The 55,781-nt window shown below is 61.2% G+C and carries 54 protein-coding genes, 1 other RNA gene and 1 pseudogene (2 of these 56 only partly in view); 33 read left to right on the top strand and 23 right to left on the bottom strand.

Annotated elements, in window-relative coordinates:
* From hemC to AB4N53_RS18735, 6 genes and pseudogenes are all read left to right on the top strand, one after another.
* Window positions 1–411: the end of a hydroxymethylbilane synthase gene (hemC, locus tag AB4N53_RS18760; protein WP_460122251.1), read on the top strand. It extends 531 nt beyond the left edge of the window; 411 of the gene's 942 nt are visible here — the last part of the coding sequence; the start codon falls outside the window, past its left edge; it ends in the stop codon at window positions 409–411.
* A pseudogene (locus AB4N53_RS18755) lies at window positions 408–1,106 on the top strand (uroporphyrinogen-III synthase); the annotation flags it as partial. The gene hemC and the pseudogene AB4N53_RS18755, both read left to right, overlap by 4 nt.
* An 84-nt stretch (window positions 1,107–1,190) precedes the next feature.
* Window positions 1,191–2,333 (top strand): uroporphyrinogen-III C-methyltransferase, encoded by a 1,143-nt coding sequence (locus AB4N53_RS18750; protein WP_460125190.1) that lies wholly within the window; start codon window positions 1,191–1,193, stop codon window positions 2,331–2,333.
* Window positions 2,330–3,568 (top strand): heme biosynthesis HemY N-terminal domain-containing protein, encoded by a 1,239-nt coding sequence (locus AB4N53_RS18745; RefSeq protein ID WP_460122249.1) that lies wholly within the window; start codon window positions 2,330–2,332, stop codon window positions 3,566–3,568. Before AB4N53_RS18750 ends, AB4N53_RS18745 begins: the two co-directional genes overlap by 4 nt.
* 217 nt (window positions 3,569–3,785) lie before the next feature.
* Window positions 3,786–4,337 carry a disulfide bond formation protein B gene (locus AB4N53_RS18740; RefSeq protein ID WP_039757406.1) on the top strand — a complete coding sequence of 184 codons (552 nt, stop codon included), beginning with the start codon at window positions 3,786–3,788 and terminating at the stop codon, window positions 4,335–4,337.
* 182 nt (window positions 4,338–4,519) lie between these two features.
* The gene (locus tag AB4N53_RS18735; protein WP_016985889.1) at window positions 4,520–4,978 is read left to right on the top strand and encodes an Rsd/AlgQ family anti-sigma factor; all 459 of its coding nucleotides are present in this window, start codon (window positions 4,520–4,522) and stop codon (window positions 4,976–4,978) included.
* 56 nt (window positions 4,979–5,034) lie between these two features.
* On the opposite strand, the gene AB4N53_RS18730 is transcribed toward AB4N53_RS18735, so the two are convergent.
* Complete coding sequence (locus tag AB4N53_RS18730; RefSeq protein ID WP_460122246.1) at window positions 5,035–5,700, bottom strand: FKBP-type peptidyl-prolyl cis-trans isomerase; 666 nt, start codon at window positions 5,698–5,700, stop codon at window positions 5,035–5,037.
* A gap of 192 nt (window positions 5,701–5,892) precedes the next feature.
* Here AB4N53_RS18730 and AB4N53_RS18725 point away from each other — a divergent pair, with 192 nt between their 5' ends.
* Complete coding sequence (locus AB4N53_RS18725; protein ID WP_460122244.1) at window positions 5,893–7,065, top strand: AlgP family protein; 1,173 nt, start codon at window positions 5,893–5,895, stop codon at window positions 7,063–7,065.
* Here AB4N53_RS18725 and AB4N53_RS18720 read toward each other — a convergent pair.
* On the bottom strand, window positions 7,062–7,523 hold the full coding sequence (locus AB4N53_RS18720; RefSeq protein WP_460122242.1) for a TIGR02444 family protein: 462 nt from the start codon (window positions 7,521–7,523) through the stop codon (window positions 7,062–7,064). The two genes, AB4N53_RS18725 and AB4N53_RS18720, sit on opposite strands and share 4 nt — an antisense overlap.
* 50 nt (window positions 7,524–7,573) lie before the next feature.
* Between AB4N53_RS18720 and AB4N53_RS18715 the strand changes: the two genes are divergently transcribed.
* From AB4N53_RS18715 to rhtB, 3 genes are all read left to right on the top strand, one after another.
* A complete protein-coding gene (locus AB4N53_RS18715; protein ID WP_460122240.1) occupies window positions 7,574–9,484 on the top strand; it encodes an ATP-binding cassette domain-containing protein in 1,911 nt (636 codons plus the stop codon).
* On the top strand, window positions 9,484–10,065 hold the full coding sequence (locus AB4N53_RS18710) for a mechanosensitive ion channel family protein (protein WP_056791670.1): 582 nt from the start codon (window positions 9,484–9,486) through the stop codon (window positions 10,063–10,065). The genes AB4N53_RS18715 and AB4N53_RS18710 overlap by 1 nt, the downstream gene beginning before the upstream one ends.
* A 153-nt stretch (window positions 10,066–10,218) precedes the next feature.
* A complete protein-coding gene (gene rhtB, locus AB4N53_RS18705) occupies window positions 10,219–10,851 on the top strand; it encodes a homoserine/homoserine lactone efflux protein (protein ID WP_016772608.1) in 633 nt (210 codons plus the stop codon).
* 60 nt (window positions 10,852–10,911) lie between these two features.
* Here rhtB and AB4N53_RS18700 read toward each other — a convergent pair whose 3' ends face one another.
* The 5 genes from AB4N53_RS18700 to AB4N53_RS18680 all read right to left on the bottom strand — a co-directional run bounded on the left by AB4N53_RS18700 (window position 10,912) and on the right by AB4N53_RS18680 (window position 15,660).
* Window positions 10,912–11,655 carry a penicillin-binding protein activator LpoB gene (locus AB4N53_RS18700; RefSeq protein ID WP_460122237.1) on the bottom strand — a complete coding sequence of 248 codons (744 nt, stop codon included), beginning with the start codon at window positions 11,653–11,655 and terminating at the stop codon, window positions 10,912–10,914.
* 3 nt (window positions 11,656–11,658) lie between these two features.
* Complete coding sequence (gene lpoB, locus AB4N53_RS18695; protein ID WP_039757415.1) at window positions 11,659–12,246, bottom strand: penicillin-binding protein activator LpoB; 588 nt, start codon at window positions 12,244–12,246, stop codon at window positions 11,659–11,661.
* Window positions 12,247–12,282: 36 nt separating this feature from the next.
* Complete coding sequence (locus tag AB4N53_RS18690) at window positions 12,283–12,654, bottom strand: YcfL family protein (RefSeq protein WP_016772611.1); 372 nt, start codon at window positions 12,652–12,654, stop codon at window positions 12,283–12,285.
* A gap of 16 nt (window positions 12,655–12,670) precedes the next feature.
* A complete protein-coding gene (locus tag AB4N53_RS18685; protein ID WP_460122235.1) occupies window positions 12,671–14,065 on the bottom strand; it encodes a COG3014 family protein in 1,395 nt (464 codons plus the stop codon).
* A gap of 206 nt (window positions 14,066–14,271) precedes the next feature.
* A complete protein-coding gene (locus AB4N53_RS18680) occupies window positions 14,272–15,660 on the bottom strand; it encodes a COG3014 family protein (protein WP_460122233.1) in 1,389 nt (462 codons plus the stop codon).
* A gap of 251 nt (window positions 15,661–15,911) precedes the next feature.
* Between AB4N53_RS18680 and AB4N53_RS18675 the strand changes: the two genes are divergently transcribed.
* Both AB4N53_RS18675 and AB4N53_RS18670 read left to right on the top strand, forming a co-directional pair.
* Window positions 15,912–17,810, top strand: coding sequence for an FTR1 family protein (locus AB4N53_RS18675; protein WP_076564509.1), 1,899 nt, complete (start codon window positions 15,912–15,914; stop codon window positions 17,808–17,810).
* Window positions 17,811–17,912: 102 nt separating this feature from the next.
* Complete coding sequence (locus AB4N53_RS18670) at window positions 17,913–18,368, top strand: YaiI/YqxD family protein (protein ID WP_042607095.1); 456 nt, start codon at window positions 17,913–17,915, stop codon at window positions 18,366–18,368.
* Window positions 18,369–18,496: 128 nt separating this feature from the next.
* Here AB4N53_RS18670 and elbB read toward each other — a convergent pair whose 3' ends face one another.
* Together elbB and AB4N53_RS18660 are read right to left on the bottom strand one after the other, a co-directional pair.
* Window positions 18,497–19,165, bottom strand: coding sequence for an isoprenoid biosynthesis glyoxalase ElbB (gene elbB / locus AB4N53_RS18665; RefSeq protein WP_434767082.1), 669 nt, complete (start codon window positions 19,163–19,165; stop codon window positions 18,497–18,499).
* A 155-nt stretch (window positions 19,166–19,320) separates the two neighbouring features.
* Window positions 19,321–19,980: a DedA family protein gene (locus AB4N53_RS18660; protein ID WP_460122230.1), complete on the bottom strand. Its 660-nt coding sequence runs from the start codon at window positions 19,978–19,980 to the stop codon at window positions 19,321–19,323.
* Window positions 19,981–20,187: 207 nt separating this feature from the next.
* On the opposite strand from AB4N53_RS18660, the gene hemB reads away from it, so the two are divergent.
* Both hemB and ppk1 read left to right on the top strand, forming a co-directional pair.
* Window positions 20,188–21,201: a porphobilinogen synthase gene (gene hemB, locus AB4N53_RS18655; RefSeq protein ID WP_008084506.1), complete on the top strand. Its 1,014-nt coding sequence runs from the start codon at window positions 20,188–20,190 to the stop codon at window positions 21,199–21,201.
* An 18-nt stretch (window positions 21,202–21,219) separates the two neighbouring features.
* Complete coding sequence (gene ppk1, locus AB4N53_RS18650) at window positions 21,220–23,445, top strand: polyphosphate kinase 1 (protein ID WP_460122228.1); 2,226 nt, start codon at window positions 21,220–21,222, stop codon at window positions 23,443–23,445.
* Between the two features lie 150 nt (window positions 23,446–23,595).
* Here the strand turns inward: ppk1 and ppx are convergent, their stop codons facing one another.
* The 5 genes from ppx to AB4N53_RS18625 form a co-directional block, all read right to left on the bottom strand.
* Entirely contained in the window at window positions 23,596–25,098 is a 1,503-nt protein-coding gene (ppx, locus tag AB4N53_RS18645) for an exopolyphosphatase (protein ID WP_039757422.1), read from the bottom strand.
* Window positions 25,099–25,305: 207 nt separating this feature from the next.
* Entirely contained in the window at window positions 25,306–26,043 is a 738-nt protein-coding gene (locus tag AB4N53_RS18640; RefSeq protein WP_007911148.1) for an amino acid ABC transporter ATP-binding protein, read from the bottom strand.
* Window positions 26,030–26,680, bottom strand: coding sequence for an amino acid ABC transporter permease (locus AB4N53_RS18635; RefSeq protein WP_016772621.1), 651 nt, complete (start codon window positions 26,678–26,680; stop codon window positions 26,030–26,032). The genes AB4N53_RS18640 and AB4N53_RS18635 overlap by 14 nt, the downstream gene beginning before the upstream one ends.
* Entirely contained in the window at window positions 26,677–27,345 is a 669-nt protein-coding gene (locus AB4N53_RS18630) for an amino acid ABC transporter permease (protein WP_460122225.1), read from the bottom strand. Before AB4N53_RS18630 ends, AB4N53_RS18635 begins: the two co-directional genes overlap by 4 nt.
* 21 nt (window positions 27,346–27,366) lie before the next feature.
* A complete protein-coding gene (locus AB4N53_RS18625; RefSeq protein WP_434767078.1) occupies window positions 27,367–28,152 on the bottom strand; it encodes a transporter substrate-binding domain-containing protein in 786 nt (261 codons plus the stop codon).
* 256 nt (window positions 28,153–28,408) lie between these two features.
* Between AB4N53_RS18625 and AB4N53_RS18620 the strand changes: the two genes are divergently transcribed.
* The 7 genes from AB4N53_RS18620 (at window position 28,409) to AB4N53_RS18590 (ending at window position 36,532) form a co-directional block, all read left to right on the top strand.
* Complete coding sequence (locus tag AB4N53_RS18620) at window positions 28,409–29,113, top strand: FadR/GntR family transcriptional regulator (protein ID WP_329515716.1); 705 nt, start codon at window positions 28,409–28,411, stop codon at window positions 29,111–29,113.
* Window positions 29,114–29,233: 120 nt separating this feature from the next.
* The gene (gene trxA / locus AB4N53_RS18615; protein ID WP_003206727.1) at window positions 29,234–29,563 is read left to right on the top strand and encodes a thioredoxin TrxA; all 330 of its coding nucleotides are present in this window, start codon (window positions 29,234–29,236) and stop codon (window positions 29,561–29,563) included.
* A gap of 247 nt (window positions 29,564–29,810) precedes the next feature.
* Window positions 29,811–31,070 (top strand): transcription termination factor Rho, encoded by a 1,260-nt coding sequence (gene rho, locus AB4N53_RS18610; protein WP_003229334.1) that lies wholly within the window; start codon window positions 29,811–29,813, stop codon window positions 31,068–31,070.
* 138 nt (window positions 31,071–31,208) lie between these two features.
* The gene (locus tag AB4N53_RS18605) at window positions 31,209–33,164 is read left to right on the top strand and encodes an acyltransferase family protein (protein ID WP_460122222.1); all 1,956 of its coding nucleotides are present in this window, start codon (window positions 31,209–31,211) and stop codon (window positions 33,162–33,164) included.
* 80 nt (window positions 33,165–33,244) lie between these two features.
* Window positions 33,245–34,711 (top strand): 4-hydroxy-3-polyprenylbenzoate decarboxylase, encoded by a 1,467-nt coding sequence (gene ubiD / locus AB4N53_RS18600; RefSeq protein WP_460122220.1) that lies wholly within the window; start codon window positions 33,245–33,247, stop codon window positions 34,709–34,711.
* Window positions 34,711–35,679 carry a CDP-6-deoxy-delta-3,4-glucoseen reductase gene (locus AB4N53_RS18595; RefSeq protein ID WP_460122218.1) on the top strand — a complete coding sequence of 323 codons (969 nt, stop codon included), beginning with the start codon at window positions 34,711–34,713 and terminating at the stop codon, window positions 35,677–35,679. Before ubiD ends, AB4N53_RS18595 begins: the two co-directional genes overlap by 1 nt.
* A gap of 184 nt (window positions 35,680–35,863) precedes the next feature.
* Window positions 35,864–36,532: a gamma-glutamylcyclotransferase gene (locus tag AB4N53_RS18590; protein ID WP_024014748.1), complete on the top strand. Its 669-nt coding sequence runs from the start codon at window positions 35,864–35,866 to the stop codon at window positions 36,530–36,532.
* Here the strand turns inward: AB4N53_RS18590 and glpT are convergent.
* Window positions 36,508–37,857 carry a glycerol-3-phosphate transporter gene (gene glpT / locus AB4N53_RS18585; protein ID WP_024014747.1) on the bottom strand — a complete coding sequence of 450 codons (1,350 nt, stop codon included), beginning with the start codon at window positions 37,855–37,857 and terminating at the stop codon, window positions 36,508–36,510. The two genes, AB4N53_RS18590 and glpT, sit on opposite strands and share 25 nt — an antisense overlap.
* Window positions 37,858–38,114: 257 nt before the next feature.
* Window positions 38,115–39,092: an NADPH:quinone oxidoreductase family protein gene (locus AB4N53_RS18580; protein ID WP_460122216.1), complete on the bottom strand. Its 978-nt coding sequence runs from the start codon at window positions 39,090–39,092 to the stop codon at window positions 38,115–38,117.
* A gap of 150 nt (window positions 39,093–39,242) precedes the next feature.
* On the opposite strand from AB4N53_RS18580, the gene AB4N53_RS18575 reads away from it, so the two are divergent.
* Complete coding sequence (locus AB4N53_RS18575; RefSeq protein WP_056791694.1) at window positions 39,243–39,650, top strand: flagellar basal body-associated protein FliL; 408 nt, start codon at window positions 39,243–39,245, stop codon at window positions 39,648–39,650.
* Between the two features lie 127 nt (window positions 39,651–39,777).
* Here the strand turns inward: AB4N53_RS18575 and AB4N53_RS18570 are convergent, their stop codons facing one another.
* Window positions 39,778–40,230 (bottom strand): EVE domain-containing protein, encoded by a 453-nt coding sequence (locus AB4N53_RS18570; RefSeq protein WP_460122214.1) that lies wholly within the window; start codon window positions 40,228–40,230, stop codon window positions 39,778–39,780.
* Window positions 40,231–40,427: 197 nt separating this feature from the next.
* On the opposite strand from AB4N53_RS18570, the gene AB4N53_RS18565 reads away from it, so the two are divergent.
* The gene (locus AB4N53_RS18565; protein ID WP_024014743.1) at window positions 40,428–40,583 is read left to right on the top strand and encodes a hypothetical protein; all 156 of its coding nucleotides are present in this window, start codon (window positions 40,428–40,430) and stop codon (window positions 40,581–40,583) included.
* A 35-nt stretch (window positions 40,584–40,618) separates the two neighbouring features.
* Here AB4N53_RS18565 and AB4N53_RS18560 read toward each other — a convergent pair whose 3' ends face one another.
* The 4 genes from AB4N53_RS18560 to AB4N53_RS18545 form a co-directional block, all read right to left on the bottom strand.
* Window positions 40,619–41,224, bottom strand: coding sequence for a 5-formyltetrahydrofolate cyclo-ligase (locus AB4N53_RS18560; protein WP_024014742.1), 606 nt, complete (start codon window positions 41,222–41,224; stop codon window positions 40,619–40,621).
* An 80-nt stretch (window positions 41,225–41,304) separates the two neighbouring features.
* Window positions 41,305–41,483: non-coding RNA, 6S RNA (gene ssrS / locus AB4N53_RS18555), on the bottom strand.
* Window positions 41,484–41,513: 30 nt separating this feature from the next.
* A complete protein-coding gene (locus tag AB4N53_RS18550) occupies window positions 41,514–41,831 on the bottom strand; it encodes a cell division protein ZapA (protein WP_016772632.1) in 318 nt (105 codons plus the stop codon).
* Window positions 41,828–42,037, bottom strand: a complete 210-nt coding sequence (locus tag AB4N53_RS18545; protein WP_007911197.1) for a TIGR02449 family protein — start codon at window positions 42,035–42,037, stop codon at window positions 41,828–41,830. The genes AB4N53_RS18550 and AB4N53_RS18545 overlap by 4 nt, the downstream gene beginning before the upstream one ends.
* Before the next feature lie 125 nt (window positions 42,038–42,162).
* Between AB4N53_RS18545 and AB4N53_RS18540 the strand changes: the two genes are divergently transcribed.
* The 10 genes from AB4N53_RS18540 to gcvP all read left to right on the top strand — a co-directional run bounded on the left by AB4N53_RS18540 (window position 42,163) and on the right by gcvP (window position 54,755).
* Entirely contained in the window at window positions 42,163–42,723 is a 561-nt protein-coding gene (locus AB4N53_RS18540; RefSeq protein WP_460122212.1) for a YecA/YgfB family protein, read from the top strand.
* A gap of 27 nt (window positions 42,724–42,750) precedes the next feature.
* Window positions 42,751–44,085, top strand: coding sequence for a Xaa-Pro aminopeptidase (gene pepP, locus AB4N53_RS18535; RefSeq protein ID WP_206421407.1), 1,335 nt, complete (start codon window positions 42,751–42,753; stop codon window positions 44,083–44,085).
* Entirely contained in the window at window positions 44,082–45,269 is a 1,188-nt protein-coding gene (gene ubiH / locus AB4N53_RS18530; RefSeq protein WP_460122209.1) for a 2-octaprenyl-6-methoxyphenyl hydroxylase, read from the top strand. The genes pepP and ubiH overlap by 4 nt, the downstream gene beginning before the upstream one ends.
* Entirely contained in the window at window positions 45,262–45,747 is a 486-nt protein-coding gene (locus AB4N53_RS18525) for a DUF4442 domain-containing protein (protein ID WP_223630409.1), read from the top strand. The genes ubiH and AB4N53_RS18525 overlap by 8 nt, the downstream gene beginning before the upstream one ends.
* 9 nt (window positions 45,748–45,756) lie before the next feature.
* Window positions 45,757–46,974: a 2-octaprenyl-3-methyl-6-methoxy-1,4-benzoquinol hydroxylase gene (locus AB4N53_RS18520; protein WP_460125187.1), complete on the top strand. Its 1,218-nt coding sequence runs from the start codon at window positions 45,757–45,759 to the stop codon at window positions 46,972–46,974.
* 220 nt (window positions 46,975–47,194) lie between these two features.
* Window positions 47,195–48,199, top strand: coding sequence for an extracellular solute-binding protein (locus tag AB4N53_RS18515; RefSeq protein WP_460122206.1), 1,005 nt, complete (start codon window positions 47,195–47,197; stop codon window positions 48,197–48,199).
* 140 nt (window positions 48,200–48,339) lie between these two features.
* The gene (locus AB4N53_RS18510; RefSeq protein WP_460122204.1) at window positions 48,340–49,956 is read left to right on the top strand and encodes an ABC transporter permease; all 1,617 of its coding nucleotides are present in this window, start codon (window positions 48,340–48,342) and stop codon (window positions 49,954–49,956) included.
* Between the two features lie 155 nt (window positions 49,957–50,111).
* Window positions 50,112–51,194 (top strand): glycine cleavage system aminomethyltransferase GcvT, encoded by a 1,083-nt coding sequence (gene gcvT / locus AB4N53_RS18505; protein WP_460122202.1) that lies wholly within the window; start codon window positions 50,112–50,114, stop codon window positions 51,192–51,194.
* A 48-nt stretch (window positions 51,195–51,242) separates the two neighbouring features.
* The gene (gcvH, locus tag AB4N53_RS18500; RefSeq protein ID WP_460122201.1) at window positions 51,243–51,626 is read left to right on the top strand and encodes a glycine cleavage system protein GcvH; all 384 of its coding nucleotides are present in this window, start codon (window positions 51,243–51,245) and stop codon (window positions 51,624–51,626) included.
* 255 nt (window positions 51,627–51,881) lie between these two features.
* Window positions 51,882–54,755: an aminomethyl-transferring glycine dehydrogenase gene (gene gcvP / locus AB4N53_RS18495; protein WP_460122199.1), complete on the top strand. Its 2,874-nt coding sequence runs from the start codon at window positions 51,882–51,884 to the stop codon at window positions 54,753–54,755.
* A 186-nt stretch (window positions 54,756–54,941) separates the two neighbouring features.
* Here gcvP and AB4N53_RS18490 read toward each other — a convergent pair whose 3' ends face one another.
* Together AB4N53_RS18490 and AB4N53_RS18485 are read right to left on the bottom strand one after the other, a co-directional pair.
* A complete protein-coding gene (locus AB4N53_RS18490) occupies window positions 54,942–55,262 on the bottom strand; it encodes a DUF2388 domain-containing protein (protein WP_172667868.1) in 321 nt (106 codons plus the stop codon).
* A gap of 66 nt (window positions 55,263–55,328) precedes the next feature.
* On the bottom strand, window positions 55,329–55,781 hold the final stretch of the coding sequence (locus AB4N53_RS18485; RefSeq protein WP_460122197.1) for a GspE/PulE family protein. Its footprint extends 1,332 nt past the window's final position; only the last 453 of its 1,785 coding nucleotides appear in the window; its start codon lies beyond the right edge, outside the window; its stop codon occupies window positions 55,329–55,331.

The raw sequence follows: 55,781 nt of genomic DNA, 5'->3' as shown, positions 1-55,781 counted from the left end.
GGTTTCGAGGATCGCATCACGTCGGCGATCAGTGTCGATGACAGCCTGCCGGCCGGTGGCCAAGGCGCGGTCGGCATCGAATGCCGCAGCGCCGACCACGATATTCATGCCTTGCTCGCGCCCTTGCATCACGCCGATACGGCTTCGCGGGTGAATGCCGAACGCGCCCTCAACAAACATTTGAACGGCGGCTGCCAGGTCCCGATCGCGTGCTACGCCGTGCTTGAAGGCGAGCAGTTGTGGTTGCGCGGTCTGGTCGGTGAGCCAAGCGGCGGCAAGCTGCTCAGTGCCCAAGCCCGCGCTCCGCGCGCGGACGCCGAAACATTGGGTGTGCAGGTCGCTGAAGACCTGCTCAAGCAAGGCGCCGACGACATTCTCAAGGCGGTGTACGGCGAGGCGGGTCACGAGTGACGGCCTGGCGCCTGCTGCTGACGCGCCCGGCAGACGACTGCGCGGCGCTGGCCGAACAGTTGGCCGGGCACGGGATTTTCAGCAGTTGCCTGCCGCTTTTGGACATTGTTCCGCTGCCGGTCTCTGCCAGTATTCGTCAGGCGATTTCGCGATTGCCCGCTTGCAGCGCAGTGATCGTGGTCAGCAAACCGGCGGCGCGGATTGCGGTGGACTTGCTCAAGTCTGAAGGCGCGCCGCCATTGAGCATGCCGTGGTTCAGCGTCGGCGCCGCGACCGCAGGCATACTTCGCGAGCATGGTCTCGATGTGAGCTTCCCGGCTGACGGCGATGACAGTGAAGCCCTGCTGCAATTGCCGCGTCTGCGCGAGGCGCTCGGCCAGCCCGAGGCGCAGGTGATGATCCTGCGCGGCGAGGGTGGTCGTGAACTGCTCGCCGAGCGCCTGCGCGCGCTTGGTGCTAGTGTCGAGTATCTGGAGTTGTATCGCCGCGACCTGCCAGCCTACCCGCCAAACGAGCTGCCACGGCGGATCGAAGCGGAACGCTTGAACGGGCTGGTGGTCAGCAGTGGACAGGGTTTCGAGCACCTGCGGCAGATGGCCGGCGATGCCTGGCCGAAGATCGCGCAGTTGCCGTTGTTTGTACCGAGCCCGAGAGTCGCCGAGCTGGCACGTGCCGCCGGGGCTCAAACAGTTGTGGATTGCCGCGGCGCGAGTGCCGCGGCTTTGCTGACGGCGTTACGGGAATGTCCCGTGCCGTTTTCTAACGCAAAGGATGGATACGTGAGCGAAACAGCCTTGCCAAAAGATGACGTCCAGCCTGTGCTCGATGCCCAGGTTGAAACTCCACTACCGGCCAAAGAGCCGCGCCGAGGCAATGGACTGGCGATTGTCGCCCTGCTGCTCGGCGCCGCCGGTGTCGCCATAGGCGGCTGGGGTGTCTGGCAGGTGCGCCACCTGCAGAACAACACGCAGCAACAGTCGGGTCAGGTGCAGGCGTTGAACGATCAGGCGCAGAGTCTGAAGCTCAACGAACAGCGTCTGACCGAACGCCTTGCGCAGTTGCCCGGTGCTGACGAGCTCGCCGAACGCCAGCGTCTGGTCACGCAATTGCAAGGCGACCAGCAGCGCCTCAATCAGCGTCTGGAAACCGTCCTCGGCGCCAGCCGCAAGGACTGGCGTCTGGCCGAGGCCGAGCACTTGCTGCGTCTGGCCAGCCTGCGCCTGTCGGCGTTGCAGGACATCAGCAGCGCCCAGGCGCTGGTGCAGGGCGCCGACGAAATCCTCCGTGAACAGAACGATCCGGGTTCCTTCGCCGCGCGCGAGCAAGTAGCGAAAACCCTGGTCGCCCTGCGCAGCACCGAACAGCCGGATCGCACCGGGCTGTTCCTGCGCCTCGGCGCGCTGCGCGATCAAGTCATCGACCTCACCGAGCTGGCGCCGGAGTACAAGGATCGCGGCGAGTCGCTGCTGGGTCTGACCGCCGACGGCGATGGCGCCAGTCGCTGGGCGCAGTGGTGGGACAAGGTCTCGCGCTACATCCGCATCGATTTCAACGCTGACAAAAACGTCAAACCGCTACTGGCCGGACAGAGCCTGAGCCAGGTGCGCCTGGCCCTGAGCCTGGCGCTGGAACAGGCGCAGTGGGCGGCGCTCAACGGTCAGGCGGCGGTGTACACCCAGGCGCTGGCCGAGGCACGCGATGTGCTCAAGGGCAATTTCAACCCGGACAACCCGCAGAGCAAAGTCATGCTGGAACAGGTCGCCGAGCTGAGCAAGGAACCGGTCACTGTCAAGACTCCGGATCTGGCCGGTACCTTGAGTGCGGTTCAGGGGTATCTGGAGCGGCGTAACGTCAATGCCGAAGAATCGGTGAAACCGTTCGCCAAGCCCGCCGCCAACGCGGCGCAGGAGGCGACTCCATGAAGCGCCTCTATGTAATCGTGTTTCTGGTCATCGCCGCGACGGCAGCGCTGGGCCTGGCGATCGCCGAGCATTCCGGTTACGTGCTGGTGGCGTACAAGAGCTTCCGCTACGAGGCGAGCCTGTGGGCGACACTGGCGGTGATCGCGGTGCTGTGGCTGCTGTTCTGGGGCATCAAAGTGTTGGCCGAGCTGGTGATGACCTCCACCGGCGTGGTCAATCCATGGTCGCGGCGAAATCGCAGCCGCCGCGTGCAAGTGGCGATCGAACACGGGCAACTGGATCTGGCTGAAGGGCGCTGGGCCAGTGCGCAACGGCACTTGACCCGCGCAGCAGAAGCCGAGCGTCAGCCACTGCTTTATTACCTCGGCGCTGCACGCGCGGCGAACGAGCAGGGCCAATACGAAGAGAGCGATCGTTTGCTCGAGCGGGCGCTGGAGCGTCAGCCGCAAGCCGAATTGGCGATCGCCCTGAGTCACGCGCAACTGCAGACCGATCGTGGCGACACTGATGGTGCGCTGGTGACCTTGCAGGCGATGCATGAACGGCATCCGCGCAGCGCGCAGACATTGCGTCAATTGCAACGTCTGCATCAGCAACGCGGCGAATGGTCGGCGGTGATTCGTCTGCTGCCGGAGTTGCGCAAGGACAAAGTGCTGCCGCCGGCCGAACTGGCTGAACTCGAGCGTCGCGCCTGGGGTGAGAATCTGTCCTTGGCAGCGCATCGCGAAGAAGACGGTACGGTGGGTCTGCAATCGCTCAAGCGCGCGTGGGAACAGCTGACTTCGGCGCAGCGTCAGGAGCCGCCATTGGTGTTGGCCTATGCCGAGCAGTTGCGCCAGTTGGGCGCTCAGGTCGAGGCCGAAGAGGTGCTGCGCACAGCGCTCAAGCGCAAATACGACAGCCATCTGGCGCGGTTATATGGCTTGGTTCGTGGCAGTGATCCTGCGCGCCAGTTGCAGACTGCCGAAGGCTGGCTCAAGGAGCACCCGGCCGATCCGAGCCTGTTGCTGACCCTCGGGCGTTTGTGTCTGCAAACCAGTTTGTGGGGCAAGGCGCGTGACTATCTGGAAAGCAGTCTGCGTGTGCAGCGCAATCCGGAGACCTGTGCGGAATTGGCTCGGCTGCTTGCGCAGCTGGGCGATACCGAGCGCAGCAATCAGTTGTTCCAGGAAGGTCTGGGGCTGTTGGATGAACGCCTGCTGGCGGCGCCTTTGCCGGTTGCGACGAAGGTCTGAAAGGCGAGGGAGTTGGTTCCCTCGCGAACTTTCAACAAGTGAAAATTCCTCTTCTTTGCGCTCTTGAGGCAAAATCCTACAGAGCGCTTCATCGTTTCCTCTCGAACCTGTCGGGTTTTCCCTACACCTGTGGTGAACTGTCGGCAGGCCCTCGCCTTGAAAGGCTGACACGCTTTCCTCTACCGTAACCGTCTGTCTCTACTGTTACGGAAAAGCCATGTCGTTGGCCTGCTCACGCTCCTTGTTCTTCATGGCTTTCATTGCGGGGGCCTTTGCTCTGGGAGCTTCCTATTACCTCGAATACGCGGTCGGTCTGACGCCTTGCAGTCTGTGCCTGGTACAGCGGTTGTTCCTCACGCTGCTGTGCATCGGCTGCGGCGTGGCAGCGGTGCATGGCCCTCGGCGTGTTGGCTTATGGTGGTACTGGCTGTTTGCGCTGGGCGCCAGTCTGGGTGGAACCACCGCTGCGTGGCGGCAGGTCTTGATCCAGAGTGACTCGATGTTGCAACTGGTCAAATGCTCGCCCACCGTGGAGTCGCTGTTCAGCGGTCTGCCATGGATCTGTGCCTTGCAGCGGATGTTCAAGGGCGGTGCCGATTGTGCGGAAATCTCCTGGACGCTGTTCGATTTGAGCATCCCCGAATGGAGCCTGCTGTTTTTTGTCGGTGTGTCGATTCTTGCGGTTTATCAGTTGCTGCGTCTGATCTGGAGCGCTCTGCAGCGACCGGTCAGCGACGAAGCGTCGCACTACACACTGGTCAAGGATTAAACACTTGTATGAACTTTATCTCCTGCGTACCTTGAAGCCATAGGCGTGCGGGCATAATCTGGCCGGCACGTGTCATTGGATTTATGTTGCTCGATGACGCTCTGCCCGATCGTCCACCCAGTCAAATCAGAACAGGGGCGCGGGTGTAGAGCAGCATGACCCACAAGGGAAGAGAGATCGCCATGCTCGAAAGTTGTCAGAATGCTCAGGAACGTTGGGGTGGGGTTCATCTGCTGATCGACCGCTGGTTGCAGGAACGTGAAGAGTTGATCGGCGCCTACGACAAGCTCGGTGCGCAGCCTGAGTCGCTGTCCGAGAGCCGCAAGCCTCTGCAGGAATTCTGCGGCGTGCTGGTCGATTACGTATCGGCGGGGCACTTTGAAATCTATGAACAGCTGACTGGCGAAGCCAAGGCGTTCAACGACAAGCGCGGTCTGGAACTCGCCGAGACCATCTACCCGCGCATCGACGTCATTACCGAGAAGCTGCTCGCTTTCAATGATCTTTGCGACGAAGGCAAATGCGTTGCGGAGAAATTCAAGGAGCTCGGTGGCCTGCTGCACGAACGTTTTGAACTTGAAGACTGCCTGATCGAAGTGCTGCACACAGCACACAAGGAAGAAGATCCGGTTCAGGCCTGATCCACGTCCTTCATGAAAAACGGTGCGCCGAAAGCGCACCGTTTTTTTATGCCTGATCAGCTCGTCGCGCCCCGCAACTCCACTTCAAAAACCAGTGGTGTGAATGGCGCAATCAGGTCGCCGGCACCGTCGGCGCCATAGGCCTGATCCGATGGAATCACCAGTCGCCATTTCGCCCCCACCGGCATGTTCTGCAAAGCGGTGCGCCAACCGGCGATCACGCTGTCGAGGTTGAACCATTGCGGCTGGGTGTTCTGATCGAACACAGTGCCGTCCGGCAGCTTGCCGACATACAGCACCTGCACTTTGCCGTCCGGGCCGGCCTTGGCGCCGGAGCCTGGAACCAGTTCAGTCAGAAGGATGCCATCGGCCAGTTCCTTCACCCCCGGTTTGGCTTTTTCCGCACTGAGAAAGCGTTGCTCGTTTTCCATCGCCGCGTCGCTCGATTGCCGTGATGCCTGCTCGGCGTTGCGCGATTCATGGTCGGCCAGAATCTGTTCGATACGCGCTTCACTCAACGCCAGCGGCTTGCCCTGATACGCCTGTTGCAGACCTTCGATCAGCGCCTGGATCTGCAACTGCGGCACCTCCTGGCGCAGCCGTTCGCCGAGGCTGGCACCGAGGCTGTAAGCCAGATCATGAGCATCGTTCGCGGTGGTTTTTTCATCGGCATGCGCCGCCGAAAAAACCATGCAGAGGGACAAAATAAAGTAGCGCGACATGGGCACTCTCCGACCTGAGATGCGGGGGATTATGCCAGTGCAAATGCCTGCATCGGTGAACTGCTTTTTTCCGCGCGCAGAACATTTCGGCTTCGGTGCAACGCAACGGTGCAGATACTGTCAACATGCCCTAGCGGCGGTATCAGCAGAGGTCTAGTATGAGCCGCACTCACGTCAGCCAGGAGGTAAACCATGTCGGCCACCAAGAAGCCTGTAAATACTCCGTTGCACTTACTCCAACAGTTGTCGGGCAGCCTGCTCGAGCATTTGGAAAACGCTTGCTCGCAAGCCTTGGCTGATGCTGAAAAACTGCTCGCCAAGCTGGAAAAACAGCGTGGCAAGGCGCAGGAAAAACTGCACAAATCGCGCACCAAATTGCAGGACGCCGCCACCGCCGGCAAAGCCAAGGCCCAGAACAAGGCCAAGGCTTCAGTGAAAGAACTCGAAGACCTGCTCGACGCTTTGAAAGATCGTCAGTCCGAGACCCGCAGCTACATTCTGCAACTCAAGCGCGATGCTCAGGAAAGCCTGAAACTGGCCCAGGGTGTTGGCCGCGTTCAGGAAGCAGTGGGTAAGGTCCTGTCGTCGCGTTCGGCAAAACCGGCAGCCGCTGCGGCGAAGAAAGTCGCTGCCAAACCTGTTGCAAGCAAAGCCCCGGCGAAGACCGCTGCGGCGAAACCTGCGGTTGCGAAAACCGCCGCCAAACCAGCGGCCAAGGCGCCAGTGAAAGCGGCTGCCAAACCGGCGGCGAAAACTGCAGCGAAGAAGCCGGCGGCGAGCGCGGCAAAACCGGCGGCTAAAACCACTCCAGCCAAACCTGCTGCAGCCAAGCCAGCAGTGAAAACCAGCCCTGCCAAAGCCGCTGCAAAACCGGCCGCGAGCAAAGCTGCACCGGCGAAAACCGCAGCCGCCAAACCTGCAGCCAAACCAGCGGCAAAACCAGCAGCCAAAACCGCTGCTGCGAAGCCTGCTGCGAAGACTGCGGCCAAGCCGGCCGCTGCCAAACCTGCTGCGAAAGTGGCGGTAAAACCGGCTGCCAAACCAGCCGCAACATCGGCAGCAAAACCTGCAGCGAAAACCGCTGCTAAGCCGGCCGCCAAGCCTGCTGCGAAACCCGCTGCTGCCAAGCCGGCGACCGCTGCTGCAAAACCGGCCGCCAAGCCAGCCGCAAAACCAGCGGTGAAAAAGCCTGCAGCTGCCAAGCCAGCCGCGACCAAACCGGCTGCCGCTCCAGCAGCCAAGCCTGCACCTGCGGCGACCCCGGCTGCCCCAGCTGCGTCGGCACCGTCGTCCGCCGCTCCTTCGACTGCGCCAGCGCCTGCCGCTTCGTCGAACGTCAGCAGCACCCCGACCAGCGCTTCCTAAGTGCCGGTTGCCGCGACGCGCAGTACTTGCAGCGCGTCGCGGTTCAGGCTGGCGGCATTGCCGGCCAAGCCCTCAAGCCAGGTCACTGAACCTGCATCGTTGCGCCTCCAATCCTGTGCCATACCTTCAAGGCGTGACAGCAAGGTGCGCTCAGCTTCAAGCTCCAGTGATTTGATCTGCTCGCGCATGCCGGCCACCACCGCATCGTCGACGGCCCGCGCTTTCCACTGCATGCGCAGGGTTCGCAGCGGCTGCACCACTTCGACATCCCACGGCGCGGTCAAGGCCTTGAGCAGACGTACGCGCGGTTCATCGCAGGTCACCGCGCGCTGCTCCAGCCACAAACCGCACAGCAACAGGCAGACATTGGCGCCCGCCGTTTGCAATTGCAGGCAGGCATCTTCCACGCCCGGCCGGGCGTAGACATCAAGGGCAAAGCTCCACAGGTCAGAGGACATCGTGCTACTCGCGCCAGTTGTGAGCGAAGCTGGTAGACTCCGCCGCCATTATGATCCGACTTCAGAACCTGACTTTACAGCGTGGCCCGCAACGTCTGCTAGAAGACGCCGAGCTGACCCTGCACGCCGGCCACAAAGCCGGCCTCATCGGCGCCAACGGTGCCGGCAAATCCAGCCTGTTCGCCTTGCTGCGCGGCGAGTTGCACCCGGATTCGGGCGACTGCCTGCTGCCGGCCGACTGGCGCATCGCACACATGCGCCAGGAGGTCGACACCCTCGAGCGCCTGGCGGTCGATTATGTGCTCGATGGCGACCTGCGTCTGCGCGAGGTGCAACGCGAGCTTGCCGCTGCCGAAGAGGCCCATGACGGCACCGCACTGGCGCGCCTGCACGCCGAACTCGACAGTGCCGACGGCTACACCGCCGATGCGCGGGCGCGCAAGCTGCTCGCCGGCCTTGGGTTCACCAATGAGCAGATGGACCGTCAGGTAGGCGATTTCTCCGGTGGCTGGCGGATGCGTCTGAATCTGGCGCAGGCACTGATGTGCCCGTCGGATCTGCTGCTGCTCGACGAACCGACCAACCACTTGGACCTCGATGCGATCATCTGGCTCGAAGAGTGGCTGAAGAGTTATCCGGGCACTTTGCTGCTGATTTCCCACGACCGTGATTTCCTCGACGAAGTGGTCGATCACGTCGCCCATGTCGATCAGCGCAAGCTGACGCTCTACCGGGGCGGCTACACCGCGTTCGAACGCGCCCGTGCCGAACGTCTGGCCCAGCAGCAACAGGCCTACGAAAAGCAGCAGGCGCAGCGTGCGCACATGGAAAGCTACATCGCTCGCTTCAAGGCCCAGGCAACCAAGGCCCGTCAGGCGCAGAGCCGGATCAAGGCACTGGAGCGCATGGAAGAATTGTCGGCGGCCCACGTCGATTCGCCGTTCGACTTTGTTTTCCGTGAGTCGACCAAGATCTCCAGTCCGCTGATCGACCTGTCCGATGCGCGTCTGGGTTATGGCGACAAGACCATCCTCGAAAAGGTCAAGCTGCAACTGACCCCCGGTGCGCGGATCGGTCTGCTCGGGCCGAACGGCGCGGGTAAATCGACGCTGATCAAGAACCTCGCCGGCGAACTCGAACCGCTGGCCGGGCGCCTGACCCGTGGCGAAAACACCGTGGTCGGCTACTTCGCTCAGCATCAGCTCGACTCGCTGGACTCCAAGGCCAGCCCGTTGCTGCACTTGCAGCGTTTGGCGCCGGGCGAGCGCGAGCAGGCCTTGCGCGACTTCCTCGGCGGCTTCGACTTCCGTGGCGCGCGCATCGATGAGCCGGTGCTGAATTTCTCCGGTGGCGAGAAGGCCCGTCTGGCCCTCGCGTTGATCGCCTGGGAACGGCCGAACCTGCTGCTGCTCGACGAACCGACCAACCACCTCGACCTGGAAATGCGTCTGGCGCTGACCATGGCCCTGCAGGAATTCAGTGGTGCGGTGCTGGTGGTCTCTCACGATCGGCACTTGCTCAAGAGCACCACCGACAACTTCTATCTGGTTGCCGACGGCAAGGTCGAAGAGTTCGACGGCGATCTCGAAGACTACGCACGTTGGCTGGTGGAATATCGTCAGCGCAATGCGCCGGTCAGCAACACGCCGGTCAACCCGGACAAGACCGACAAGAAAGCGCAGCGCCAAGCGGCGGCAGCATTGCGCCAGCAACTGGCGCCGCACAAGCGCGAGGCCGACAAGCTTGAAGCCGAGCTGGGCAAGCTCCACGAGAAACTGGCCAAGGTCGATGCCAGCCTCGGTGACAGCGATATCTACGAGCCGGCGCGCAAGAATGAATTGCGTGATCTGCTCGCCGAACAGGCCAAGCTGAAAGTTCGGGAAGCCGAGCTGGAAGAAGCGTGGATGGAAGCCCTGGAAACCCTGGAAAGCATGCAGGCGGAGCTGGAGGCGTTGTCCTGATGGAGGCCTTCAAGCTGCCTTTCTCGGCGGTGTGGGTCGAACCGCTCTGGTTCACCGCGCAGATTCTGCTGATTCTGCTGGCCGGTTACCTGACCCAGCGTTTCGTCGCCAAAGGCCTGACTCGCCTGGGTGAGCGCTATCCGTTTCCGCCGCAGTTGCTGATGCCGCTGCGCGGCGTGTTGCGCTGGCTGATCATGGGCAGCGCGCTGCTCTTCGTGCTCGAGCGTCTCGGCGTTTCGGCCACGGTGCTGTGGACGGCGCTGTCGGGGTTTGTCGCGGTGGCGGCGGTGGCGTTCTTCGCCATGTGGAGCGTGCTGTCGAACCTGCTCTGCGCAATTCTGATCTTCACCGTCGGGCCGTTCCGCCTCGGCGACGTGGTCGAACTGGTGGACACCACCGACAAGCCTGGCGTCAAAGGCCGGGTGATCGCGATCAATCTGCTCTACACCACGCTGGTCGAGGCCGAAGAACTCGGCACCGGCAGCGCCATGGTGCAGGTGCCGAACAGCCTGTTCTTCCAGCGTTCGGTGCGGCGTTGGCGCGGGACGGATGTGTTTCCTTCCAGCGGGTTCGAGAAGTAGCGTTTTCAGCAAGATCAAAAGATCGCAGCCTTCGGCAGCTCCTACACGGATCGCATTCCTTCTGTAGGAGCTGCCGAAGGCTGCGATCTTTTGCTTTTAAGCCCAAAGCGCATTAGCTTGAGCGTCTGTCACGATTCAGAGCCGAGGTGTGCGATGGAGCTTCAAACATGGCTGGCATTTTTTGCCGCCTGCTGGGTGATCAGCCTGTCCCCGGGCGCGGGCGCCATCGCGTCGATGTCCAGCGGTTTGCAATACGGGTTCTGGCGCGGTTATTGGAACGCGCTGGGCCTGCAGATCGGTCTGGCGGTGCAGATCGCGATTGTCGGCGCGGGGGTTGGCGCTGTGCTCACTGCTTCGGCCACGGCGTTCCATGCGATCAAATGGTTCGGCGTTGCCTATCTGGTTTATCTGGCGATCAAGCAATGGCGCGCGCTGCCCATGGACATGAGCGATGACGCTGCGGTTCGGCCGATCGGCAAGCCGCTGGCCTTGGTGTTTCGCGGCTTTCTGGTGAATATCAGCAACCCCAAGGCGTTGGTGTTCATGCTCGCGGTGTTGCCGCAGTTCATCAATCCCCATGCGCCGCTGCTGATTCAGTATCTGGTGATCGGCGTGACCATGGTGTTCGTCGACCTGATTGTCATGGCCGGCTACACCGGACTGGCGTCGAAGGTGCTGCGCCTGTTGCGCACGCCCAAGCAGCAGAAGCGCATGAACCGCACCTTTGCCGGGTTGTTCATTGGCGCGGCGGCGTTTATGGCGACGTTGCGCAAAGCGGCGGCGTAAACCGCTCGGGCAGAAAAAAGGCGACCTATGCAGGTCGCCTTTTTTGTTTCTCTCGGTGACTCAGCGCAGGATCACCGGCGCGGTATCGCGCGGCAGATTGTTGCGCTGCGGTGCTTCACGCGGCTGCTCATAGCCGTTATCCCCGAGCTGCATGCTCAGTTGCCCGGCCACGTCTTCGCCCAAGGCCTTGGACACCTCACGCACCACCCGCGGACGGTTCAGCGAGATCTTGATGTCGCGATGATTCACCAGTTTGGTGTCTTGCGCTTCGCCCATCGCCGTGAAGGCCGAGGTGATCTCGTAGGTCTTGGTGTTGATCAGGCTGAAATCCGCCACCAGTGTCAGACCCAGCACCGCCGAATAGCTGTCGGTATTCGCCAGCTCGTTGATGTTCTGGGTGAAGTCGATGTCGGACACAGTGCCGAACAGCACGTAGTCGGCGCCTTTGAAGTTGCCGGCCTTGATGCGCTTGATCACGTCATACACATCGCCCTTGGACGAGGCAGTGTATGGCGTGCCCTGCACCAGCTGGAACATGCCAGTACGCAGGATTTCACCCTTGATGTCGCCGGTGAATTTGCGCAGCTCGCCCTGTTCGATGTAGCTGGTGGTCGCTTCGATCTCGTTGTAGCTCGAAGAACCGCTGGCGCTGTAGTAACTCTCGCGGTGATTGCTCTGCGCCGAAACGATGTGGATGTATTGCTCCACGCGCTCCTGATACGCCAGATCCGTCACCGCCACTTTCGGGGCCGCCTGCGCGCTGAACGCGCAAGCCAGGGCCATCATGCCAATCCATGTGCGCATCGATTAACGCTCCGTGGTTTTGCGGATCTCTTTTTCGTCCATCCATTCGGCCAGACCGCTTTCGACGTCGATCAACTGCAGGCTGAATTTGTAGAAGACGTCCTTGTAGTCGCTGCTGCGCTTGACGATCGAGCTGATCGAACCTTCGATGCGGTACTTGGCGGCGATCATGTTGCCGGTCTTGGCCACGGTGCTTTTCTTGTACAGGCCGCTCTGGTTTTGCAGCTTGAGCTGATCAACCTGGCTCTGCATCGCATTGTTGTCGCTGGCGAAGCGCGCAACACCGGTCTTCATCAGCTGGGTCTTGATGCTGGTGGTGATTTCGCGGGTGTCGATGTACTCGCTGGTCTTGTTCTTCACGTCGTAGACCTGAACCACCGGGCGACCCTGCAGAATGCCGGACTGGGCCAGCGAGCGGGTCATCGACTCGGCGATCATTTGCAGGTCGGTCGAACCGAATTCGTTGGTCACGGTTTCAACCGCTTTGGTGTCGCCGTAGCTGATGTTCTTGCTGCCCAGGGTCGGCGAGGTGTTGGCGCAACCGGAGGCGAGCAGGGCGATGACGGCGATGCAGGAAAAGCGTGCAAACATGAGAAAGCTCTCTCAATCAGAAATAGGGTGGCGGGTTTACGGCGTCTTGATTTCCAGACGGAAATCCACGGCTTTCGGGGTCGGGGCGATGGCCTGAATGAAGCTGGTCTGAGCGCCGTACATCATCTGGCTTTTCCATACTTCTTCTTCGGCAACCGGGAAACCTTCGGCGCCAAGCCAGGCGAAGCGGTAGTAGAAGATCTTGTTGCTGTTGAGGGTGTTGCTCAACTGCACGTTGACGGTCATGAAGCCGTTTTCACGAGCCACGCGCATGGCGCCGACGACGATGTGTTTCTGCGGGCCCATGGCCACGACTTTGCTCGCGGCGCTGCCCGGCTCTGGCGGTGGCGGGGTGGCGCAGCCTGCCAGCAAGGCGAGGGCGGCGACGGCGATGATCTTCAAGCGCATTGCAAAGACTCCGTTCTTAAGGTTGTTTGAGGCTGGCGACGTTGGTCGCGGCAGCGCTCGGCATTACGTGAGCAGCGATGCCGCCAGCGAATACCTGGTTGCCCACGGCACGCAGGCTGATCACTTGGTAGCGCTGGTCGACAGTGACCTTGACCACCGAGCCGCCGACGGCGCTCGGCAGAGTAACCTGATGCTCACCCTTTTTCAGGCGCAGACGCACCACTTGGGTGTTGTCCGGCAAAGTGCGCCATGTACGCGTATCGGCACCCTCGAGCACCGCTGAAGAAATACCCACGGCGAGGCCGGCGAGCGGGTTGGTTTCGTTGATCTTCTTTTGCGCCACACCCTTGGTGATCGCGCGCACGGTGGTGCGCACGATGATCCCCGGCATGTCATCGCGCAGGGCGCGGCGCGACATGGCGGTGGTGCTGTTCAGCGCGGTCAGGTCGACTTGCTTGCCGTCGACGCCGATCTGCGCAAACGGCGCGGTGGAGGTGTCCGGTTTGATGATCGGGAACGACAGCGGAGTGATTACCACGTTGTTGGAGATCGGCAATGGCAGCGGCACACGAATCGAGTCGCGGGCCGGGGCCAGACCGCTCTGCACCACGATCAGAATGTCGCTGTCGTCGGACTTCGACGGCTTGTCGAGATTGACCAGCGCCTGCTCGAGCAGCGGCGTGTTCGGACGCAGTTCGGCAGCCTTGCGATAACCCGGCGCGGCCAGATCCTTCTCGCCCAAAGCTTCGTAAACGAAACCGGCCAGGTAATGGCTGAATGCACTCTGGTAGCTGTTCTTCAGGCCGACCACTTCCGGCGCGTCGAGGCTGGCCACCGGATAACCCTGCAAATCCTTGTACTGGGTCTTGATGCCTTCTTTCTCGGCCTGTTCTTCGCTCTTGAGGTATTCCTTGTCGCGCAGGTCGGCGATCACCGCTTCGCGTTCGTGGGTCTTTTTGATCGCCGTGCGGGCGCCATCGAAATCGTTGACCGCCAACAGGTTCAGGGCCATCTGCGTGGTCAGCATGACTTTCTCGTAGTCATAGCCTTCGTAGCGACGCACCTTGTCGTTGACGATAAAGCTGCCGAACTGTGCCAGGTACTTGGCCGAGTCGAGCTTGACCGCGTCTTCCCACTGACCGACCACCTGATCGGCACTGCCCCAGGCGTTCTGGCTGCCCGACAAGTCGCCCTTGGCGCGCAGCAGTTCACCTTTCTCGAAGTAATAGAGCAGGTCTTTGTCGGTGCCGGTGTTGTTCTTTTCCAGCAGGGTCAGCGCCGCGTCGACGTTGCCGGAAGCCAGTTGCTGATTGGTCTGGGCCAGTTCGGAATCGTAGTTGCGAAACGCTGCGCAGCCGGACAACAGCGTGACAGCGCTGAGCGCGAGCAGCATGGAAGCGCGGAATGCCATGAGTACTTCTTCCCTGAGTAACAAAACTTGCAGCCGCGTGTGCTGGTCGGGCTGGTGTGACCTATCGACGGCGGCGCTCGCCTCCTGCCAATTCCTCATGCGTGAGGAGCTTGTGATGCCGGCTCGCTGGGCGAGGGCGCGGCATTATAAGCGTGGCGTGATGGCTATGTAATAGCTTTTTGGTTGCATTTGCAGATGCGGTGCCATCACTTGTCCGATGAAGCGGTTTTATTCGGCACAAACGCTGATCCGACGGTATAGACCTGATCCCGGAAAACCCGCAGGTGCAGAATCTGGCGGTCCTGGTCGACGCGCATTTCAAAAGGGTGGTCGATGGACGCAGGCGCAAAACGGAAGGTGTGCAGGCCTTTCTTCATGCGCAGACGGGCCACCAGCGTCTTGTCCGGCAACGCTCGCCATGTGCGGGTGTCGGCTTCTTCGAACGGATCATGCTGAGTGACGATCAACGAGGCTTTCGCCGGGTTGCGCTCGTTTTCCTGCGCTTGACCGATGGCGGCCATGTTGGCGCGGAACATCGCCCGCGAGATGATTTGCGGCATGTCGTCGCGCAGTGTGCGCATGGACATGTCGGTCACGCTGTTGATTACCACCAGCGGCTGCTTGCGACCGTCTACGGTGATATGGCTGAAGTTGGGCGTGACCGCGTCCGGGACCATCACCGGGAATGAAATGGGCGCGATGATGACCAGCGTTTCGTTCAGACGAACCGGGATCGGCACTTGCACGGAGCTGCGAGCCGGGGCCAGGCCACTCTGGATAATGAGCAATACATCGCTTTCATCGGCTTTCGCTGGCGGTTTATCGAGATTGCGCAGGGCCTTTTGCAGCAAGGGCATGTCCGGCCGCAGTTCGATCGCCTGGCGATAACCTGCTGCTGCGAGGGCGCGCTCGCCGAGGGCTTCGTAAGTGAAACCAGCCAGATAGTGGCTGAACGCACTCTGGTAGCCGTTTTTCAATTCCACGACCTGCGGCGCCTCGAGCAGGGCGACCGGGTAACCCTCCAGGTCCTTGTAATGCAGGGTCTGGCCTTGGACCTTGGCCTGTTCTTCGGCCGCTTCGTATTGCTTTTCCCGCTGGCGGGCGATCAATGTTTCGCGTTCGTGGGTTTTCTTGATATCTGCGCGGGCGCCGGCGAAGTCATTGACGGACAACTGGTTCAAAGCCATCTGTGTGGTCAGCATGACCTTCTCGTAATCGTAGCCTTCATAGCGCCGCAGCTTGTCGTTGACCAGCATCGTGCCCATTTCATCACCGAAGCGCGCCAGTAATTTCATCGCGCCCGAGGGGTTGGCCTCCTCGCGCTGGAAGATCATCCGGTCGGCGTTGCGCCAGGCGTCCTGGCTGTCGGGCAGGGCACTGCCAGCGCTGAGGATCGCGCCTTTTTCGAGGTAATACAGCAGATCCTTGTCTTCCCATGGGTTGTGCATTTCCACCAGCGCCAGAGCCCCGGTCAGATTGCCCCGGGTCATTTGCTCGGTGGTCTGCTGCATTTCAAGATCGTAGTTGCGATAGGCGGCACAACCGCTCAACTGAATAGCGACGCAAAGCAGCAAAACGAACGGAAGACTCCGCATTGAGGTTGATTCCTTGCGCGCAAATGCTCTGGGGCGGGCAGTATAAGGTGGATGGTGGCAAATGGCTGTGATCTTGATCGAGCGTGTCGAGGCTCAATCGGCAGCGGGCAGTGCGGCAATACTCGGCGACAAACGCTGCTGCCGTCTGCCGGGTATTTCCGGCCAATCAGAGCGAAACGCCGACAAAGCTTGAGAGAAATGTCTTCGAAGTGAACAATATGTAACTTCGCATTTCCATTTGAGATTCGTTCATGACTGCCTCGTCCCGATTGCTGGCCTGGCTGCTGTTCCCGTTATTGTCCCTGAGCAGCCTGCCGCTGCTGGCCGATACCGTGGAAGGCGCGCCGCAAGCGTTGCACCTGCTCGATTACATCAGTGCCGATTACCCGCCGACGGTCGCGGCAGGCAAAGTCATCGACGATGGCGAATACCGCGAGCAGCTGGAATTCACCCAGGTTCTGCAGGGCTTGATCACTGCATTGCCAGCCAAACCGGAAAAAGCCGCGCTGGAACAGGGCGTCGAGTCTTTGCACGCCGCCATCACTGCGAAGCAGGACGGCGCTGATGTCGCTCGTCAGGCGCGACAGCTGGGGGCGAAACTGGCGGTGGCGTATGAAGTCAGTCAGGCGCCGATCATCACCCCGGACCCGACACGCGGTGCGCCGTTGTATGCACAGAACTGCTCGGTGTGCCACGGCGATACAGGTGCCGGCGACGGCCCGGCCGGCGTAGGTCTGACTCCCGCGCCAGCCAATCTGCGCGACGCTGCGCGGATGGATCACCTGAGCCTGTACGCGATCTACAGCACCCTCGGCCAAGGCGTCGAAGGCACTGACATGCCGGCGTTTGCCGATCAGCTCGATGATCGCCAGCGCTGGGATCTGGCCACCTACATCGCCGGCTTCAGCGCCGATGCGGCAGCCGCCAAGTCCGACAAGGTCTACAACATCGCTGACCTGGCCCGCCAGACCCCGGCCGAAGTGCAGGCAGCCGAGGGCGCCGAGGTCGCGGCGACGTTCCGTGCTCAGCGCGCGCAACCACCGCAGGTCAAGCGCGGGCCGGCGCAGTTGCTCGATTACACCGCCGCCACGCTGGACAAGAGCCTCGCGGCCTACCGCGCCGGTGAGCACGATCAGGCCTATGACCTGTCGGTGGCGGCGTATCTGGAAGGCTTCGAACTGGTGGAAAGCTCGCTGGACAACGTCGATGCCAACGTGCGCAAGGACACCGAAAAATCGCTGATGGCGTATCGGCAGTCATTGCAGGATGGTCTGCCCGTCGAGCAGGCCGAGCAGCGTCTGGACGCGGCCAAAGCCAAACTCAAGGAATCCGCCGGCCTGCTGGGCAGCGATGGTCTGAGCTGGTCGCTGAGTTACATCTCCGGTCTGCTGATTCTGCTGCGCGAAGGTCTGGAAGCGATTCTGGTGCTGGCGGCGATCCTCGCCTTCCTGCGCAACACCGGCCAGCAGTCAGCGGTGCGCAGCGTCAACGTCGGTTGGGGTCTGGCCTTGCTGGCAGGCTTGGGCACCTGGGCGCTGGCGGCGTATGTGATCGACGTCAGCGGTTCGCAGCGTGAGTTGCTGGAAGGCGCCACCGCGCTGTTTGCCAGCGTCATGGTGTTGTGGCTCGGCGTGTGGATGCATGACCGCCGTCACGCGGCGGCCTGGCAGGATTACATCAAAAGCAGCCTGGTCGGCGGCGGAGGTCGCTTCGGTTTTGCGATCCTGGCGTTCTTCTCGGTCTATCGCGAATTGTTCGAAGTGATCCTGTTCTACGAAACCCTGTGGCTGCAGGCCGGTCCTGCCGGGCACAACGCCGTGCTGGCCGGCGGCGCGACGGCGCTGGTGCTGCTGGTCGGCCTGGCCTGGGTGATTCTGCGCGGTTCGGCGAAACTGCCGCTGACGCTGTTCTTCAGCATCAACGCCGCGCTGCTGTGCGCGTTGTCGGTGGTGTTTGCCGGGCATGGCGTGAAGGCCTTGCAGGAGGCGGGAATCTTCGGCACACGGCCGGTGGCGTTCTTTGAATTCGACTGGCTGGGGATCCATGCCGATGCCTATTCGCTGACCGCGCAGGTAGTGGCGATTGTGGCGATTGCTGTGCTGTATGGGCGCAGTTGGGTGGCGGAGAAGCGCCGGGTTTCGGCGGCCTGAAGACATTCGCTGCGCTCACATTCGCGAGCAGGCTCGCTCCCACAGGTTCGTTCTGTATCCTGTGGGAGCGAGCCTGCTCGCGAATTTTTTGGAGGCAAGAACATGCGTGTATGGATCGATGCCGACGCCTGTCCACGGGCGGCGAAGGATCTGGTGGTGAAGTTCGCGCTCAAGCGCCAGTTCGAAGTGGTGCTGGTGGCCGGGCAGCCGCAGATCAAGCCGGGGCTGGCCATCGTCAAACTGATCGTGGTGCCGAGCGGGCCGGATGCGGCGGATGATTATCTGGTCGAGCATGCGGTGCCGGGCGAGCTGGTGATCTGCAGCGATATCCCGCTGGCCGATCGGCTGGTGAAGAAGGGCGTGGCGGCGCTGGATCCGCGCGGTAAGGAATTCGATGCGCAGAACATGGGTGAGCGTCTGGCGGTGCGTAATCTGTTCACCGATCTCAGGGAGCAGGGCCAGATGAGCGGCGGCCCGGCACCGTTTGGCGAGCGGGAGAAGCAGGCGTTTGCCAATGCGCTGGACCGGATTCTGACCCGGCTCACCCGCAAGCCCTGAGTCTTGCACAATCCCTGTGGGAGCGAGCCTGCTCGCGAAAGCTGTGTGTCATACAACCTGATGTTGGCTGATACAACGCATTCGCGAGCAGGCTCGCTCCCACATCTGGTTTCATTTAAGGCGAGGGATCATGCGTCGTTTTCGTGAGTCAGTTCGAGCACGCGGTCGACCAGTTTGTTGATCCCCGAAGCCGCTTCACTGATGGTCTGCGCCAGCATGTAAGCCGGGGTGGTCACCAGTTTGCGCGCCTTGTCTTCGACGATTTCGGTCACAGCGCACTCTTCGTGGGTGGCGCCCATTTTGTTCATGGCCGCAGCGGTGTCGGCATCGTTGCCAATGGTGCAGGTCACGCCGGGACCGTAGATTTTCGCCGCCAGCGCCGGGGAAATACAGATCAGCCCGACCGGTTTGCCCGCTTCGGCAAATGCTTCGGCCAGGGCCAGCACTTCAGGTTGCACGGTGCAGCCGGCGCCTTCGATGGCGAAGTTCGACAGGTTTTTCGCCGCGCCGAAACCGCCGGGCACGATCAGCGCATCGAAGTCGTCAACGTCGGCATCGCGGATATCCTTGACGTTGCCCCGGGCAATCCGCGCCGATTCCACCAGTACGTTGCGCGATTCCGGCATTTCTTCGCCGGTCAGGTGGTTGATCACATGCAATTGCGCGATGTTTGGCGCGAAGCACTGCACCTGTGCGCCGCGCTGGTCGAGGCGCAGCAGGGTGATGACACTTTCCTGGATTTCGGCGCCGTCGTACACGCCACTGCCGGACAGGATCACTGCAACTTTTTTGCTCATGGGCTTCTCTCCAGATTCATGGCGCTCAATGTCCCTTAAATCGTCGCGTGTTGCCATAGGGGCATGGGGGACAGAGCGCTCTCTCAATGGATCGCAACGGCGGCGGGGTGTTCATTATTTGCCTGGACTGCGTGTGGCAGCCGCCAGCGAATGGCTTATTCGGCTGGCGTTTTCGGTCCGGCAGGAGGGCTCGCTTCGGCCTGGCGCAACTGCTCGGCCTCGGCGGCTTTGGCGATCTGCTCGTCCTGATAGATTTTCTTCGCCAGTTGCGCATTCTTGAAGCGGCGTCGCAGCCACAGGCCCAGCCCGAGGATCAGCAAGGCGCCCAGCACCCACAGCTCGTACTTCTTGATGCTGCCGAGCATGCCTTCCAGCACTGCGCCGAAGTGATAGGCCGCCGCAGCCAGTGCGGTGGCCCAGATCGCCGCGCCGATGCCGTTGAGCAGCAGGTAGCGTCCCGGCGGATAACCGGACAGGCCGATTGCCACCGGCATCACCGTGCGCAGGCCGTAAACGAAGCGGAAGCTCAGGACCCAGATGTCCGGATGTTTGCGGATATGCTCCAGCGCGCGGTCACCCATCATCTGCCAGCGCGGCTTGCGCGCGAGCAATTTGCGCCCGTGCTTGCGCCCCAGGAAGTACCACAGCTGATCGCCGGCGTAGCTGCCGAAGAACGCCACGACCACCACCAGATTGATGTCCATGTATCCACGGAACGCGAGGAAGCCTGCGAGCACCAGGATGGTTTCGCCTTCGAAGAACGTGCCGAGGAACAAGGCAAAGTAGCCAAAGTCGTGCAGAAATTGTTGGAGCATTGTCTGGGTGCTGGCGAAATGAACGCGCAGCCTAACCCTTCGGGCACATTCATGAAAGTGTCCAAATGTGTCTCGACGTGAACATTTCCTACATCGACAATGGATTGCGGCTACCTGTCACAGAGCACACACAACTGTCATCTGTTGGTCATAATGGCCGTCTATAACTGTCACGCTCGCCCGTTTGCCCGGGCTCAGGAGTCCGCCGTGAGCTTTACCCCTGCCAATCGTCTGTTCCCAGCCACTCGTCTGCGCCGCAATCGTCGTGATGATTTTTCGCGGCGGCTGGTGCGTGAAAACGTGCTGACGGTCGATGATCTGATTCTGCCGGTGTTCGTGCTCGACGGGGAAAACCGCCGCGAAGCCGTGGCATCCATGCCGGGCGTCGAGCGACTGACGATTGATCTGCTGCTTGAAGAAGCGGCGAAATGGGTCGAGCTGGGCATTCCGGCGCTGGCGCTGTTTCCGGTCACCCCGCCTGAACTGAAATCCCTTGATGCCGCCGAAGCCTGGAACCCCGAAGGCATCGCCCAGCGCGCCACTCGCGCCCTGCGTGAGCGTTTCCCGGAGCTTGGCGTGATCACTGACGTGGCGCTGGACCCGTTCACCACCCACGGTCAGGACGGCATTCTCGACGAAGAAGGCTACGTGCAGAACGACATCACCGTCGATGCGCTGGTGCGTCAGGCGCTGTCCCACGCCGAAGCCGGTGCGCAGGTCGTGGCGCCATCGGACATGATGGACGGTCGCATCCAGGCCATCCGTGAAGCGCTGGAAATCGCCGGTCACGTCAATGTGCGCATCATGGCCTACTCGGCCAAGTACGCCAGCGCCTACTACGGCCCATTCCGCGATGCGGTGGGCTCGGCGTCGAACCTCGGCAAGGCCAATAAGGCCTCTTATCAGATGGATCCGGCCAACAGCGACGAAGCGCTGCACGAAGTCGGTGCGGACTTGTCCGAAGGTGCGGACATGGTCATGGTCAAACCGGGCATGCCCTACCTGGACATTCTTTTTCGGGTCAAAGATGCCTTCAAGGTGCCGACCTTCGTCTATCAGGTCAGTGGCGAATACGCCATGCACATGGCCGCTATCCAGAATGGCTGGTTGAGCGAAGCGGTGATCCTCGAGTCACTGACCGCCTTTAAACGTGCCGGTGCAGATGGCATCCTGACTTACTTTGCCGTTCGTGCCGCTCAATTGTTACGAGAGCAGAAATAGCCCTCCCAGGAACATTCCATGAATACCGAAGGACTCACTGAAGTTGCCGTAAAAGAAGCTCAGCCGGTGGTCGAGCAAATCACCGAAACCCCGCCGGAAATGGAGCCTGCGCCACCCGCGCCGGTTGCCGAAACCGCTGTGGCGGTGCCGGCGATCGCCATTCCCGGCCTGGATGACAGCAGCCTGTACATCCACCGCGAGCTTTCGCAATTGCAGTTCAACATCCGCGTGCTGGAACAGGCGCTGGACGAGTCCTACCCGTTGCTGGAGCGGCTGAAGTTCCTGCTGATCTTCTCCAGCAACCTCGACGAATTCTTCGAAATCCGCGTTGCCGGGCTGAAAAAGCAGATCACCTTTGCCCGCGAACAGGCCGGCGCTGACGGCTTGCAGCCGCATCAGGCGCTGGCGCGGATCAGCGAACTGGTCCACGGTCACGTTGACCGTCAGTACGCGATCCTCAACGACATCCTCCTGCCCGAGCTGGAAAAGCATCAGGTGCGCTTCATCCGTCGGCGCAACTGGACGACCAAGCTCAAGACCTGGGTCCGCCGCTATTTCCGCGACGAGATCGCGCCGATCATCACCCCGATCGGCCTCGACCCAACGCACCCGTTTCCGTTGCTGGTGAACAAGAGCCTGAACTTCATCGTCGAGCTCGAAGGCATCGACGCCTTCGGTCGCGACTCCGGTCTGGCGATCATCCCGGCGCCGCGTCTGCTGCCGCGGATCATCAAGGTACCGGAAGAAGTCGGCGGCGCCGGCGACAACTATGTGTTCCTGTCGTCGATGATCCACGCCCACGCCGATGACCTGTTCCAGGGCATGAAGGTGAAAGGCTGCTACCAGTTCCGTCTGACCCGAAACGCCGACCTGGCGCTCGATTCCGAAGACGTCGAAGACCTCGCCCGGGCCCTGCGTGGCGAGCTGTTTTCGCGGCGCTACGGTGATGCGGTACGTCTGGAAGTTGCCGACACTTGCCCGAAACATCTCTCGGACTACCTGCTCAAGCAGTTCAACCTGAGCGAGACCGAGCTGTATCAGGTCAACGGCCCGGTCAACCTGACGCGCCTGTTCAGCATCACCGGTCTGGACAGTCATCCGGAGCTGCAATACACGCCTTTCACCCCGCAGATCCCGAAACTGCTGCAGAACAGCGAAAACATCTTCAGTGTGGTCAGCAAGCAGGACATCCTCTTGCTGCACCCGTTCGAGTCGTTCACCCCGGTGGTCGACCTGCTGCGTCAGGCCGCGAAAGACCCGCATGTGTTGGCCGTACGGCAAACCCTGTACCGCTCCGGCGCCAACTCCGAGATCGTCGATGCGCTGGTCGACGCCGCGCGTAACGGCAAGGAAGTCACGGCAGTGATCGAGCTGCGCGCGCGCTTCGACGAAGAGTCCAACCTGCAACTGGCCAGTCGTCTGCAAGCGGCGGGTGCGGTGGTGATCTACGGTGTGGTCGGCTTCAAGACTCACGCCAAGATGATGCTGATTCTGCGCCGCGAGGCTGGCGAGATCGTCCGTTACGCGCACCTCGGCACCGGCAACTATCACGCCGGTAACGCCAAGCTCTACACCGACTACAGCCTGCTGACGTCCGACGACGCCTTGTGCGAGGATGTCGGCAAACTGTTCAGCCAGTTGATCGGCATGGGCAAGACGCTGCGCATGAAAAAGCTGCTGCATGCGCCGTTCACCCTGAAGAAGGGCATGCTCGACATGATCGCCCGCGAAACCCAGTTCGCCCTCGAAGGCAAACCGGCGCACATCATCGCCAAGTTCAACTCGCTGACTGATCCGAAGATCATCCGCGCGCTGTACAAGGCCAGCCAGTCCGGCGTGCGCATCGATCTGGTGGTGCGCGGCATGTGCTGCCTGCGTCCGGGCATCGCCGGGGTCTCGCACAACATTCATGTGCGCTCGATCATTGGCCGCTTCCTCGAGCACACGCGGGTGTTCTACTTCCTCAACGGCGGCGACGAACAGATGTTCCTCTCCAGCGCCGACTGGATGGAGCGCAACCTCGACAAGCGCGTCGAGACCTGCTTCCCGGTGGAGGGCAAGAAGCTGCTGACCCGAGTCAAGAAGGAGCTGGAGCTGTACCTGACCGACAACACCCACAGCTGGAGCTTGCAGTCGGACGGCCGCTACATCCGCAACACACCTACCGGCAACCAGAACCCGCGCAGTGCGCAGGCGACGTTGCTGGAGCGGCTGGGCAGCCCGATCCTGCCGGTGAGCAGCTGACCGTCAGCCCAAATAAAAAGGCGATCCCAACGGATCGCCTTTTTTGTGCCTGACACACCAACCTGTAGGAGCTGTCGAGTGCAACGAGGCTGCGATCTTTTATAAACAGGAGCAAAAGATCGCAGCCTTCGGCAGCTCCTACGGCGGCGTTCAGTGCACCGTTAGGACAATGCCCACCCGCGTCAGCCAATCGGCCTCAAGGCCAAAATCCGCCTGGGTCAGTTGGTTCTCATCCAGCCAGTTCTCCGGAAATTGCACATCGAGATGATCGCCATTGGCATGCAGCACCACCTGCGGCATCGCCTGGGTTCCGCGAATGTGATGGAACAGAATGGCAAATCGCAGCAGCACGCACAGGCGAATCAGCTTGATGCCGTCATCGCCGAACTCGGCGAATTTGTCCTTGGGAATATTGCGCCGATGGCCTCGCACCAATAACGCGAGCATCTGCTGGTCTTCTCGCGAGAAGCCGGCCAGATCGGAGTGCTCGATCAGGTAGGCACCGTGCTTGTGGTAATGATAGTGAGCGATGTCGAGGCCGACTTCGTGGACTTTCGCCGCCCAGCCGAGCAGTTCGCGCCAGATGCCGTCGTCCAGTTCCCAGTCCACGGCGACCTGATCGAACGCGTGCAGGGCCTTGCGCTCGACCCGCGCCGCCTGTTCCAGATCGACGTGATAGCGCTCCATCAGCGAGGTCAGGGTGCGTTCGCGCACGTCTTCGTGATGATGGCGGCCGAGCAGGTCGTAGAGTACGCCTTCACGCAGCGCGCCCTCGCAATGGTCCATGCGTTGCAGTTCAAGGGCGTCGAAGATCGCTTCGAGAATCGCCAGACCCGCCGGGAAGATCGCCCGGCGGTCAGGCTTGATGCCTTCGAAATCGATCTTGTCGGCGTCGCCCAGCTTGAACAATTTGCGCTTGAGCCACGCCAGGCCTTCGGCGTTGACCTCGCCGCTGCCGTGGCCGCCGGCCTTCAGGGCCAGACCAATGGCGCGAATCGTACCGGAAGAGCCGATGGCTTCATCCCAGGTCAGGCGATGCAGGGCGTGCTCGATGCTCATGATTTCCAGGCGCGCCGCCGTGTAAGCCTGGGCGTAGCGGGCCGGAGTGATCTTGCCGTCCTTGAAGTAGCGCTGGGTGAAACTCACGCAGCCCATTTGCAGGCTCTCGCGCAATAAAGGCTCGAAGCGCTGGCCGATGATGAATTCGGTACTGCCGCCGCCGATGTCGGCGACCAGACGTTTGCCTGGGGTGTCGGCGAGTGTGTGCGACACGCCGAGATAGATCAGACGCGCTTCTTCACGGCCGGAGATGACTTCAACCGTGTGGCCGAGGATTTCCTCGGCGCGGCGGATGAATTCGCCACGGTTGCGTGCTTCGCGCAGGGCGTTGGTGCCGACGATGCGCACGGCACCGAGCGGCATACCGTTGATCAGTTGGGCAAAGCGCTTGAGGCAATCGAGGCCGCGCTGCATCGATTCTTCGTTGAGCTGGCGCGCGTCGTCGATGCCGGCGGCCAGTTGCACCTTTTCGCCGAGGCGCTCGAGGATGCGGATTTCGCCGTTCTGGGCCTTGGCCACGACCATGTGAAAGCTGTTGGAGCCCAGGTCGATTGCGGCGATCAGGGACAGATTCTTGGCTTGGGATTGCGGCATGGTCAGGGGGTCTCGGTCGATAACCCCGACATCGTGCCACGATCAAACGCTGGCGCCAACGCGCATGGTTCAAACCGTTGATTCAGCGCAGAAAGTCTGAAGATCGCGGCGCGGCCATTCGCGAGCAGGCTCGCTCCCACAGATGAGCGCATTCCCCTGTGGGAGCGAGCCTGCTCGCGAAGAGGGCATCACTGCCTCAGAATATCTTCAGGCTGTCGCTTCCACCGTGCCAATAAAGTTCGCCAGCTCCGCCGTCTGCGGATTGGCAAACAACACCTTCGGATCGCCCACCTCATGCACCTTGCCATGGTGCATGAAGACCAGTTTATCGCCGACTTCCCGGGCAAAGCGCATCTCATGGGTGACCATGATCAGCGTCATGCCTTCTTTCGCCAATTGCCGCACCACGCTGAGCACTTCATTGACCAGCTCAGGGTCCAGCGCCGAGGTGATTTCATCGCACAGCAGCACCTTCGGCGACATCGCCAGGGCCCGGGCAATCGCCACCCGCTGCTGCTGGCCGCCGGACAAGCGGTCGGGGAAGGCATCGAATTTCTCCCCGAGCCCGACTCGCTCGAGCATTTCCCGCGCCAGTTCGGCTGCCTTGGCCTTGGGTACTTTTTGCACCACTTGCGGCGCGAGCATGACGTTTTCGCCGACGGTCAGGTGCGGGAACAGGTTGAACTGCTGGAAGACCATGCCGACCTTCTGTCGCAGGCTGCGCAGATCGGCGCGGGCGGCGTCGAGGTATTCGCCGTCGACTTCAATCACGCCGTCGTTGATCGACTCCAGGCCATTGAGCGTGCGCAACAGGGTCGATTTGCCCGAGCCGCTGCGGCCGATGATCGCCACGACCTGGCCTTCCTCGACGCTGAGGTCGATGCCTTTGAGTACGTGGTGATCGCCGTAGTATTTATGCAGGGCGGAAATTCTAAGCAGAGGCATGCAGTCTCCTTTCCAGGTAGCGCGCACTGAGGGACAAGGGGTAGCAGAGCAGGAAGTAGCCGAGGGCGACGAGGCCGTAGACCATGAACGGTTCGAACGTGGCATTGGCAAGCATGCCGCCGGTCTTGGTCAGTTCGGTGAAGCCGATGATCGAGGTCACCGCTGTGCCTTTGACCACTTGCACCGAGAAGCCCACGGTCGGCGCCACGGCGATGCGCAGCGCTTGCGGCAGAATCACATAGCGCAACTGCTCCAGCGGATTGAGCGCCAGGCTCGACGAGGCTTCCCACTGACCGTGGGGAATGGCCTCGACGCAACCGCGCCAGATCTCCGCCAGATAGGCACTGGTAAACAAGGTCAAAGCGATGGCCGCGGCCATCCACGGCGAAATCTCGATCCCGGCCAGCGCCACACCGAAGAACACCAGAAACAGCTGCATCAGCAGCGGCGTGCCCTGGAACAGCTCGATCCAGGTGCGCGCGATGCTGCTTGGCAGAGTGTTCTTCGAAATGCGCATCACCAGAATCAGCAGGCCGACGAGGCCGCCGCCGATGAACGCCACCAGCGACAGCGCCAGCGTCCATTGCAGGCCGGTGAGCAGGTTGCGCAGGATGTCCCAGAAAGTGAAATCGCTCATTGGCTGCTCCTCGCAATGAAGCGGCGGCCGAACCAGTTGAGCAATTGGCGGATCAGCAGCGCCATGCACAGGTAGATCAGGGTGGTCAGCGCATAGGTTTCAAAGGCGCGGAAGTTGCGCGACTGAATGAAGTTGGCGGCAAAACTCAATTCTTCCGTGGCGATCTGCGAACACACCGCCGAACCGAGCATGACGATGATGATCTGGCTGCTCAGCGCCGGCCAGACCTTGCCCAGCGCTGGCAGCAGGACGACGTGGCGGAACGCTTCGAAGCGCGTCATCGCCAATGCCGCTGCGGCTTCCAGTTGCCCGCGCGGAATCGCCTGGATGCCGGCGCGGATGATCTCGGTCGAATAGGCGCCAAGGTTGATCACCATCGCCAGCACCGCCGCCTGCCATTCGGAAATCTGCACGCCGAGCGACGGCAGGCCGAAGAAGATGAAGAACAGTTGCACCAGAAACGGCGTGTTGCGGATCAACTCGACGTAGACGCCGAAGATCGCCGAGAACGGGCGGATCTGCCAAGCCCGCACCAACGCCCCGACAATGCCCACGCCGACCCCGAACAGCGCGCCGATGGCGGTCAGCTCAAGGGTGAACAGGGCGCCGCGCAGCAGCAGGTCGGTGTTTTCCACTACCGGCAAAAAATCGAACTGATAAGCCATGAAGGTCTCCCGCGCAGTCGATCAGAGATCAGCCGGCAGCGGCTCTTTCAGCCAGGTCTGCGAGTTCTTTTCCAGCGCGCCGTCAGCCTTGGCGGTGTTGAGGATGTCGTTGACCTTGGCCAGCAACGCCGCTTCATTCTTGTTCACACCGACGTAGACCGGCGAATCCTTGAGCTTCACTTTCAACGCCGGCACACGCTTGGGGTTCTTCTCGCTGATGGCCACCATCACCACGTTGCCGCTGGCGATCAGATCGACCTGGCCTGCCAGATAAGCGGCGATGGTCGAGTTGTTGTCTTCGAAGCGTTTGATGGTCACGCCCTCGGGGGCGACTTTGCTCAGCTCGATGTCTTCAATGGCGCCACGGGTGACGCTGATGGTCTTGCCCTTGAGGTCGTCGAGGCTGCTGATCGCAGCGTCTGGCGGGCCGAACACGGCGAGGTAGAACGGTGCGTAGGCGCGAGAGAAGTCGATGACTTTTTCGCGCTCGGCGTTTTTGCCGAGGCTGGAAATCACCAGATCGACCTTGCCGGTGGTGAGGAACGGAATGCGGTTGGTGCTGTTGACCGGCGTAAGCTCGAGTTTGACCTTGAGTTGGTCAGCCAGCAGTTTCGCCGTGTCGATATCCAGACCGCGCGGCTTCATGTCCGGGCCGACCGAGCCGAAGGGCGGGAAGTCCTGGGGCACGGCGACTTTCAGCGTGCCGCGTTTGACCACGTCGTCCAGACCGTCGGCGTGAGCGGGAGCCTGGCACAGCAGCAGGCCGGCAAACAGGGAAGCGAGGAGGGCGCTGTAACGCTGGGTCATGGACAATCTCCGGATCGGCGGGAAGTGGTTTCTGCGATCGGACAGAGCATGGGCCGTGCCAAGAGTCGGGATTCGCCTCGGCAGGCCACGGTATCAGCGGCTTGGTTCGGTCTTACTGGTCTGAACAGTCAGCCCGGTTTTCGCACTGCGATGGCGCATCGACTGCACGCGCCGAACCCCGCTGGGGCACGACTTGCCGGACTCGGCGAATAGCTTTACAACTAGCCGCACCTTGGCCCTGATGCGTCCGCAAACCATGAATTCGATCTCCCGCGCCGTACCCGAAGTGGCGCTGCAAGCGATCCGCAAACTGATCACCGAACAGGGTTTCGGCGCGGGTGATGCCTTGCCGTCGCAACGGGATCTGGCCCTGCAACTGGGGGTCAGCCGCGCTTCCTTGCGTGAGGCGCTGTCGTCGCTCAGCGCACTTGGCGTGGTCAGCATTCAGCCGGGCAAAGGCGTGTTCGTGCAGTCGCCGGTCGAATTGTCGCGCGGCGAAGCGCCGGGCTGGCCGTTCGCGGCGCAGGCCTCGCCGCTGGACATTTTCCAGTTGCGCTATGCGCTGGAGGGCTTTGCCGCCGGGCTCGCCGCGACAACCTTGAGTACATTTGATCTGGATGCGCTGGAAGACAACGTCGCGGCGATGCGTGAGCAATTGCGCAGCGGCGACTTCGAAGCGGCGGCGAAACTCGACTTCGAATTTCACCGGCGCATCCTCCTCGCCAGCGGCAATCAAGCGATGCTGAGCATCCTCACCGCCAGCGCCGAGATCTTTCTCGAAAGCCAGAAACTGCCGTTCATCCGCGCCGAGCGCGCCATGGAAACCTGGCAGGAACACCGCAAGATCCTCCGCGCGCTGGCTCGCCGCGCATCAGGGGCGGCGCAGAAAGCCATGCAGGAACACGTGCGCAACGCCGCCCTGCGTACCGGAATCGCCTTCATCGCTCCCGCCACGGCGTGACTTGAGCTATACCCAAACTCATCAGGGGCCATAGCAACACTCAATCATCTGCGGCTTCCTGAACAAGGGAAGGGCGGCTATGATGGGCCACGTTTTTTTGCTTACAACCTGGAGAATTCCATGAGCAGCGATCTGATCAAACACGTTAGCGACGCTAGCTTCGAAGCCGACGTACTCAAGGCCGAAGGCGCTGTCCTGGTCGACTACTGGGCTGAATGGTGCGGCCCTTGCAAAATGATCGCACCGGTTCTGGACGAGATTGCCGAGACTTACAAAGGCAAGCTGACCGTCGCCAAACTGAACATCGACGAAAACCAGGAAACCCCGGCCAAGCATGGCGTGCGTGGTATCCCGACGCTGATGCTGTTCAAGAACGGCAACGTTGAAGCGACCAAAGTCGGCGCACTGTCGAAGTCGCAGCTGGCGGCTTTCCTCGACGCCAACATCTGAGCGTCGCAGTAAAACGCTGAAAAAAAGCCCCGCAAATCGCGGGGCTTTTTGCGTATTCAGGGCTAGACGCTCCGAAACTCAGGTGGTACATTCGGCCCCGCACTGGTTTCTCCACTGCCCCCTGCTAGCCGTCGCCGACGCACTCCTTTTCGAATTAGTTCGCGATCCTGTCGCCTTCTCCGCGGCGCGGCCTCATTAAGCCAAAAGCTTAATTTCCCCCCTCCATAAATGATTACGTCATTCCTATATGAATCTGACTGAACTCAAGCAAAAGCCGATTACCGAACTGCTCGAATTAGCCGAACAGATGGGCATAGAAAATATGGCCCGTTCGCGCAAGCAGGACGTGATTTTCTCCCTGCTGAAAAAACACGCGAAAAGCGGCGAGGAAATCTCCGGTGATGGCGTGCTGGAGATTCTCCAGGACGGCTTCGGCTTCCTGCGCTCCGCAGACGCTTCCTACCTCGCCGGCCCTGACGACATCTACGTCTCGCCGAGCCAGATCCGCCGCTTCAACTTGCGCACCGGTGACACCATCGTTGGCAAGATCCGCCCTCCTAAGGAAGGCGAGCGGTATTTCGCCCTGCTCAAGGTCGACACGATCAACTTCGATCGTCCGGAGAACGCGAAAAACAAGATTCTCTTCGAGAACCTGACCCCGCTGTTCCCGACCGTGCGCATGAAGATGGAAGCCGGTAACGGTTCCACCGAAGACCTCACCGGTCGTGTGATCGACCTGTGTGCACCGATCGGCAAAGGCCAGCGTGGCCTGATCGTCGCACCGCCGAAAGCCGGTAAAACGATCATGCTGCAGAACATCGCAGCGAACATCGCCCGTAACAATCCTGAAGTTCACCTGATCGTGCTGTTGATCGACGAGCGTCCGGAAGAAGTGACCGAAATGCAGCGCACCGTGCGCGGCGAAGTGGTTGCTTCGACCTTCGACGAGCCGCCGACCCGTCACGTGCAGGTTGCTGAAATGGTGATCGAAAAGGCCAAGCGCCTGGTCGAGCACAAGAAAGACGTGGTGATCCTGCTCGACTCCATCACCCGTCTGGCCCGTGCCTACAACACCGTGATCCCGAGCTCCGGCAAGGTATTGACCGGTGGTGTCGATGCCCACGCCCTCGAGAAGCCAAAACGCTTCTTCGGCGCCGCGCGTAACATCGAAGAAGGCGGCTCGCTGACCATTATCGCCACCGCGCTGGTTGAAACCGGCTCGAAGATGGACGAAGTGATCTACGAAGAGTTCAAGGGTACCGGCAACATGGAACTGCCTCTGGATCGCAAGATCGCCGAGAAGCGTGTGTTCCCGGCCATCAACATCAACCGCTCCGGCACCCGCCGCGAAGAGTTGCTGACCGCCGACGACGAGCTGCAGCGCATGTGGATTCTGCGCAAGCTGCTGCACCCGATGGACGAAGTCGCCGCCATCGAGTTCCTGGTCGACAAACTGAAAACGACCAAGACCAACGACGAGTTCTTCTTGTCGATGAAGCGCAAGTAGTACGCAGCTGATAGAAGGAGCGCTCCGCAAGGGGCGCTTTTTTTTGTCCGCGATTTATTTGTATCTGGATTGAAATTTGCGCGGCTGCTAACGTCGCGCCTTCAAGGGATTCTGTACCCGGAACAGGTAAGGTTTTTCATGCACACGTTTGGCAATCGCCGTGATATCGACGGCTTACGCGCGCTCGCGGTACTTCCCGTCGTGCTGTTTCATTTCGGATTCAATACATTCAGCGGCGGCTTTGTCGGCGTGGATGTTTTCTTCGTCATCTCCGGATTCCTGATCACCTCGATCCTGTTTCGTGAAATCAGCGCCAAGCGATTCAGCTTTGTCGATTTCTGGGCGCGCCGTGCCCGCCGCATCATTCCGGCCTTGACGGTGGTCATGCTGGTGACGCTGGCGCTGGGTTGGCTGCTGCTGACGGCGAAGGATTTCTCCGAACTTGGCCGAACGGTGCGTTATCAGTCGCTGTTCATCTCCAATATTCTTTTCATGCGCGAGGACGGCTACTTTCAGCCCGCCTCCGATCTGAAACCGTTGTTGCACACTTGGTCGCTGGCGGTTGAAGAGCAGTACTACATTTTCTTCCCGTTACTGATGGCCGTGCTGGTTCGCTATTTCAGGCACTGGCGCTGGATCCTGCTGGCATTGCTGCTGGTTTCCTTTGGCCTGAACATCGCCTGGATTGAGCACAAGCCGGAATTCACTTTTTTTGCCTTGCCGACTCGTGCCTGGGAATTGTTGTGCGGGGCGATGCTTGCGGTAATGCCTGCGCCAAAACAGGCCGTGCGACCGTGGCTGTACCAGATGGTCGGCATTGCCGGTCTGGCAGCGGTGCTGGTCGCCGTGTTCACGTTTGATCGCTCAACGGTGTTTCCCGGGTGGGCGGCGTTGCTGCCGGTACTGGGCACCACTGCCCTGATCTGGTCAGGCGCCCAGGGACCGAGCTGGGCCGCGCGCCTGTTGAGTCTGCGGCCGCTGGTCTGGATCGGCCTGCTGTCTTATTCGCTGTATCTGTGGCACTGGCCGATTTACGTGTACGCCAACGCCATTTCCATCGACGGTATCCAGCCGCTCGAGGCGCTCGCCTGGATTGCGCTGGCAGTGGGTCTGGCATGGCTGAGCCTGCGCTACATCGAATTGCCGTTTCGGGAAAAACGTTTGCTGGGCGAACGTAAGTCGATACTGGCGGGTGCGGTAGTGGCCATTGCTGTACTGGTGGCGGTCGGTTCGGCGATTCGCTCGGCCGACGGTATCCCCGGGCGCCTGAGCGGCAAGGCTCTGGAATATGCGCAGGCCCGCGAATGGCGTGCCGGACAAATGAAATGCATGGTGGTGACGCAAGACAAATCGATCGACAAGGCCTGTCTGGTCGGCGGCGAACAGAGTACGCCGCCGACCCAGGCGTTCTGGGGTGACAGCCATGCGGCTGCGTTGATGCCGGCTATCGAGAGCAATGCCCGCCGCGACGGTCGTTCGGTATGGCTGTTCAGTATGAGCGCCTGTCCGCCGATTCTCAGCGACGACCCGCGCCAGCGGTGCAAGGACTTCAATCAGCAAACCATGGACAAAGTGCTCAGCCTTGGCATCAAGGACGTGGTATTGGCGTCCAATTGGAGTCTTTACGTCTATGGTCGCGAGGATGGCGACAAGAAGGTTTTGCTCAACGCCCATGACGATACCGCCCAGGCTGAGCAACGCATGGCCGCTGCGTTGCGCGCTCGCGTGGCCGCCTTGCGCGCAGCTGGCGTGCAGGTCTGGCTGTTCAAGGAAGTGCCGCTGCAACGCAAGGGCACCATCAACCGCCTGACCAGTCTGGCAAGGGTCGGCCGCTCCGCCGAAGGCCTTGGGCGTCCGCTTGAGGAACATCTGGCGCGTCAGCATTTTCTCGGCAACTTGTTCGCGTCCATGAGCGAAGCCGATCCGGGTGTGCATGTCATCGATCCGACGCCGATGATGTGCGCCGACGGGGTCTGCAGCATCGAGGTCAACGGCCACTCGCAGTACAAGGATGAGGACCATCTCTCGGACATTGGCAGTGCCAGGCTGAGCCCGTTGTTTGCCCCGGTATTGCTGGGCACAAACCGGCATTGAGTACTGCCAGGCTCTGACGGGCTGCTGTTTGCCCGCCAGAGCAGGTAGGATGTACGCCTATTTTGAGGGTGCCATCGTCAATGAAATTCAAGGATCTTCGGGATTTCGTGCAGCAGCTTGAGCAGCGCGGAGAGTTGAAACGCATCCAGATTCCCGTTTCGCCGGTGCTGGAGATGACTGAGGTGTGCGATCGCACGCTGCGAGCCAAAGGCCCGGCGCTGCTGTTCGAAAAACCCACCGGTTACGACATTCCGGTGCTCGGCAACCTGTTCGGCACCCCCGAGCGGGTAGCGATGGGCATGGGCGCCGAGTCGGTCAGCGAGCTGCGCGAAATCGGCAAGTTGCTGGCCTTCCTCAAGGAGCCAGAGCCGCCGAAGGGCTTGAAGGACGCGTGGTCGAAACTGCCGATCTTCCGCAAGATCATTTCGATGGCGCCGAAAGTGGTCAAAGACGCGGTTTGCCAGGAAATGGTCATCGAAGGCGACGACGTTGATCTGGCGATGTTGCCGGTGCAGACCTGCTGGCCCGGCGACGTCGGCCCGCTGATCACCTGGGGCCTGACGGTCACCAAGGGACCGAACAAGGAGCGTCAGAACCTCGGCATCTACCGTCAGCAAGTGATCGGCCGCAACAAAGTGATCATGCGCTGGCTCAGCCACCGTGGCGGCGCCCTCGATTTCCGCGAGTGGTGCGAGAAACATCCGGGCCAGCCGTTCCCGGTGTCGGTGGCCCTTGGCGCCGATCCGGCAACGATTCTCGGTGCCGTGACGCCGGTGCCGGACAGCCTTTCCGAATACGCTTTCGCAGGGCTCTTGCGCGGTAACCGCACCGAACTGGTCAAGTGTCGGGGCAACGATCTGCAAGTGCCGGCCACCGCCGAAATCATTCTTGAAGGCGTGATTCATCCGGGCGAAATGGCCGACGAAGGCCCATATGGCGACCACACCGGTTACTACAACGAAGTCGACAGCTTCCCGGTGTTCACCGTCGAGCGCATCACCCACCGGATCAAGCCGATCTATCACAGCACTTACACTGGCCGTCCGCCGGATGAGCCGGCGATTCTCGGCGTGGCGCTGAACGAAGTGTTCGTGCCGATCCTGCAGAAGCAGTTCCCGGAAATCACCGACTTCTACCTGCCGCCGGAAGGCTGCTCGTACCGCATGGCCGTGGTGACGATGAAGAAGTCGTATCCGGGGCATGCCAAGCGCGTGATGCTCGGCGTCTGGTCGTTTTTGCGACAGTTCATGTACACCAAGTTCGTTATCGTCACTGACGACGATATCAACGCCCGCGACTGGAACGACGTGATCTGGGCCATCACCACGCGCATGGACCCCAAGCGCGACACGGTGATGATCGACAATACGCCGATCGACTACCTCGACTTCGCCTCGCCGATTTCCGGCCTGGGCTCGAAAATGGGCCTGGATGCCACCCACAAGTGGCCGGGCGAAACCACCCGCGAGTGGGGCCGCGTAATCGTCAAGGACGACGCCGTCACCCAACGGATCGATGCCATCTGGAATCAGTTAGGAATAGATTGATGCGTGTAACCCTGCAGCCTTCCGGAGCAGTGCTTGAGATACAGCCCGGTGAGCGGATTCTCGACGGCGCACGGCGCCTGGGCTATGACTGCCCGCAAAGCTGCCGCAACGGCAATTGCCACGTGTGTGCAGCGCTGCTGGTCGAAGGCCGCGTCGAACAGGCCGGCAATGTCCACGACCACGGCGAGTTCTACACCTGCATTGCCGAACCGCTGGAAGACTGCGTGCTGTTGTGGGATGGCGTGCTCGCATTGGGTGAGCTGCCAGTGCGCAGCCTGTCGTGTCAGGTCATCGAATGCCGCGAGGTGGGCGGCGACACCTGGCGCGTGCGTCTGCGCGCACCGGCCGGCAAGCCGCCGCGCTATCACGCCGGGCAATATTTGATGATCGAGCGTGAGAGCGGCGAGAAATCGGCGTTCTCCATGGCTTCGGCACCCCACGGCGGGCGTGATCTGGAAATCCATGTGCTGGCGCGCGAAACCAGTGCGTTGAGCCTGATCGAGCAGTTGCAACGCAACCCGCTGGTGCGTGTCGAGTTGCCATTTGGCGACACGCATCTGGCCGAGTTGCCAAACGGTCCACTGGTGTTGATCGCCGCCGGTACCGGCATGGGCCAGATTCACAGCCTGATCGAACATTGCCGCGCCGAAGGTTTCAAGTATCCAGTGCATCTGTATTGGGGCGTGCGCCGCCCGGAAGATTTCTATCAGATCGAGCACTGGGACGAATGGCAGAAGCTGCCCAATCTGTTCCTGCACAAAGTGGTCAGCGACCAGTGCGGCTGGGAAGGGCGCTGCGGGATGCTGCACGAGGCGGTTTGCGAGGATTTCCCTGATCTGAAGCCGCTACATGTCTATGCCAGCGGTTCGCCGGCGATGGTTTACGGCACGCTGGATGCGCTGGTCGAGGCGGGTATGGATGCGCATCAGATGCGCGCCGACGTCTTCGCCTACGCGCCGCGTTCCTGATACTTATAACTTGGTATATAGCCGATCGGTATTTAACTTAAATAGTAAATACCGCTAGGTTATATATGCATCAGGCAATTATTCAGTGGCACTTAAATTGCCTTCAAACATATGTGCCTTATTGTTACAGCGGTGCGTTCTATTAAGTAATTCTTCACCCGCGGGGAGCTGAACGCTATTCGCCATGAGCGCTATTGAAAACGCAATTCTGAACCTGGCTTATCCTCCTCGGCTCGATCTTGGGCCGCAGCTGACGCACGAACAACTTCTCGCTTCCATGCAATCGACGATGGCGCGCCACAAGGGCGGGCCGGTGTGGTTGTTCGCCTATGGCTCGCTGATCTGGCGGCCGGAGTGCACGGCAGTTGAGCGCATGCGCGGTCGCGTGCATGGCTACCATCGTGGCTTGTACCTGTGGTCCCACGAGCATCGTGGTACACCGGAAATGCCTGGCCTGGTCTTCGGTCTGGATCGCGGTGGTTCCTGCAGCGGTTTTGCCTACCGCTTGCCGGAAGACAATCTCGATACCGCGCTGTACGCCCTGTGGAAACGTGAGATGCCGTTTCCGTCGTATCGTCCGCACTGGCTCAATTGCCGGCTCGAAGATGGCACTCAGGTGCAGGCCTTGGGCTTCGTTCTTGAGCGCCACCTGCCGAGCTATGCCGGTAACTTGCCGGATCATGTGCTCAGCCAGGTGTTCGCCAGCGCCAGCGGGCGTTACGGCACCACTCGTGATTATGTCGAGCAGACTGCGCACGCCCTGCGCAGCCACGCCATGCCGGATCGAAATCTGGAGGCGCGGCTCAAGCGTTGTAAATCACACAGCGATCAGGCGACCGCTTCACGGCTCTGACTGGCGACTTGCTTGTGCCACAGCGTTGGCGCAAGGAAGGCCATCGCCAGCAGGCAAGCGCCGACCAGCAGGACGAAACCGCCATCCCAGCCGAAGTGGTCAACGGTGTAGCCCATTGCCGCACTGGCTGCGACCGAACCCCCCAGATAACCGAACAGACCGGTGAAGCCCGCTGCGGTACCGGCGGCTTTCTTCGGCGCCAGCTCCAGCGCTTGCAGGCCGATCAGCATCACCGGACCGTAGATCAGGAAGCCGATCGACAGTAGGGCGATCATATCGACCATCGGGTTGCCGGCCGGATTCAGCCAGTAAACCAGAGTCGCGACAGTCACCAGAGCCATGAACACCATGCCGGTCAGGCCACGGTTGCCACGGAAGATCTTGTCCGACATCCAGCCGCACAGCAGCGTGCCCGGGATCCCCGCCCACTCGTAGAAGAAATACGCCCATGAGGTTTTATCCACGGTGAAGCCCTTGGCTTCCTTCAGGTACGTCGGCGCCCAGTCCAGCACGCCGTAGCGCAGCAGGTAGACAAACACGTTGGCCAGAGCGATGTACCAGAGCATTTTGTTGCGCAGCACGTACTTGACGAAGATTTCCTTGGCGCTGAATTCGTCTTCGTGGCTGGCGTCGTAGCCTTCCGGGTAGTCGTTCTTGTACTGCTCGATTGGCGGCAGGCCGACCGATTGCGGGGTGTCACGCATGGTGATGAACGCAAACACCGCCACGCCCAGCGCGACTGCGGCCGGGACGTAAAACGCCGCGTGCCAGTCGTTGAACAGGCCCATGCCGATCAGGAACAGCGGGCCGATCAGACCGCCGCCGACGTTATGCGCCACGTTCCACACCGAGACCACGCCGCCGCGTTCCTTCTGCGACCACCAGTGCACCATGGTCCGCCCGCTCGGCGGCCAGCCCATGCCCTGCGCCCAGCCGTTGATGAACAGGAGGATGAACATCATCGTTACGCTGGATGTTGCCCACGGCGCGAAACCGAAAATGAACATCACCCCGGCCGAGACCAGCAGGCCGAACGGCAGGAAGAAGCGTGGGTTGGAACGGTCGGACACCAGGCCCATGAGGAATTTCGACAAACCGTAAGCGATGGCAATTGCCGACATCGCCAGACCGAGGTCGCCACGACTGTAGCCTTCGTCGATCAGATACGGCATGGCCAGGGAGAAGTTCTTGCGCAGCAGGTAGTAACCGGCGTAGCCGATAAAGATACCGGCGAAGATCTGCCAGCGCAGGCGGCGGTAGGTGCTGTCTATTTTTTCTTCAGGCAATGGAGCCTGATGTGCGGCAGGACGAAAGAAAGCAAACATTCAAGAGCTCCAGTTTTCTTGTTTTGACTGCGGATGCGAATGTTACAGTTTCGTTACCGAAAATAGCATCGCTTCACGTCGGCAAAACAGCGGAAATTTGGACAGTTGAGCGTTCCTTTATGAACATGTCGCTCTGAGACAAGTAAGGGGCGCTGAGGGAATGGTGACTTGGGTGGGTTTCTGCGGTTTTGCATATTGAAGAGCCGGATTTAAACGCTAAAGCGATCCGGATTGCTGCTCCGGATCGCTCCATGTTCTTAACGAACCTGAACGACAACCTTGCCCACCGCCTTGCGCTGGCCAAGATCATCGATCGCCTGCGCGGCATTGCTCAGTGGATAGACCTGCGACACCAGCGGTTTGAGCTTGCCCTCGGCAAACCAGGCGAACAGCTGCTGGAAGTTGGCTGCATTGTCCTGTGGCTGGCGTTGGGCAAAAGAACCCCAGAACACGCCGAGCACCGCCGCGCCTTTGAGCAGGGCAAGGTTGACCGGCAGTTCCGGGATGCGTCCGCTGGCGAAGCCGACTACGAGCAGGCGGCCGTTCCAGGCGATGGCGCGGATGGCCTGGTCGAACAGGTCGCCGCCGACCGGATCGTAGATCACGTCGGCGCCCTGGCCGTCGGTGAGGCGTTTGATTTCCTCCTTCAGGCTGCTTTCGCTGTAGTTGATCAACTCGTCAGCCCCGGCCGCTTTGGCCACCGCAAGTTTCTCGGCGCTGCTGGCGGCGGCGATCACCCGGGCACCCATGGCTTTGCCTATCTCTACCGCGGCGAGTCCAACGCCGCCCGACGCGCCGAGCACCAGCAGGGTTTCGCCCGGTTGCAGGTTGGCGCGTTGCTTGAGCGCGTGCATCGAGGTGCCGTAGGTCATGCTGAATGCAGCGGCGATGTTGAAATCCATTGACGGCGGAATCGGCAGGACGTTGTAGCCCGGCACCGCAACCTGCTCGGCAAAACTGCCCCAACCGGTCAACGCCATGACCCGGTCGCCGACTTTCAGATGGCTGACCTTTTCCCCGACTTCACGCACCACGCCCGCCGCTTCACCGCCCGGCGAGAAGGGGAAGGGCGGTTTGAACTGGTATTTGCCCTCGATGATCAGCGTGTCCGGGAAATTGACCCCGGCGGCGTGCACGTCCAGCAGGATTTCATTCTTCTTGGCGACAGGGCTGGCGACGTCTTCCAGCACCAGCGATTCGGCAGGGCCGAAGGCTTTGCACAGCACGGCTTTCATCAGGGCTATTCCTTTGGGAGTGATGGCCGATAAGTGTAGGTGTGTGAATCAACGGGTCAACGAGCATGCCCGACCCTGATAGTCAGCCATAAGCTTGTGCTTGCGCGCCGGGTCGTTATGCTAGGCCGCAAACCGGATAAGGAGCGAATTGTGAAAGCGTGGATCATGTTGTTGCTGGCCCTGTCTCTGCCTGTGGCAGCACTGGCCGAAGAAGCCAAAGAAGGCGAAGCGCCGAAAGTCAATTACATCACCCTGAGCCCGCCGTTCGTCGGCAATTATGGCCTCGACGGGACTGCCAAACTCAAGGTCTACAAGGCCGATGTGGCCCTGCGCGTAACTGGCGAAGAGGCGACCAAACTGGTCAAGGCCAATGAGCCGCTGATCCGCAATCAGCTGGTGGCACTGTTCACTCAGCAATCGACCGAGGCCATGGGCAGCATCGAGGGCAAGGAAAAGCTGCGTCAGGAAGCGTTGAAACAGACGCAGCAAGTGATGAATGACGAGACTGGCAAGCCGGTGGTTGAGGATCTGTTGTTCAACAACCTGATCATTCAGTAAGTCGTTCGCTGTCCGGGCAGGCCTCTTCGCGAGCAGGGTTATTCGGTGAATGCAAAAATGTGCATCACCACCAATCCACTGTGGGAGCGAGCCTGCTCGCGAAAGCTATTTATCAGGCAAAAATGAATCAGGGTTTGAGCGCGATGACTGCCGCCCACTGCTCCGCCGTCACCGGCATCACCGACAACCGCGAGCCCTTCTGCACCAGTGGCAGTTCGGCCAGCGCCGTCTGCTGCTTCAGATAATCGAGCTTCAACACCCGTGCAAACGTCTCGACATGCTCGACATCGATCGCGCTCCAGGCATTTTTCTCCGCTGTGGCCTTTGGATCGAAGTAATGGCTGTCCGGCTCCAGCGCCGTCGGATCGGGATACGCTGCTTCGATTATCTTGCCGATCCCGGCAATCCCCGGCTCCGGGCAGCTGGAATGGTAGAAAAAGAACGCGTCACCCACGGCCATCGCCCGCAGGAAATTGCGCGCCTGATAGTTGCGGACCCCGTCCCAGCGCGCCTTGCCGAGCTTTTCCAGACCCCTGATCGAGAGTTCGTCGGGCTCTGATTTCATCAGCCAGTAGGCCATGTGGTGTGCTCCTGAAGCGGTCATTGGGCAGGTTGTCGGGCAATTTTATGACAAACCGACAGTCGGTTGACGTCAGCGTTTGCGCACAGGTTCACGTTGCCGCAAAATGCCGGCCTTTAAAGCTTGACGCTGCTGCACGGCCTACGAACGGAAACCGCTGCTGTCATCGTGATGATGTGCCTTGAGGGGGGCAATCGATGAAACGCAAACCGGATTTGCTATGGACTTTGGTAATTTTGTTTGGCTTGGGCGTGGTAACCACCGGTTACGCGCAGAGCCTGTGGGCGAACAAGACCGACGCGCCGATTGAAGTGGCGCAACAGGTGCAACAGTCGACCGCTTTCAAACGCTGAACCTGTCTCTTCGACGCCGCTGTTCTGTGCGGCGTCTACTCTGCGAAATACCACGCTTTGTCGGTGACCGTGCCTTGTAACGGGACATCCCAGCTCGCCTGCGCCAAACGTTCAACCTTCTGGCATTCATGGGCAAGGCCCAGCAGCGTCGGCTTGCGCCAGTTCTTGCGCCGGGCCAGGTAGGCGAGGCTGCGATCATAAAATCCGCCGCCCATGCCCAGGCGCCCGCCGACATCGTCAAACCCCACCAGCGGCAACAACACCAGATCCAGCGCCCAGACCTTGCGTTGCCGAGCCAGATTGGCCCGGGGCTCAAGAATCCGGAAACGATTGGGCGTGAGCTTTTCGCCGGGCCGGATGCGCTGGAAGACCATTTTCGTTCGCGGCCAGGCGCTGAGTACCGGCAGATAAGTCGCCTTGCCACGACGCTGGGCTTCGCGCAGCAGCAAGCGCGGATCGATTTCACCGTCGGTGGGCAAATACAGAGAGATATGTTTTGCCCGGCGAAAGTGCGGGTCTTGGGCCAGTTGCCGGAACAGGCCTTTGGCAGCCTGGCGTTGTTCGCCCGGCGTCAGTGCGCGGCGCGCCTTGCGCAGCAGGCGGCGGAGTTGCGGGCGGGGCAGCAGCGCGGGTTCGGTCATGGTTCGGCTTCGGCAGGTGGATGCAAAAACGTACGCATAAAAAATCCGATGTCGGCATACACCGACATCGGATTCGAATCAGGCTCCCCGGATGAACCGCTGTCAACTCAGCCCTTGAACCCGAAAGTTCAAGGTGGAAGAAGCAGTAGACTTTAAGGCTTTCCGTCTAGCGGACATGCACACCAGCCCAACGTGCAACTTCCAGGGTAGTGCGAATCGGCTCCGGGACATCGTCAACTGGCAAGCACCCCAGGGAGTGCGGCGAGTATACCTCAAGCTGCCAGTCGAATCAGCCCTTGGCGGTGTTCTGATCGTCGGCCAGGACCAGATCGACACGATCGAGCAAGTCGCGCACCTGTTCGCGGGTCGAACCGCTGGCCTGGATGTCCGGGCGCTCTTCTTTGTGCAACAGGTCGTGGGTGATGTTCAGCGCGGCCATCACGGCAATTCGGTCGGCACCGATGACTTTGCCGCTGCTGCGGATCTCGCGCATCTTGCCGTCCAGGTAGCGGGCGGCGCTGACCAGATTGCTGCGTTCTTCCGGCGGGCAGATGATCGAATACTCTTTGTCGAGGATCTGCACGGTAACGCTATTGCTTGAACTCATGAGTCTTGCTCCAGGGCCTTGAGGCGCGAAATCATCGATTCGACCTTACGCCGGGCGATTTCGTTTTTTTCAATGAGGTGAGCGCGTTCCTCGCGCCAGGTTTTTTCCTGAGCTAGTAAGAGTGCGTTTTGACTCTTAAGTTGCTCGACTCGGCCAATCAGCAGTTCGAGTCTGGCCATCAGCGCTTGCAGGTCGGTGTCTTCCATTGGGTCCACGTGTTCGTCTGATGGGTGGTAACTGGCGGACAGCCTTTAATGGTCTTGGCGGGGCTGTCGATGTAGGATACAAGGCCTTCATTCTAGACATAGCGCCGTCTGGCGCCTAGCTGCCCATGACCATTGCGAATTCCCCGTACCAAGCCTTTGCCACCCTGCTGACTGCCAGCGGCCACAACGTCTCGCCTGCCGAACTGCACGGCGTGCTGCTCGGGCGCAGTTGCGCCGGCGCCGGCTTCGATCACGAAGGCTGGCTGATCGACGCCGCCGAACTGCTCGAAGGCGATATTCAGGACAATGTCCGCAATGCCCTGATCGGCTTGCAGGAGATGGTCAAAGGCGAGCTGACCGGCGACGACGTCACCGTCGTTCTGCTGCTGCCGACCGACGATGCACCGCTGGCCGACCGCGCTGCTGCGCTGGGCGAGTGGTGCCAGGGCTTCCTCAGCGGTTTCGGCCTGAACTGCCGCGACAGCAGCATGCTCAGTACCGAAGCCACCGAAGTGCTGCAGGATCTGGCGGCCATTTCCCAGGTGCAGGATGCGCTGGAAGAATCCGAAGACGGCGAATCCGACTACATGGAAGTCATGGAATACCTGCGCGTTGCGCCGTTGCTGCTGTTCTCGGAAACCAAAAAATCCGATGTGCCGCCAGCCGCCAAACCTCCGCTGCATTAATCGCGTGACAGGGAAAGCCATCTGCCCATGACCCATATCCCGAAAGCGGAATACAGCCGTCGCCGCAAGGCCCTGATGGCGCAGATGGAACCCAACAGCATCGCGATCCTCCCCGCCGCCGCGGTGGCCATCCGCAACCGCGACGTCGAGCATGTCTACCGTCAGGACAGCGACTTCCAGTACCTCAGCGGTTTTCCCGAGCCACAAGCCGTCATCGTCCTGATGCCCGGGCGCGAGCACGGCGAGTACATCCTGTTCTGCCGTGAACGCAACGCCGAACGCGAATTGTGGGATGGCCTGCGGGCAGGGCAGGAAGGCGCGATCCGCGAATATGGCGCCGACGATGCTTTTCCGATTACTGACATCGACGACATCCTCCCGGGCCTGATCGAAGGCCGCGACCGGGTGTATTCGGCGATGGGCAGCAACCCCGAGTTTGATCGGCACCTGATGGACTGGATCAACGTGATCCGTTCCAAGGCGCACCTCGGCGCGCAGCCACCGAATGAATTTGTTGCCCTGGATCATCTGCTGCACGACATGCGCCTGTATAAATCGGCGGCAGAAGTGAAGGTGATGCGCGAAGCCGCGCGGATTTCGGCGCAAGCGCATATCCGCGCGATGCAGGCCAGTCGTCCGGGGCTGTATGAATACAGCCTTGAAGCCGAACTGGATTACGAATTCCGCAAGGGCGGGGCGAAGATGCCGGCCTACGGTTCGATCGTCGCCGCCGGGCGCAACAGCTGCATCCTGCATTATCAGCAGAATGACGCGCTGCTCAAGGATGGCGATCTGGTGCTGATCGACGCTGGTTGCGAGATCGACTGCTACGCCAGCGACATCACCCGCACGTGGCCGGTGAATGGCAAGTTCTCCCCGGAGCAGAAAGCGATCTACGAGTTGGTGCTGGCTTCACAGGAAGCCGCGTTCGCCGAGATCGCACCGAACAAGCACTGGAACCAGGCGCACGAAGCCACGGTGCGGGTGATCACCACGGGTCTGGTCAAGCTTGGCTTGTTGCAGGGCGAAGTTGACGAACTGATCGCCAGCGAAGCCTACAAGGCTTTTTATATGCACCGCGCCGGGCACTGGCTGGGCATGGATGTACATGACGTCGGCGAGTACAAGGTCGGCGGTGAATGGCGCGTGCTGGAGGTCGGCATGGCGCTGACCGTGGAGCCGGGCATCTACATCGCAGCGGACAATCAGAACGTGGCGAAGAAATGGCGTGGCATTGGCGTGCGCATCGAGGATGACGTGGTCGTGACCCGATCCGGTTGTGAAATCCTCACCAGCGGCGTGCCAAAAACCGTCGCCGAGATCGAAGCGCTGATGGCCCAAGCAAGGACACACGCAGCATGAGTCGAGTCAATCTGGCAATCATCGGTGGCGGTCTGGTCGGCGCCAGTCTGGCGTTGGCGTTGCAGGCCGGGGCCAAGGCGCAGGGCTGGAAAATCGTCCTGATCGAACCGTTCGCTCCCGGCGACAGTTGGCAGCCGAGCTACGACGCCCGCTCCTCGGCGCTGTCGTTCGGCTCGCGGCAGATTTATCAGCGCCTGGGCGTGTGGCAGGAAATCTCCCGCCGCGCCGAGCCGATCAAACAGATTCACGTCTCCGACCGTGGCCGCTTCTCCACCGCGCGCTTGTCGGCGATGGAAGAGGGTGTGCCAGCGCTCGGTTACGTGGTGGAAAACGCCTGGCTTGGCCAGTGCCTGTGGCAGCACCTCGACAAAGACGTGATCACTTGGCGCTGCCCGGCGGAAGTCACGCGCATGGAGCCGTTGGCCGATGGCTATCGTCTGACCCTCAACGATGAAACCACGCTGGAATGCGACCTCGCGGTGCTCGCCGATGGCGGCCGATCCGGGTTGCGCGAACAGTTGGGCATCAACGTGCGCACGCGTCCGTACAACCAGAGCGCACTGATCGCCAACATCACCCCGAGCGAAGCGCACAACGGCATGGCCTTCGAGCGCTTCACCGACGAAGGGCCGATGGCCCTGCTGCCGTTGCCGGACAATCGCTGCGCACTGGTGTGGACGCGGCTGGGCATGGACGCGCAGCGTCTGACTGAATTGAGCGAGCGTGATTTTCTCAGCGAATTGCAAAGCGTGTTCGGTTACCGCCTAGGCACTTTGAAACAGGTCGGCGCGCGGCATCTGTATCCGCTGTCACTGATCGAAGCTGAAGAACAGGTGCGTTCGCATCTGGCCGTGCTCGGCAACGCCGCGCACAGCCTGCACCCGATCGCTGGCCAGGGCTTCAACCTGTCGCTGCGTGACGCCGATGCCTTGGCTGCCGCGCTGCTGGCGAGTCATAAGCCGCTGGGCGACTTCGCTACGTTGCAAGCCTATCGCGAGCGGCAGCGCCTCGATCAGGACCTGACCGTGGGCTTCTCCGATCAGGTCACGCGCCTGTTCGGCAGCACCCAGCCGCTGGTGTCGCTGGGGCGCAACCTCGGCCTGCTCGGGCTCGACCTGCTGCCACCGGCCAAACGCTGGTTCGCCCGGCAGGCCATGGGCCTGGGAACCCGTCCGGATGCTTGAGTGGCTGAGCAACACATTCGGCAAGGCGCGATTGATGCGCTGGGTAATGACTTTCTACCCGCCGTATCTCGGCGCCGGAGTGCGCGTTCGGCACATCAGCGATGACTTTCGCGACGTGCAGGTGTCCATGGGGTTGGGCTGGTACAACCGCAACTACGTCGGCACCCAGTTTGGCGGCAGTCTGTATTCGATGGTCGACCCGTTTTTCATGTTGATGCTTATGGAAAACCTCGGTCCGAAATACATCGTCTGGGACAAGGCCGCCGACATCGACTTCATAGCGCCGGGCAAAGGCCCGGTGTTTGCCCGGTTCAACATCGACCAGACCCTGCTCGACGAGATCCGCCGGCAGACCGCCAACGGCGACAAATACCTGCCGCAGTTGCAGGTCGACATTCATGACGGCGCCGGCAACCTTGTGGCGCGGGTCGGTAAAACCCTTTACGTGCGGCTCAAGCCGCAAGCGAGACAGGCCTAAAGCATGGAAATGCGCGCAGATCTGCTGATTGTCGGAGCCGGAATGGTCGGCAGCGCCCTGGCGCTGGCGCTCCAGGACAGTGGGCTGGAAGTGCTGCTGCTCGACGGCAGCCCGTTGAGCGTTAAGCCGTTCGCTGCCGAAGCGGCGTTTGAACCGCGCGTCAGCGCGCTGTCGGCGGCGAGCCAGCGCATCCTCGAACGCCTCGGCGTCTGGGACGGCATCGCCCTGCGGCGCAGCAGCCCGTACACCGACATGCACGTCTGGGATGGCAGCGGCACCGGGCAGATTCATTTCTCGGCGAGCAGCGTGCATGCCGATGTGCTCGGCCACATCGTCGAGAACCGCGTGGTGCAAGATGCCTTGCTCGAGCGTTTGCATGCCTGCGATCTGGGCATGCTGGCCAATGCGCGGCTGGAACAGATGCGTCGCTCCGGCGATGACTGGCTGCTGACCCTGGCTGACGGCCGCACATTGCGCGCGCCGCTGGTCATCGCGGCGGACGGGGCCAATTCCGCAGTGCGCCGTCTCACCGGGGTGGCGACTCGCGAGTGGGATTATCTGCATCACGCGATCGTCACCAGCGTGCGCTGCAGCCAGCCGCATCGCCAAACCGCCTGGCAGCGCTTTACCGATCACGGGCCGTTGGCGTTTTTGCCTTTGGAGCGTGACGGTCAGCAGGACTGGTGCTCGATTGTCTGGTCGACTACGCCGGGTGAAGCCGAGCGCTTGATGGCGCTGGAGGAGACTGCGTTTTGCGCTGAGCTGGAGCGAGCCTTCGAAGGGCGTCTCGGTGAAGTCATCAGTGCCGATCCGCGTTTGTGCGTGCCGCTGCGTCAGCGTCACGCCAAGCGTTATGTCGCTGAGGGCCTGGCGTTGATCGGTGATGCGGCGCACACCATTCACCCGTTGGCGGGGCAGGGTATGAATCTTGGTTTCCTTGACGCAGCGGTGCTGGCCGAAGTGCTGCTGCAAGCGCATGAGCGCGGTGAGCGGCTGGCGGACGTGAAGGTGCTGAGTCGCTACGAGCGTCGACGCATGCCGCACAATCTGGCGCTGATGGCCGCAATGGAGGGCTTCGAGCGGTTGTTCCAGGCCGATCCGCTGCCGCTGCGCTGGTTGCGCAATGCCGGGTTGAAAATGGTCGAGCAGATGCCCGAGGCGAAGGCGTTGTTTGTGCGCGAGGCGTTGGGGCTGACGGGGGACCTTCCAGCTCTGGCAAAGCCCTGACCTCCTCATTGAGGCTGGTGGCCCCTTCGCGAGCAGGCTCGCTCCCACAGTTGCAATGCATTCCAATGTGGGAGCGAACCTGCTCGCGAAAGCGTCAGCCCACTCACCGCAGTTTTGCGTTGTGCAACATCTGGTAACGCCTTCCCCCAGTGTTCGATTGTGGTGGTAAATGTGAGTCCTTATCATTTGGCCCACATTTCCCGACCGAGAGACCACTCCCATGTTGGCATCCAAGCGTCTTCTGACCGCACTGGCCTTGACCCTGATCGGCAGCACCACTGCCCAGGCTGCCGATGAGGTGGTGGTTTACTCGTCGCGTATCGATGAGCTGATCAAACCGGTATTCGATGCCTACACCGCCAAGACCGGGGTGAAGATCAAGTTCATCACCGACAAGGAAGCGCCGCTGATGCAGCGCATCAAGGCCGAAGGTGAAAACGCCACCGCCGACCTGCTGCTCACCGTCGATGCCGGCAACCTGTGGCAGGCCGAGCAGATGGGCATCCTTCAGCCATTCACTTCGAAAACCATCGACACCAATATTCCCGCGCAATATCGCTCGTCCACCCACGCCTGGACCGGCCTGAGCCTGCGCGCGCGGACCATCGCCTATTCCACCGAACGGGTGAAGCCGGGCGAACTGACCACCTATGAAGCGCTGGCCGACAAGAACTGGGAGGGCCGCCTGTGCCTGCGCACGGCGAAGAAGGTCTACAACCAGTCGCTGACCGCGACCATGATCGAAGTCCACGGCGCCGAGAAGACCGAGAAAATCCTCAAGGGCTGGGTCAACAACCTGTCCACCGACGTGTTCTCCGATGACGTTGCAGTGCTGGAGGCGATCAACGCCGGGCAGTGCGACGTCGGCATCGTCAACACCTACTACTACGGTCGCTTGCATAAGCAAAAACCTGAATTGCCGGTGAAGCTGTTCTGGCCGAATCAGGCTGATCGCGGCGTGCATGTGAATCTGTCGGGCATCGGCCTGACCAAACATGCACCGCACCCGGAAGCCGCGAAAGCCTTGGTGGAGTGGATGACCACGCCTGAGGCACAGAAGATTTTTGCCGACGTGAACCAGGAATTCCCGGCCAACCCGGCGGTGGCGCCATCGGAAGAAGTGGCGGCGTGGGGCAAGTTCATTGCTGATACCTTGCCGGTAGAAGTGGCGGGCAAGCGTCAGGCCGAAGCGATCCGGATGATGGATCGGGCGGGGTGGAATTGAGTCTGCCGCTGTAGAGATCAAAAGATCGCAGCCTTCGGCAGCTCCTACAGGGGAACGCGTTTCTAATGTAGGCGCTGCCGAAGGCTGCGATCTTTTTGCTTTTGTCGCTACACTCCACGACCTATCCACGAGACCCAAAAGTGGCCCACCCCGCCCAACGCCGCTGGTACCCCATCGTCTTCGCCATCGCCGCGCTGGTGCTGTTGCCGCTGAGCGTGCTGCTGCTGTCGTGGCAGACCATCGATCAGCAGATCTGGTCGCACCTGTGGCAAACCCAGATGCCGCGTCTGCTCGGCAATACCCTGACGCTGATCCTCGGCGTCGGTGTCGGCGTGACCCTGCTGGGCGTCAGCCTCGCGTGGCTGACCAGCCTCTGCGAGTTCCCCGGTCGGCGCTGGCTCGACTGGGCGCTGATGCTGCCCTTCGCCATTCCGGCCTATGTGCTGGCGTTCGTCTTCGTCGGCCTGCTGGATTTCGCCGGCCCCGTGCAAACCCTGCTGCGCGAATGGTTCGGCACCGGTCTGCGGCTGCCGCGAGTGCGGTCCACCGGCGGGGTGATCGTGGTGCTGGTGCTGGTTTTTTATCCCTACGTTTATCTGCTGGCGCGTACCGCGTTTCTGGCTCAGGGCAAGGGGTTGATGGAAGCGGCGCGGGTGCTCGGGCAGTCGCCGTGGCAGGCGTTCTGGCGGGTTGCGCTGCCGATGGCGCGTCCGGCGATTGGCGCGGGCGTGGCGCTGGCGCTGATGGAAACCCTCGCCGATTTTGGCGCGGTGTCGGTGTTCAACTTCGACACCTTCACCACGGCAATCTACAAGACCTGGTACGGCTTCTTCAGCCTGCCCAGCGCCGCGCAACTGGCCAGTCTGTTGCTGCTGGTGGTGATGCTGGTGCTGTACGGCGAGCGCCGCGCGCGCGGGGCGAATCGGGCCGGCAATGAGCGGCCACGGGTGAAGGCGCTGTATCACCTGCGCGGGCTCAAGGCATTCGCGGCGACAGGCTGGTGTGCCCTGGTGTTTGCCTGCGCCTTCGTCATTCCGCTGCTGCAACTGATCGTGTGGTTCTGGCAGCGCGGGCGCTTCGATCTGGATGAACGCTACGCCGGACTGATCCTGCACACGCTGTATCTGGGCGCGATGGCAGCGCTGATCACCGTCAGCGTTGCGCTGTTGCTGGCGTTTGCCCGGCGCCTGGCACCGACCCAAGCGATCAACTCCGGGGTCGGTCTGGCCAATCTCGGCTACGCCTTGCCCGGTTCGGTGCTGGCGGTGTCGATCATGCTGGCCTTCAGTTATCTGGATCGTGAGCTGGTGATTCCGTTTTCGTCATGGCTCGGCGGTGCCGGCAAACCGTTGCTGCTCGGCAGCCTCGCAGCGTTACTGATGGCTTATCTGGTGCGCTTCATTGCTGTCGCTTACGGGCCGCTGGAAAGCAGTCTGGCGCGTATACGGCCATCTTTGCCTGAAGCGGCACGTAGCCTGGGTGTCAGTGGGCCACGACTGTTTTTCAAAGTGTATCTGCCGCTGTTGCTGCCCGGCACCTTGAGCGCGGCGTTGCTGGTGTTCGTCGATGTGCTCAAGGAAATGCCCGCGACCCTGCTGATGCGCCCGTTTGGCTGGGACACGCTGGCGGTGCGCATCTTCGAAATGACCAGCGAAGGCGAATGGGCGCGCGCCTCATTGCCGGCATTGACCCTGGTGCTGGTTGGTCTGTTGCCGGTCATCGGGCTGATCCGACGTTCAGCGCACCGAAACACTTAGTAGTGAGTCCTACATCATGCGGCTACAATGCGCGGCATTCGGTGCGGTTCGTCTGACAGACCCGTGCGCTGGAATCGGCTGCAAGCCTTACTTATCAAGGCTTTCAGCCGTATAGCGGCGGTCCGCACCCTCGCCACGCCCGGAAGGAGAAACCCATGGGACAGCGTACGCCTCTGTATGACCTGCACCTCGCGCTTGGCGCGAAGATGGTCGATTTTGGCGGTTGGGACATGCCACTGCATTACGGCTCGCAGGTCGAGGAGCACCACGAAGTGCGCCGCGATTGCGGGGTGTTCGATGTTTCCCATATGACCGTGATCGATGTCACCGGCGCCCAGGCCAAGGCCTGGCTTCAGCATTTGCTGGCCAACGACGTCGAACGTCTGCACCGCCCGGGCCGGGCGTTGTACAGCACCATGCTCAATGAGCGCGGTGGCATCGTCGACGACATGATCGTCTACCGCCTCGACGACGCTTACCGGCTGGTGTTCAACGCCTCGACCCGCGATCAGGATCTGGCCTGGATGAACGCCCAGCTCGGCGCCTACGACGTGCAATTGCACGAGCGCTGCGAGCTGGCGATGCTCGCCATTCAGGGACCGCAGGCGCGGCACAAGATTGCCGAACTGGTCACCCAGTCGCGCGCCACGCTGATCCAGCAACTCAAACCTTTCGAAGGCGCCATCGACGGCGACTGGTTCATCGCGCGTACCGGTTACACCGGCGAGGATGGCCTGGAAATCTGCCTGCCCGCCAATCAGGCGCCGGGTTTCTTCAACGATCTGGTCGGTGCCGGTATTTCGCCGATCGGCCTTGGCGCTCGCGACACCTTGCGTGTCGAGGCCGGCATGAACCTGTACGGTCAGGACATTCATCAGGACGTTTCACCGCTGGCCTCGAACATGGCCTGGAGCATCGCCTGGGAGCCGGCCTCGCGGCAGTTCATCGGCCGCGCGGCGCTGGAGGAGGAAAAAACCGCCGGCGTGGCGCACAAGCTGGTCGGTCTGGTGCTGGAAGAACGCGGGGTTTTGCGCGCTCACCAGGTGGTGCGCATCGCCGATGTTGGCGAAGGGGAGATCACCAGTGGTAGTTTCTCTCCTACGCTGAGCAAATCGATTGCCCTGGCGCGTGTACCGATGGCAACCGCCGACCGCGCCGAAGTGGAAATCCGTGGCAAGTGGTACCCGGTACGGGTGGTCAAACCGACCTTCGTCCGCCATGGCAAAACTTTGATCTAACCTTTTTTGGCGGGCACGACCGCTGACAATTTCTCGAGGACACCGAAGATGAGCGATATCCCTGCCGAACTGCGTTTTGCCGAAAGTCATGAATGGGCGCGTCTGGAAGCCGACGGCACCGTCACCGTGGGCATCAGCGATCACGCGCAGGAAGCGCTGGGCGACGTGGTGTTCGTCGAGTTGACCGAAGTCGGCAAGGTGTTCGCCGCCGGTGATCAATCCGGCGTGGTCGAGTCGGTGAAAGCCGCCTCCGACATCTACGCCCCGGTCAGCGGTGAAGTCATCGCGATCAACGAAGAGCTGGGCGGCTCGCCCGAGCTGCTGAACTCCGACCCGTACGGCGCGTGGATCTTCAAGCTCAAGCCAAGCGACAAGGCCGAGCTGGACAAGCTGCTGGATGCGGCGGCTTACCAGGCTGCCATTGGCGAGTAAGCGTTAAGCAACACCGCAAAGCCCCGACCTGTCGGGGCTTTTTTGTGCACGATGATTTCCCCCTGTGGGAGCGGGCTTGCTCGCGAAGGCGGTGTATCAGACACATTCATGTCGACTGACAAACCGCCTTCGCGAGCAAGCCCGCTCCCACAATGGAAATGCGTCTGATACTGGAATATTGGGCGCGATACGGGCTGCTATGCTGGTTTGACCGTGTTGCAATGACGCCGAGCGCAAGCCAAGAGAGAGCCCGTCATGTCCCAGTCGCCGTCCCTGAGCCAGTTACGCGATTCCGAAGCCTTTCTGCGCCGCCACCTCGGCCCGGATGCCGCCGAGCAGCAGGCGATGCTCGACAGCCTCGGCCTGGGCAGTCGCGCCGAGCTGATCGAGCAGACTGTGCCGCCGGGCATTCGCTTCAATCGCGCACTGGATTTGCCGCCGGCCCTCGACGAACAGGCTGCGCTGGCGAAGCTGCGCGGTTATGCCGAGCAGAATCAGCTATTCACCAGCCTGATCGGCATGGGCTACCACGGCACCGTCACGCCAACCGTCATTTTGCGCAACGTCCTGGAAAATCCCGGCTGGTACACTGCGTACACCCCATACCAACCAGAAATCGCCCAGGGCCGGCTCGAAGCGCTGCTGAATTTTCAGCAACTGACCATCGACCTTACCGGTCTGGAACTGGCCAACGCCTCGTTGCTCGATGAGGCTACCGCAGCGGCCGAAGCCATGGCTTTGGCCAAGCGCGTGGCGAAGTCGAAGAGCAATCTGTTCTTTGTGGATGAAAACTGCCATCCGCAAACCCTCTCCGTGGTACAGACCCGCGCCGAAGGTTTCGGCTTCGAGCTGATCATCGACGCGGTGGATAATCTGGCGCAGCACGAGGTGTTCGGTGCGCTGCTGCAATATCCCGACACTCACGGCGAAATCCGCGACCTCAAACCCTTGATCAATCACCTGCACGCGCAACAGGCCCTGGCCTGTGTCGCCACCGATTTGCTCAGCCTGCTGTTGCTGACGCCGCCGGGTGAGTTGGGTGCCGATGTGGTGTTCGGTTCGTCCCAGCGCTTCGGTGTGCCGATGGGTTATGGCGGCCCGCACGCGGCGTTCTTCGCCAGCCGCGAGGAATACAAACGGGCGATTCCGGGGCGGATCATCGGTGTATCGAAAGATGCTCGCGGCAACGTCGCGCTGCGCATGGCTCTGCAAACCCGCGAGCAACACATTCGCCGCGAGAAAGCCAATTCGAACATCTGCACAGCGCAGGTGCTGCTGGCCAATATCGCCAGTTGCTACGCGGTGTATCACGGCCCCGAGGGTTTGAAGCGTATCGCCCAGCGCGTGCATCGCCTGACCTGCATCCTCGCGGCGGGCCTTGAGCGCAACGGCATCAAGCGGCTCAACAAGCAGTTCTTCGACACCCTGACCCTGGAGGTCGGCGGCGCACAAACCGCAATCATCGAAAGCGCTCAGGCAGCGCAGATCAACCTGCGCATTCTTGGTCGCGGCCGCGTCGGGCTGAGTCTGGACGAGAGCTGTGATGAGCACACCGTGGCGAAGCTGTTCGATGTGCTGCTCGGCGCCGATCACGGCCTGAGCGTTGATGCGCTTGATGCGCAGGACATCGCCTCGGGAATTGCTCACGAACTCCAGCGCAGTACGCCGTACCTGCAACATCCGGTGTTCAACGCCCATCACAGCGAAACCGAGATGCTGCGTTATCTCAAACAGCTGGAAAACAAGGATCTGGCGCTCAACCAGTCGATGATCCCGCTGGGCTCGTGCACGATGAAACTCAACGCCACCAGCGAGATGATCCCGATCACCTGGCCGCAGTTCGCCCATCTGCATCCGTTCGTGCCGAGGGAGCAGGCCGTTGGTTACACGCTGATGATCGAAGAGCTTGAGCGTTGGCTCTGCGCGATTACCGGTTTCGATGCGATCTGCATGCAGCCCAACTCCGGCGCGCAGGGCGAGTACGCCGGGCTTTTGGCTATTCGCAAATATCACGAGAGTCGGCGCGAGGGCGCGCGGGATATCTGTCTGATTCCGTCGTCGGCCCACGGCACCAACCCGGCCTCGGCGCAGATGGCCGGGATGCGTGTGGTGATTGTCGAATGCGATGAGGCGGGCAACGTCGATCTGGATGATTTGAAGCTGAAAGCCGCCGAGGCCGGGAACAAGTTGTCGTGCCTGATGGCGACCTATCCGTCGACCCACGGGGTTTACGAGGAAGGCATCAGCGAAATCTGCGCAGTGATTCACCAGCATGGCGGCCAGGTGTATATGGATGGCGCTAACCTCAATGCCCAGGTCGGCCTGGCCAGACCGGCGGACATCGGCGCCGACGTGTCGCACATGAATCTGCACAAGACCTTCTGCATTCCCCATGGCGGCGGCGGGCCGGGTATGGGCCCGATCGGCGTTCGCGCGCATCTGGCGCCGTTTGTGGCCAACCACCCAGTGGTGCCGATCGACGGGCCGCTGGCGCAGAACGGCGCGGTCAGCGCAGCACCATGGGGCAGCGCGAGCATTTTGCCGATCAGCTGGATGTATATCGCCATGATGGGCCCGCAACTGGCGGACGCTAGCGAGGTGGCGATTCTGGCGGCGAATTATCTGGCGCAACATCTATCCGGCGCGTTCCCGGTGCTCTACACCGGGCGCAATGGCCGCGTGGCCCATGAATGCATTCTTGATCTGCGCCCACTGAAGGCGCAGACCGGCATCAGCGAGGAAGACGTTGCCAAGCGGCTGATGGATTACGGGTTCCACGCGCCGACCATGTCCTTCCCGGTGCCCGGTACGTTGATGGTCGAGCCGACCGAGAGCGAATCCAAGGCAGAGCTCGACCGCTTCATCGCGGCGATGCTGAGCATTCGCGCCGAGATCAATGAAGTGCAGAAGGGCAACTGGCCGGGCGAAGACAACCCGCTGAAGCGCGCGCCGCATACCTTGGCCGATGTCACCGGAATCTGGGAACGGCCCTACAGCATCGAACAGGCCATCACCCCGGATGCGCACACGCGCTTGCACAAATATTGGCCGGCGGTGAATCGGGTGGATAACGTTTACGGCGATCGCAATCTGTATTGCGCCTGTGTACCGGTCGATGATTACCGCTGATCTCTAAATCCACCACCGTCCCTGTGGGAGCGAGCCTGCTCGCGAAAGCAATCGTCCAGCCAGCATTTTCGGTGACTGGCTAACCGCTTTCGCGAGCAGGCTCGCTCCTACAAGGCATGGTGGTGAGGCGGTAATCCGGGCAAAAAAATGCCGCTCGATCGAGCGGCATTTTTCATGGCGCGAGGCTTACTCGGAAGCCACGGCGTTCTTCGCCAGGATCGCGTTCGCCAGTTCCATGTCCGAAGCCTGCAGGCCCGGGTTGTCGGCGCGGACTTTCTGCATCGCCGCTTCCAGGTACGGGCCACGGATGCCGCCGTCGCTGGCGACGAAGCTGCCGGCGTCGTCCTGGGCGGCGACGATCAGCTTGTGATCCTTGAACGTCAGGTAGGTCGATCCGGTGGTGGCACCGGAGGAAATGACGTTACGCCAAAAGCTGTCCGCCATAGCCGAACCAACGGGAAGCGACAGCAGGGCCAAGGTGGCGACAGCGAGTTTGAGACGCATGATGAGGTGACTCCTGGGGATTGACTACGGCGTTGGATAGGCGATTCCCCGATCCAGTTCCGTGCCGACTTATTTCAACTCACTTTGTGGCGTCACCCGCAGCACTTCTTCCACGGTGGTCAACCCTGCCGCGACTTTCTGCGCACCGGACAGGCGCAGGCTGCGCATGCCTTCCTTGAAGGCCTGGCGGCGAATCGCGGTGAGGTCGGTATCCGGGGTGATCAGTGCTTTGAGGCTGTCGCTCAGCTGCATGATTTCGTAGACCCCGGCGCGGCCGCGATAGCCGGTGTCGCGGCATTCCAGGCAGCCGATCGCCCGTTGCGCATTGCTCGGCAGCGGCGCCTGCCAGGGCCGGGTCAGGGTTTGCCAGTCTTCTTCATCGAGCGTCAACGGTGCCTTGCAGTGCGGGCATAACGTGCGCACCAGACGCTGGGCCATGACCCCAAGCACGGTGGCCTTGATCAGGTAATGCGGCACGCCGAGCTCAAGCAGACGGCTGATCGCGCTTGGCGCATCGTTGGT

The organism is Pseudomonas sp. H3_E04 (genome assembly GCF_054668915.1).
This window is presented reverse-complemented; position numbering and strand designations above follow the sequence as displayed.

Excerpts from the sequence above, each read along its gene's own strand:
- AB4N53_RS18720 (WP_460122242.1), bottom strand. The coding sequence starts at position 7,523 with ATGTCCTCTGACCTGTGGAGCTTTGCCCTTGATGTCTACGCCCGGCCG.
- AB4N53_RS18635 (WP_016772621.1), bottom strand. The coding sequence starts at position 26,680 with ATGAGCGATTTCACTTTCTGGGACATCCTGCGCAACCTGCTCACCGGC.
- AB4N53_RS18565 (WP_024014743.1), top strand. The coding sequence starts at position 40,428 with ATGAAACGCAAACCGGATTTGCTATGGACTTTGGTAATTTTGTTTGGC.
- ubiH (WP_460122209.1), top strand. The coding sequence starts at position 44,082 with ATGAGTCGAGTCAATCTGGCAATCATCGGTGGCGGTCTGGTCGGCGCC.
- AB4N53_RS18630 (WP_460122225.1), bottom strand. The coding sequence starts at position 27,345 with ATGGCTTATCAGTTCGATTTTTTGCCGGTAGTGGAAAACACCGACCTG.
- AB4N53_RS18595 (WP_460122218.1), top strand. The coding sequence starts at position 34,711 with ATGCGTGTAACCCTGCAGCCTTCCGGAGCAGTGCTTGAGATACAGCCC.
- AB4N53_RS18525 (WP_223630409.1), top strand. The coding sequence starts at position 45,262 with ATGCTTGAGTGGCTGAGCAACACATTCGGCAAGGCGCGATTGATGCGC.
- pepP (WP_206421407.1), top strand. The coding sequence starts at position 42,751 with ATGACCCATATCCCGAAAGCGGAATACAGCCGTCGCCGCAAGGCCCTG.
- AB4N53_RS18700 (WP_460122237.1), bottom strand. The coding sequence starts at position 11,655 with ATGCGCACATGGATTGGCATGATGGCCCTGGCTTGCGCGTTCAGCGCG.
- trxA (WP_003206727.1), top strand. The coding sequence starts at position 29,234 with ATGAGCAGCGATCTGATCAAACACGTTAGCGACGCTAGCTTCGAAGCC.
- AB4N53_RS18545 (WP_007911197.1), bottom strand. The coding sequence starts at position 42,037 with ATGGAAGACACCGACCTGCAAGCGCTGATGGCCAGACTCGAACTGCTG.
- AB4N53_RS18605 (WP_460122222.1), top strand. The coding sequence starts at position 31,209 with ATGCACACGTTTGGCAATCGCCGTGATATCGACGGCTTACGCGCGCTC.
- AB4N53_RS18660 (WP_460122230.1), bottom strand. The coding sequence starts at position 19,980 with ATGCTCCAACAATTTCTGCACGACTTTGGCTACTTTGCCTTGTTCCTC.
- AB4N53_RS18725 (WP_460122244.1), top strand. The coding sequence starts at position 5,893 with ATGTCGGCCACCAAGAAGCCTGTAAATACTCCGTTGCACTTACTCCAA.
- AB4N53_RS18690 (WP_016772611.1), bottom strand. The coding sequence starts at position 12,654 with ATGCGCTTGAAGATCATCGCCGTCGCCGCCCTCGCCTTGCTGGCAGGC.
- gcvT (WP_460122202.1), top strand. The coding sequence starts at position 50,112 with ATGGGACAGCGTACGCCTCTGTATGACCTGCACCTCGCGCTTGGCGCG.
- AB4N53_RS18515 (WP_460122206.1), top strand. The coding sequence starts at position 47,195 with ATGTTGGCATCCAAGCGTCTTCTGACCGCACTGGCCTTGACCCTGATC.
- AB4N53_RS18620 (WP_329515716.1), top strand. The coding sequence starts at position 28,409 with ATGAATTCGATCTCCCGCGCCGTACCCGAAGTGGCGCTGCAAGCGATC.
- rho (WP_003229334.1), top strand. The coding sequence starts at position 29,811 with ATGAATCTGACTGAACTCAAGCAAAAGCCGATTACCGAACTGCTCGAA.
- ppx (WP_039757422.1), bottom strand. The coding sequence starts at position 25,098 with ATGCCGCAATCCCAAGCCAAGAATCTGTCCCTGATCGCCGCAATCGAC.
- AB4N53_RS18625 (WP_434767078.1), bottom strand. The coding sequence starts at position 28,152 with ATGACCCAGCGTTACAGCGCCCTCCTCGCTTCCCTGTTTGCCGGCCTG.
- elbB (WP_434767082.1), bottom strand. The coding sequence starts at position 19,165 with ATGAGCAAAAAAGTTGCAGTGATCCTGTCCGGCAGTGGCGTGTACGAC.
- AB4N53_RS18730 (WP_460122246.1), bottom strand. The coding sequence starts at position 5,700 with ATGTCGCGCTACTTTATTTTGTCCCTCTGCATGGTTTTTTCGGCGGCG.
- ubiD (WP_460122220.1), top strand. The coding sequence starts at position 33,245 with ATGAAATTCAAGGATCTTCGGGATTTCGTGCAGCAGCTTGAGCAGCGC.
- AB4N53_RS18520 (WP_460125187.1), top strand. The coding sequence starts at position 45,757 with ATGCGCGCAGATCTGCTGATTGTCGGAGCCGGAATGGTCGGCAGCGCC.
- ppk1 (WP_460122228.1), top strand. The coding sequence starts at position 21,220 with ATGAATACCGAAGGACTCACTGAAGTTGCCGTAAAAGAAGCTCAGCCG.
- AB4N53_RS18740 (WP_039757406.1), top strand. The coding sequence starts at position 3,786 with ATGTCGTTGGCCTGCTCACGCTCCTTGTTCTTCATGGCTTTCATTGCG.
- AB4N53_RS18710 (WP_056791670.1), top strand. The coding sequence starts at position 9,484 with ATGGAGGCCTTCAAGCTGCCTTTCTCGGCGGTGTGGGTCGAACCGCTC.
- AB4N53_RS18670 (WP_042607095.1), top strand. The coding sequence starts at position 17,913 with ATGCGTGTATGGATCGATGCCGACGCCTGTCCACGGGCGGCGAAGGAT.
- AB4N53_RS18675 (WP_076564509.1), top strand. The coding sequence starts at position 15,912 with ATGACTGCCTCGTCCCGATTGCTGGCCTGGCTGCTGTTCCCGTTATTG.
- rhtB (WP_016772608.1), top strand. The coding sequence starts at position 10,219 with ATGGAGCTTCAAACATGGCTGGCATTTTTTGCCGCCTGCTGGGTGATC.
- gcvH (WP_460122201.1), top strand. The coding sequence starts at position 51,243 with ATGAGCGATATCCCTGCCGAACTGCGTTTTGCCGAAAGTCATGAATGG.
- AB4N53_RS18715 (WP_460122240.1), top strand. The coding sequence starts at position 7,574 with ATGATCCGACTTCAGAACCTGACTTTACAGCGTGGCCCGCAACGTCTG.
- AB4N53_RS18550 (WP_016772632.1), bottom strand. The coding sequence starts at position 41,831 with ATGAGTTCAAGCAATAGCGTTACCGTGCAGATCCTCGACAAAGAGTAT.
- AB4N53_RS18580 (WP_460122216.1), bottom strand. The coding sequence starts at position 39,092 with ATGAAAGCCGTGCTGTGCAAAGCCTTCGGCCCTGCCGAATCGCTGGTG.
- AB4N53_RS18680 (WP_460122233.1), bottom strand. The coding sequence starts at position 15,660 with ATGCGGAGTCTTCCGTTCGTTTTGCTGCTTTGCGTCGCTATTCAGTTG.
- glpT (WP_024014747.1), bottom strand. The coding sequence starts at position 37,857 with ATGTTTGCTTTCTTTCGTCCTGCCGCACATCAGGCTCCATTGCCTGAA.
- AB4N53_RS18540 (WP_460122212.1), top strand. The coding sequence starts at position 42,163 with ATGACCATTGCGAATTCCCCGTACCAAGCCTTTGCCACCCTGCTGACT.
- AB4N53_RS18745 (WP_460122249.1), top strand. The coding sequence starts at position 2,330 with ATGAAGCGCCTCTATGTAATCGTGTTTCTGGTCATCGCCGCGACGGCA.
- gcvP (WP_460122199.1), top strand. The coding sequence starts at position 51,882 with ATGTCCCAGTCGCCGTCCCTGAGCCAGTTACGCGATTCCGAAGCCTTT.
- lpoB (WP_039757415.1), bottom strand. The coding sequence starts at position 12,246 with ATGTTTGCACGCTTTTCCTGCATCGCCGTCATCGCCCTGCTCGCCTCC.
- AB4N53_RS18560 (WP_024014742.1), bottom strand. The coding sequence starts at position 41,224 with ATGACCGAACCCGCGCTGCTGCCCCGCCCGCAACTCCGCCGCCTGCTG.
- AB4N53_RS18640 (WP_007911148.1), bottom strand. The coding sequence starts at position 26,043 with ATGCCTCTGCTTAGAATTTCCGCCCTGCATAAATACTACGGCGATCAC.
- AB4N53_RS18685 (WP_460122235.1), bottom strand. The coding sequence starts at position 14,065 with ATGGCATTCCGCGCTTCCATGCTGCTCGCGCTCAGCGCTGTCACGCTG.
- AB4N53_RS18735 (WP_016985889.1), top strand. The coding sequence starts at position 4,520 with ATGCTCGAAAGTTGTCAGAATGCTCAGGAACGTTGGGGTGGGGTTCAT.
- AB4N53_RS18570 (WP_460122214.1), bottom strand. The coding sequence starts at position 40,230 with ATGGCCTACTGGCTGATGAAATCAGAGCCCGACGAACTCTCGATCAGG.
- AB4N53_RS18590 (WP_024014748.1), top strand. The coding sequence starts at position 35,864 with ATGAGCGCTATTGAAAACGCAATTCTGAACCTGGCTTATCCTCCTCGG.